The following is a 57,671-nucleotide window of genomic DNA, read 5'->3' as shown; positions in this document are numbered from 1 at the left end:
TCCTCGTGACGCCTACGCCGCATCGGTTGACTATCTGACGATTCTGAGCCTTCTCGTCGGCGCTTGGATGCATGGCCGCATCGTCGCGGCTGCGCTCGCCCACCCCGAAATGTCCACCGCCGACCAGCAGCGCCTGACCGAGGCCGACTTCTACGGCGCCCATCATCTCAGCCGTGTTCATTCGCTGGCCGAGGCGATCCATGCAGGTGAAATCGGATGAGCGGCCTGAAACCTATGCTTTGGCCATCACAACTTCCAGCCCAATGAACTAGCGCGCATCACCAACCCTGCCCACGCAAGAACTCACAGAAAGCACGACTGATGACATACCAAACACACACCATCTGGCGGGAAGGCGCGGTGCAGGTCGTCGACCCGTCGCGCGTCGTAATCAATGGAGGCGAATCCGCATGAGCGACCTCGCGATCGACGTCTATACCTGCCAAGCGTTCGAACTGCCCGGAGGCGGCTGGTTCTCACCCACTACCTCCACCCTGATCACCGGGCCGACCGAAGCCATACTCGTCGACACCCAGTTCCTGCCCACCGACGTCGACGAGGTGATAGAGCAGATCGAGGACTCCGGCAAACAGCTGACCGCGGTCTTCCTCACCCACGGCCACTTCGACCACTACTTCGGCCTCGAGCGGCTGCTGAACCGATTCCCTGAAGCCCGCGCCGTCGCAGTACCGTCCGTGGCGAAATCCATCGCGACCAACCTCGAGAGTGATCGCGCCTACGTCCGCGATTTCTTCGGGGGACAGGCCCTCGACAACACCGCGGTACCCGAACCGCTCGACAACCTGGTCCTCACCGTCGATGGCACGGAAGTGCTGGCCATCGAGATCGAGCAAGCCGACACCTCACCCACCGCGATCATCCATATCCCGACCCTGCAGGCGGTGATCGCCGGAGACGTCGTCTACAACGGCGTCAATCCCATGCTGGCGATGACCAACCGGAACGACTGGCCGAACTGGATTTCCAGCGTCGACTACCTCGCCTCGTTGAACCCCACCACGGTGGTCGCCGGACACAAGCGCCCCGAACTCGACGACCTGGCCGAGTGCATCGACGAAACGCGGTACTACCTGCAGGAATTCGTGTCCAACGTCGACGAACTTGCGCACGCGCGCGAACTCGTCGCACATATGCAGTCGCGTTTCCCGGACCATGCCAACCCCTCGACGCTGGTGGTGTCGGCGGTGACGGCATTCAAACAGAAGAAGAACAACAACGCGTGAAGCCGTGATCGCATGTGCATACGCGCTGATGACTCGACTGACTCCCCGATTTCGATCTGCTCTCCCTCGGGGAGTTGCAACTGCTACTGCAGATCGCTGTCACCGAGTTTTTTCATGGAAAGTGACCGATGAGCGGGTCGAGTGTGACAGCACCCGCACGCCGTGAATCGGCGTCTTTACACCTCGTGCGCCGAGAGCGCCTCGACCAAGCGGGAATCACCGTCGTGTTTTCCGAATGCGCTGCACCACAGGAGGGTTCGACCTCCTCGGAGGACTCGGCGTTGGCCTCCATGTAGGCGGCTCACTGGGCGGGTACGTCTTCGGCCGGATAGATGGCCTCGACCGGGCATACAGGCTCGCATGCAGCGCAATCGACGCACTCGTCAGGGTAGATACATCACGCGATTGCCTTCGTGAATGCAGTCGACTGGACATTCTTCGATGCACGCCTTGACGAGAAGATCGACACAGGCGGAATTGATTCGCTCTCGGGCACCGCCGCATTCAACGGCGTAGAGATCCAGATCCGGGGGCACTGCACTCGACGCTCCAATCCGGCGTAACGCGGCGATCATTGCACAGCGACTATCAGAGAGTATCCCGCATGACCGAACACAACCCCGCCCGCAACCGCGAACAACGCATCATCGACGAGATCGACGCACTCGTCGAATGGCAGATCGAGGAAGGGCACAGGAGGGGGGACGGCCCACGACCGAGCGAAACCGCGCCCACCAGTGACAATGATACCGAGTCGGTTGCCGCACTGCACAACGCAATTTCCCGAGTATGTGCGTTTGTGAACGGTGTGCATCGGTTGGCGCGGACGATTCCGCTGATTGCCCAGTCTGGAGCCGCGGTTGGGGAGCTCTCTCGAATACGTGGGCGCTGATCCTCGAACGCGCTGACTTGTCGGTGACGGACATCCTGGACGATGACGGGTTGGCCCTGCTCGAGGTTGGCCTTTGGTCACGGATACCGATGAGGCGCTACGACAGTGGATGCGGGCACTGGAAACACTACTTCAGCGCTTTCAGTGGACCGCTCTCATGGCCGCGCAGGGCGCGCCCGATCCTCGATCAGGGGTTACCACCTGCTCCTCGCGGTCTCGGTAGCTTAGATCAAGGAAACCGGCGCCGCGGACGACCTCTCGCTCGCCACTATGCGCACAATTCTCGAGACGGGTACAGCCAGAGCTCCGATCAGGTTGACGGTCAACGAGTTCGTCACCGCCGACCTCTTCACGCGTCAGCGATATCCCTCTGGCAATGATGCCCCATTTCGGCATTTGCACGGAGGCCGATGTGCGCCCACGGGAATATGGATTCGGGCGTCTGAAGCCTTCGCGACAGCCTCCGCCGGATCACCCCCGCAGGCTGCCGGAGTACGCCCGGAAGTCTTGTGTATAGCGCTGATCAGGCCGGGGGATCGCTGATGCCGGCGGCATCGAGCAGTGTGCCGGCGGTCTCGACAGCGAGACGGTCGAGACGCTGTGCCTGTACGACAGAGCGGGCACTGGCTCCGTCGAATACGAGAGTCAGCTGTCGGGCTAACCGCGCGGGGTGGTCTGCGCCGCCGCGTTCCGCTTCCTGCTGGAAGAACGCTGTCAGCTTGTCCTTCTGTCGACGGGCGACCACACTCGCCGGATGTTCGGGTGCCTTGACTTGGACAGCCGCCGCGACGAACGGGCATCCGCGGAAGTCGTGTCTCCGCTCTAAGTCTTCCAATCGTTCGAAGACATGCAGAATCCGTGCTCGCGGGCGACGGTTGTCGTCTTCGGCTGGCAGCAGCGAAGCCTGATAATCCGGTGCCGTGCGTTCCAGCAGACTGGCGGCGACCAGGTCATCCTTGCTGTCGAACAGCTGGTACATCGAACGCTTGGATACACCGGCCGCTCGGCACAGACTATCGACGCCGATGTGGACGCCCTGTTCGTAGAACAGCTGCGCCGCGGCGTCGAGCAACCGGTCGCGCGAGGAGACAGCACCAGCGTCTGCCATAGACGAGGACGTTGTCGGGTTGGTCATAGACGACAGGCTACCCCTCGGCTTGCGCTTTGAAAACCGATCTGTTTCTCTAAGTGGAAACAGATCGGTTTCCGAAAGATCAGTACATGACCAGCAACAAAGGGGACAAATGACTACCACGATCGGGGCACCTGCCTCAGGTAAAGCAGGCCGTCGCGGCTCACACGCCGTGCGCTGGTGGGTACTTGTGGTGCTGGGTGTGGCGCAGCTCATGGTCACGCTCGACGCGACTGTCGTGAACATCGCGTTGCCCGCGGCCCAACAGGACCTCGGTTTCAGCGACGGCGACCGGCAGTGGGTCATCACCGGGTACGCGCTCGCCTTCGGCAGCCTGCTGCTGCTCGGCGGCCGACTGGGTGACCTGTTTGGCCGACGCAACACCTTCGCGATCGGTCTGATCGGTTTTGCGGGCGCGTCTGTCGTCGGTGGCGCGGCCAGTAGCTTCGAGATCCTCGTCGCGGCACGTGTCGGCCAGGGCGTCTTCGGCGCTCTGCTGGCACCCGCCGCGCTCTCGCTGCTCACAGTGACCTTCACCGAAAAATCCGAAAGGGCCAAGGCCTTCGGCATATTCAGTGCGTTGTCCGGTGCCGGCGCCGCGATCGGTCTGCTACTCGGCGGCATGCTTACCGAATGGGCGTCCTGGCGCTGGGTGATGTTCGTGAACGTCGGATTCGCCGCCATCGCCCTGGTCGGTGCGGTGCTGCTGCTCGCCAAGCATGTGGACACCGAGCGGCCCAAGCTCGACATTCCAGGCACCGTCGTAGTGAGCGCCGCGCTGTTCGCCGTCGTCTACGGATTCGCGCACGCCGAATCAACCGGCTGGACCAACCCGGTCACCCTCGGGTTCCTGATCGGCGGCGTGGTCCTGCTCACGGTGTTCGTATGGCTGGAGGCGAGGGTCGCACATCCGCTGCTGCCCCTGCGCCTGGTGCTGGACCGCACCCGCGGTGGTTCGTTCATGGCGGTGTTCGTCATGGGTATGGGGATGTTCTCGATCTTCCTGTTCCTGACCTTCTACTTGATCGTCAGCTTGGGCTACTCGCCGATCAAGGGCGGTTTGGCGTTCCTGCCGATGGTTGCGGGCATCGTTCTTGCGTCGACCACGGTGCCTTCGCTGCTGCTGCCCAGGGTCGGCCCGAAAATCGTGATCAGCAGCAGCTTCCTGGTCTCCGCAACCGGTATGGCTTGGCTGACCCAGCTCGAGTTGGGCAGCCGCTTCGTCACAGACGTCCTCCCCGGACTGGTCCTGCTGGGTATCGGCCTCGGTGGCGCGATGACCACCGCATTCCAGGGCGCTACCGCAGGTGTGCACCACGAGGACGCTGGTGTCGCCTCGGCGCTCATCAACACCAGCCAGCAGGTGGGTGGCTCGATCAGCACGGCGCTGCTGACTACCGTTGCCGCATCAGCGATGACCGAATACCTGACCTCACACCAGCCCGGCCCGCTGACCGTGGCGCAGGCCCACGTCGCGAGCTACACGGCCACCTTCACGTGGGGCACCGGAATATTCGTGGTCGGTGCGGTGATCGCGGCGTTAGTGGTGCCGAATGCAGCCCTTGCACCGTCGGAGGGCGAATTGGTGATAGCGCACTGAGCTGTTCCGCTCGAACAGCACCACGCACGCGTCGTGATGACGCGGGTGTGGTGCTGTTTTCTGTGAGCGGTCTCAGCACGTGGGGGACTATCAGATTTTCGGTGGATCTGGCTCTGGTGCATGGGTTTAGCTGCCGGTCGAAGTGATGCGTCCGTCGAATACGATTGCGAATGCGTTCAGAAGCTCCTAGGAATTGGTGGGTGGCCCCCAACACAGCCCCTTCGAGGTGCTTTCGAAGGCCTGGCCATCCGACCTGTCCGCTGTGCTGGCCATCGTGACGACGATCGCCGACACCGCCCCGGAAGCTGGCCGATTCGGGGTCGTCGACCGGTGGCCGGGGCATCGGAAGACTTGCCGCAGCTGTCGACCGCAGCCGACACCCTCGGCGGCCAAAACGCCCCGCTGACATCCACTCCCGCCGATGCTCTGTCGGCGACCTCGACTGTGCTGTCGGTGCTTGAACCGGCGACGGTGGTCAATCAGGTTCTGGGCGTTGCGACCGGGGTAAGCGCTCTCGACGTACCCGGCATCCTCCGCAAGCTCACGGTGTTGCCGCAGAAGGTCGCCGCGCCCGACGCCCACGGCGCGCACCAGGTGGCGGGGGAGCTGTACAACCAATTCTCACCGTTGGTGAAGATGGCCGCGGTCGTGGATCTGTGCTGGGTGTCGCAGATACTGTCGGTCATCCCGGACCCCCCGGGGACACCCAGATCGCTGCACTCGTTGCGTCGATCCTGGCGAACGTCGACGTTATCCGATTGGCCACCCTGGTCGGGCAGATCCAGGAAATCGCCTGGGCCGACATAAAAGGCTTGGTTCTGTTGCTGCACGGCGGCGGGCAGACCCGGCATTCCCTGGCGGAATACCGGGCGCAGCCTCGCGGCGGACGGCTGGTCCGCCATCGCTGTGGATGCACGTGGGCATGGAGACAGTCAGTGGGCACCGGACGGGGACTACGGCATCGATGCGCTGGTCGCCGACCTCACCACGGTCGCTGGTATTGGCATTGGGACCCGGAGTTCCTTCGCCAGGGCGACGAACCCACTCGCCAAGCCGACTCTGTCGTGCGATACGAACGCGCTCGGGACGCCGCCACGGTGATCACCGTGCCCACGATGCTCGTTCGTGGCAAGCAATCGGATGTGGTCAGCGAGGAAGGCGCCAAAGAACTGCTCGAGCTGATCCCGACCGCCACACTGATCGACGTCACCGGGGCCGGTCATAGTCGCCGGCGACGACAACGACATCTTCAGTGGGGGATTGAAGGATTTCTCGACGACGACGTTGTCGCGTCGCGTCACTGAGGCCATCGAGACCCTCGAACGTAACCCGCACAGGCTCAGCCCGGATCTGCATCCGTGTCGGTTGCATCGGTGGTCGGATTTGGCTCCGAAACCGGTCGCCCCCCGCCCGGAATGCCTCCGCGAAGGGACAGGGTATGGGCCCCGATGCCGGATAACAGGTCGGCGGCGGTTCGTCCGACCGACGACAGGTCCAGATGAATGAGGCGTCGACGCGCGGTGACGGCACGTCTATGAAATCTCTGTCGTGGCCGTGAATGTCGCACTGCCAGGCAGCTCCTCGAATCCGCTATGTGGTGCAGTTCTGATCGTCGCCCGCTCGGGGCAGGATGAGAACCTGGGCAACCGAACCGCAGCAGACCTCGAGCGTGAACTCGCCATGCTCGCCTACGTACGCGACCGCCTCCGTGCTTCGAGAGGCCAAGACTTCCGTATCCCGGCGACCGCGGTCGTCCAGGTTCTCGATGAGCTCAGAAGACATGATTCCGCCCAGAGCGGCCGACGTTTTGGTCGCGATGGAGTCGGCTGTGAGCCGGGCAGCAGTGCCAGGGTGGTGCGGGTCAGACCGGATGTCGACCGGAAATGCCGCGCCCATGTTCGCGGTTCACAGCTGCGCCGGCATGGGGAACAGGGCGATCGCGGAGACGGTGATCCCCGCGACGCCAGCAAGGACGCCCAGTAGGGCCCGCAAGGATGCGGCCTCGTCGTCGGCAACCGCCGACCGCGACGTCGCGATGGCACCGCAGACAATCGCGGCCGCTCCCAAGATGAATCCAAGCCCGATCACCCAGAACGAAGCAATGGACAGCGCCCCCAATGTGATCGACACGGCAGGCAATCGCGATCCATGTCGCTGCGTTCTCTCGTTGCTGTCGGCGGAGGTACACACGCGACGGGCGGCGCGTGAGCTGCGGGGGACGGCGGCGGTCATGATCTCCTTCGTGTGGTTGACGAGTCGGTTCGGCGGGCACATATCGGCGTCACAAGGCCGGAAGCTCTTCGGGAACCTGTCGGTCCAAATTTGATCGACGGTACCGAGTCGTGCCGCCCTGGGGAAGCGCGGCACTACCGAATCCGGCCGTGCACACCGAAATATAACGGGAAGGTCGAACGCTGCAACCGCATCGCCGAAGAACTGTTCTACCCCCGCGAATACACCGCCGAGCAGCAATGACGCACTGCCGTCGGCGTGTGGAACGTTCACGACAATTAGCACCGACCGCATTCAACACGCGGAGGACGACCGCCCGCTGCGTACGCCGGTGCCGCGTCACGAATGTTCATGCCTCATGCAACTAGAACGCCTCTTCCTCTAGCTCCATGATTTCGATGTCGAGGGTCTCGAGGATCTCCTTCGTTGAAGCCAGGACAGGCAGGATGTTCTTGGCGAAGTACGACGCGATGACAACCTTGCCCCGATAGAACGGCCGGTCTTTTGCCGACGCGTCGCGGTCCAAGGCTGCCAACGCGACTTCGGCCTGCACCAGCAGTCGCCACGCGATGACTAGGTCCCCCACTGCGTACAGGAACCGCACCGAGCCGAGCCCCACCTTGTACAGTTCGGACGGCTGTTGCTGGGAAGCCATCAGATAGCCAGTCAATGTCCCGGCCATTTCCTGCACGTCGGTCAACGCGGTCTCGAGCAGCACCCGTTCGGCCTTGAGTCGACCGTTGCCGGCGTCACTGTCGATGAACTCTCGTATCCGACCGGCCACATGTGCGAGTGCAACGCCACGGTCGCGGGCAATCTTTCGAAAGAAGAAGTCCTGCGCCTGGATTGCCGTGGTGCCCTCGTAGAGGGTGTCGATCTTGGCATCGCGGATGTACTGCTCGATCGGGTAGTCCTGCAGATACCCGGAACCGCCGAGGGTCTGCAGGCTCTCGGTGAGCAGTTCGTAGGCCTTCTCGGAGCCGACACCTTTGACGATCGGCAGCAGTAGGTCGTTCACCCGAGCCGCCAACTCGGCGTCTGCGCCGGAAACCAAATCGGCGACATCGGTATTCTGGTGCGCGGCGGTGTAGAGGTAGACCGCACGGAGCCCTTCGGCGTAGGCCTTCTGCATCGCCAGGCTGCGTCGCACGTCAGGGTGGTGGGTAATGGCCACGCGGGGTGCGGTTTTGTTTGTCAGTTCTGTGAGGTCCGCACCTTGAATTCGTTCTTTGGCGTAGGCGAGGGCGTTGAGGTAGCCGGTGGACAGCGTTCCGGTAGCCTTGGTGCCCACCATCATCCGGGCATTCTCGATGACCTGGAACATTTGGGCGATACCGTTGTGCACATCACCCACGAGCCAGCCCACCGCGGGAACGTCAGTTGCCCCGAAGGTGAGTTCGCAGGTCGGGGACGACTTGAGGCCCATCTTGTGCTCGACGCCGGTGACGTACACACCGTTGCGCTCTCCCAGTTCAAGTGTCTCCGAGTCGAAGTGGAACTTCGGAACGTAGAACAGGCTCAATCCTTTGGTCCCGGGACCGGCCCCTTCGGGGCGGGCGAGCACCAGGTGGAAGAGGTTCTCGGCAGTGTCGCCGACGTCGCCGCCGGAGATGAACCGCTTGACGCCCTCGATGTGCCACGTGCCGTCGGCCTGCGCGATCGCCTTCGTGCGGCCTGCGCCGACATCGGATCCGGCGTCGGGTTCGGTCAGCACCATCGTTCCAGCCCAACCGCGCTCGAATCCTTCTTTGGCCCAATATTTTTGCTGATCGGTGCCGACGCTGTAGAGCACGCTCGCCATCACCGGACCCATGTTGAAAAAGCTTGCGGATCCGTTTGCCGCGACCAACATTTCATTGATCGCCCAAACCAACGGTGCAGGAGCAGGAACACCACCCATACTCTCTGGTAGACCGAGCCGCGACCAACCAGCCTCGTTCACCGCCTCGACGGTCTTACGTAGGGGCTCCGGGACCACGACGGCGTGGTTGGGTGCGTCGAATTCGACAGGGTACCGATCAGCGTCGGCGAAGGAAGCGGCGACCGGGCCTTCGGCCAACCTCGCGACCTCCGCAAGAATGTTGCGCACCGTGTCGGTGTCGAGGTCTCCGTAGGCGCCGGTATCCAGTAGTTCACCGATCCCGAGTACCTCGAACAGATTGAACTCGATGTCACGGACGTTGCTTTTGTAGTGATTCATTTTCTCCAACCTTGGATTGACTAATCGTTCGTAAGAAGGGTTGCGTGACAGGTTCTGACAGGCGGCAGCGATAGCCGAGACGGGGCCTCAGTCGTTGGACGATCTATCGAAAAGCGGCATGCCCAGCAAGGTCTTCGCCGTATCGGCCGCATGTGCGGGTAAGACAGGTTTGACGATTTCGTAGGGTGCTCCCAGTGCCGGCCGATTGTCGGGTTCACCGCGATTGGGCCAGAGAGCGAAAGTCCGCTCTGCTTGCGCCACTATGGTGAGTGACGGGTTCACGCCGAGGTTCGCGCTGATGGCCGAGCCATCCATAACATGCAGGCCAGGGTGTCCGTAGACGCGTTGATAGGGATCGATGACCCCTGAATCAGGGGAGTCTCCGATTGCGCAACCCCCGAGGAAATGAGCGGTAATGGGGATGTTGACGATATCGGTAACGGAACCACCCGGATCGCCGCCGATCTCCTGCGCCAGGAGTCGGACAGCCTCGTGCCCCTGCGGAATCCAGGTTGGGGGTGCGGATCCAGGGCTGGGGCGACTGGTGAGCCTTCGCCTACCGAAAGGCCCTCGCTTGGTGGCAAGTCGTAACGAATTGTCCCCCGTTTGCATGACGAGAGCAACGATTGAGCGCTCGGACCAATGGCGGACGGATAGGCTACGGGCAAAAGCGGCTGGGTTGCGGGCCGCGACAGCAAAAGTCTTCAGAACACGAGGTACCCGGCCTCCTCCGTCTGTGAGCACTGTCTGGAGCAGAGCCAGGGCGTTACTGCCCTTCCCGTAGCGAACGGGTTCAATGTGGGTATGTGAATCGGGATGGAAGGACGAGGTGATAGCAATGCCGCGGCTGTAATCTTCGTTTGGTTGTCGCGCGGTAGCTGCGAGAATAGCCTCGGAATTTGTACGTACCGCAGTTCCGAGTCGATTAGAGAGCCTTGGCAATTCACCGGTCTGGGCCATCTCCAACAGCAATCGCTGCGTGCCGTAAGTCCCGGCAGCAACGACGACTTGCTCGGCAGTGATCGTGGTGTCCCTGCGCCGCCCGATTCGGCCGGTCGGCCTCGTTCGGACCTCGTACCCGCCGTCCGTTCCAGGGCGTACTGCTCTCACCGTCGTGAGCGGGCGGATGTGTGCGCCTGATTGTTCGGCAAGGTAGAGGTAGTTTTTGACCAGGGTGTTTTTCGCCCCAACTCTGCACCCTGTCATGCACGATCCACACTGAGTGCATCCGGTTCGAGATGGCCCCGCACCGCCGAAGTACGGATCGTCGACGGTTCGTCCCTCTGGCCCGAAGAATACCCCGACCGGGGTGGTTGTGACTGTGTCCTCGACCCCCATTTTCTTCGCAACGGCAGCAACTGCCTGGTCAGCAGGAGTTGTGTGGGGATTGGGCACTACGCCGAGCATTTTCTTGGCTCGGATGAAGTAGGGGGCCAATTCCTCTTGCCAGTTCGTGATGTGCGCCCATTGAGGATCTTCGTAGAAAGCGCGGGTTGGTTCGTATAGCGTATTGGCGTAGTTCAGGGATCCCCCTCCCACTCCGGCTCCGGCCATGACCAAGACGTCGGGCAGTAAATGCACACGTTGCAGTCCGAAACAGCGCAGTTTCGGAGCCCAGAGATATCGGCGCACATCCCAGTTCGTACGGGGAAATTCGTGGTCCGCGAATCGTCGGCCGGCTTCGAGTACCGCTACACGGTAGCCCTTCTCCACGAGACGGAGAGCGGCTACGCTGCCGCCGAAACCGGAACCGATGATCACGACATCGAAGTCGAACGTGCTCACGCGGCACCCGCGACGGTCCAGGGATGCTTGGTTCCGGTATGCCAAGCTAACCAATGAAACGGGCGGGGGATCGCCCGCGCGATAGGGTGCAGGGCAGCCCATCTCCATGGCGCATGGACATCGTCTGCATCGCGGCGGATCGCCGAGACGACGACGTCGGCGACTTGCTCGGGAGTCATAGTTCCGAGGAGCTTCTCGATCCTCGGAATCCGATCTTCAGCACCGGGGTTGCGGTCGAAGTAGGGGGTGTCGACCTTCGCGGGCGTTACTGAAGAAACACGAATGCCGGTGCCGCGCAGATCTTGTCGAAGAGATTCGGTGAAACCGCGGACGGCATAACGAGCTGATGCATAACCGACTGCCCCGGGCCAGGGAACCGTGGCAGCTGGAGTATTTATCTGCAGGATGTTACCGGAGCCCCGGGCTATCATCGGTGTCACGAATGCACGGCTGACAAAGAATGCTGCAAAGTACGGCGCAGCCATCATCTGGACTGCTTCCTCCGGATCGGTTTCGTCGAGGAACAGGAACCGGCCGGCACCAGCATTGTTGACGATGATGTCAGGAACACCGATATCCCCGAGCACCTGGTCGGCCAAGTCTTTGACCTCCGAGTACGACGTGAGGTCAGCAGGCAAAGCGTGTGCTTGGCCGCCTCGGGATCGGATCAACTCGGCCGTTTTTGTCAGTGGCCCGGGTGTTCGGGCGACGAGGATCACTTCTGCGCCGGCAGCGGCGAGGGCCGCGGCGGTAGCAGCACCGATACCTGATGAAGCTCCCGTTACTACAGCTAGTTTCCCGGGCAATTTCATTGTGATGGTTCGTTTCTGATTGAGGGTTGATGGATGATCAGCTGTCGTAGCTAATGGAGATCCCGGAGCAGGTCAGGCGAGATCCAGCTTGGGTGGTGGCGTCGTTCGCTGGGATACCACTGCTTTTACAGTGACCTTGCTCTGTCCAACGGCGCGTGGGTGTCTCGTCGTTGGTTCGCGTTGAGGGCTGGGTTCGGTAGGACATATGCGTGATTTGTGTTGGCTTCTTGCGTCGCGGGGTGGTCGCAGAGTTCGCGGCGAACACAGTGGTTGATTCGGTTTGGGTCGTCTGCTGCCGGCACATGTGAGTGAAGGCGACGAACACTGCGAGAATCTGCGCGGATGTCCGTCCGTGGTTGTTCGTGAGGGCTTCGTGCGGGACATCGGTATCCGTGCCGGCGGGGGTGAGGCCGTCGATCTTGTTAAAGCCCGGTGGAGTGCCGCTTCCGGGTGAGCTGAGTTCAACTTCCGCGGTGGGGAGCGGCAGGTAGACGTGGTCGAGGTATCGGTATGCCGCACCTGGGCGTGCCTCACCGTCGTTGCCGAGGAATTCTGCAAGTTCGAATGCCGATACGAGTTGGACGGAGAGAAGGGTGTCGTGCTGGATCGTCCACAGGAGGACGAGTCCGCCTTCGGGTCGGGCGAGGTACGCCACTCCGGAAGGTGAGGGCAGGTTCTCGGGCGTGACGCTCACTTCGGCAGAAGTCTCCCTGCGCGCGAGGATGTGGGCTGTCATTTCCTCGGAGGCGTAGTACGCGTGCCGGTCGGCGGTAGCTGCGCTGGTGCACCGATATGCGCCGTACATTCCCAGCATCGCGTGCTCTTCAATGGCGCCGATGGCGGACCCTTCGGGTCCGAAGCAGAAGTAGCGCTCGCTGTGGACCAGCAGTGATTCAGCTGATTGACCGTGAAATTCGGACCACCACGCGATCGTGGGGCCGATCGTTCGGGTGGCGCGGAACTCTTCGAACTCGGGCACCACCCAGGCGAATGGCTCGAGGTGTTCGACGACGGGTGTGGCGGTGTCGTCGAGTGCATCCAGTAGCAGCGGCATCTGTGCCGGTTCCAAGTCGGCCAAAGCCTGTTGTGCCTGTCGACGCATCGGCAGACCGTGTCGGAAATGCTCACCCGTCACGAACGGCCCAGTGAAGTCCTGTTCGGTCCTCTTCCGGTGTAATGCGTTACTCATCGTTCCACCCTCGAATCTGTGTTGGCTCAGCTGTCGTAGTCGACTGCGACTGTGGGGGTGGTGGGATGGGATTGACAGGTCAGGATGAAGCCGGCCTCGGTTTCGGCCTTCTGAAGTGCGAAGTTCTGCTCCATTGATACTTTTCCTGTGGTGACTCGGGCTTTGCAGGTGCCGCATGCGCCCCCGAGGCAGGCGTAGGGGGCGTCGATGTTGTTTTTCAGCGCGGATTCGAGGACGGTCTCACCGGGGGCGAGTTCCACGGTGTGATCTGCGCCGGACAGGGTGATGGTCACTTCGGAGGCGGCAAAGTTGTCGAGGTGTGTGGGTCGGTTCGTGCCGCGGAACAGTTCGAGGTGTATCCGCTCGGTCGGCACTTTTTCGGTTGCGAGGTCATCGCGGATTGTGGTGGTGAGTTCGCTCGGGCCGCACAGGTACCACCGGTCGATCGTGGTGAGGTCGGTGGCGATCAGGCGTTCAATTGTCGCCAGGTCGATCCGGCCGCGCAGAGCTGCGGGGTGGTGTGCCTCGGCGGAGCGGATGTGGAAGATGCGAAGCCGGTCTGCATACCGGGATTCGAGTTCGTCGAGTTCGGCGGCGAACATGGTCGACTCTGCGGTTCGGTTGCCGTAGAAGAGGGTGAAGCGGCTCTCGGTCTCGATCTCCATGGTGGTGCGCACGATCGACAGGATGGGCGTGATGCCGCTGCCGGCTGCTACCGCGACATGGTGGTGCCGGGCGAGTGGATCGAGGGGTGCGCCGAAGCTACCGGTGGGGGTCATCAGTTCCAGGACGTCGCCGGCTCGCAGGGTGTCGACCGCGAAGCTCGAGAACTTCCCGCCTGGGATGCGGCGGATGCCGATCGCCAGTTCTCCCGAGGTGGCGCAGGTGCAGATCGAGTAGTTTCGTCGCACCTTCTTTCCGTCGATGCGGTGGTGCACGGTCAGATGTTGGCCGGCCTGGAAGGCGAACTGGTCGCCGAGATGATCGGGAACGTCGAAGGTGACTTTGACGCTGTCGGGAGTGAGGGGCTCGACGCTTCTGACAGGGATCGGGTAGGTGGTGGCATGGCGTGCCGCGGAGGAACGCGGCATGCGGACCGGGAGCAGGGCGGCGAGTGTGCCGTTGAGGCGTTTCCACTCCTGGTACTGCGTGGCGTCGAGGTGTTGCCCGAAGACGGTGCTGATTTCCGGGTCGCGCTCGAGGTAGGCGGCCTCATTGCGCCGCCAGGCCGCGACGTAGCGGTAGAAGGGGATGGAGGGGTGTAGGTGGTGGACGAGGTGATAGTTCTGCGACAAGAGCAGGGGAGTGAGGATCCATTCCGAGCCGACGCGGTTACGGGTTGCGCGGTAGCGGTTCTCGCGTTGGGTGTCTTGCAGGTCGTGGTGGGGTAGCCAGTCGAACCACCAGGCGAGCATGAACATCGCCACCCGTTCGGGAATCAGGTAGATCAGCGCGAGCGTCCACAGATGTCCGGCGAAGGCGGCCGACGCGATGACCGTCACCGACAGGGTCATCAGGGCCGCCGTTTCGGCAATTTCGGCGCGTGGGCGGCGACGCAGGTTGCGCACCAGGAAACTGATGTAGGGCAGGTCCATGGCCGGGAATCGGAGGGGCAGCTGCCACCAGGGTGAGGCGCTGACGAAGTGATCGGGATCGGACTCACCGTCGTTGGTGTTGCGGTGGTGCTCGATATGGATGAACGCGAACGATCGGAAGGAGATCAGCGGCGAGACGAAGAACATTGCCACGCGACCGAAGGCGACGTTGACCCAGCGATGTGAGCTGATCGAGTAATGCGAGGCGTCGTGCAGCACGGTGAACAGGACGAAGATTGCTGCGGAGCTCGCGGCGATGGTGGCGATCGCAGGCAACGTGTCGGTGAGCGCGGCCCAGGTCGAGAGGCCGAAGAGCGTAAGGGCGAATGTGCCGATGCCGACAATCGGCCAGGACAGCGTAGGCACCTGCTCGCCGGGATCGGGCAGGGCGTGCTGGGAGGCCGCTGCTGGGGGTTGGGGTGCTCGAGTCGTAGTCGACATCGGACTCCTCCTTCGCGATGAGATTCCTCACAACCTATATACGGGCGGTGTCGGTCGACAAGGCCTTCCCAGCCCTCTTCGGTGTGCTGTCAGCACATTCTGCGCGCTCGGGCTCCGGTCAGCGTGGCTTTGACCCGCGCAACACCGAGGCCCCCAGCACATTGCAGACGAGTAGGACGGCTGTAGTTCGGCGATGATCGTTGCCGGCCGGCTCCAACGCCTCCATATCGGCGCAGTAGCGCCGACCAAACTGCTACAGCTGACCGGTCCTGCAACGGGTGCGTCGCGCCGAGGAGCGCAGTCACGACAGGAGCGGGGTCACCGTCAGAACGAGGTCGCCGATGCGCTTGCCACCTCGGGTGCCGTGGACGAGTTGCTCGCCAAGATCGATGTCGGCGAAGTGTTGATTGGTGATTCGGGCGATCGCTGATGAAAATCGCTCTCGAACGCGGTCTGAACGTGGAGATCTTCTCCTGCTCGGCGAGCTGCCGACGCAGCCGGGCCAGCTCGTCACGCTCAGCGGCCGTCAGCGGTTCCTCACCGTCCCGCTGCGCGGCATCGAGCGCGGTAGCAGGAGCCGTTGTCGGTGACGATCCGATTGATGTGGCCGACGGAAGTGTGCTGCGAAGAACACCCGGGATCGATGCATGAATCCGATTGCCGTCAAGGCTTTCTCATCGATCAAGGCCTCGGTGTATGCGAGCGGAAGAACCCGTCGACGGCGGAGTGCAAGTACACGTAGCCGGCGCGAGCTCCGGTTGCCTTGGCGCGTTCGACGGCCTTCGCCTGGTCAGAGCGCTTGCCGTGGGCATGCCAGCTACCGCCTTCCGGTATCCGCCCGACCTTCTTCACATCCACGTGCACCATGAGCCCCGGCCAGCGGGCAATTCGCCTTGGTTCACACGATTGCTCTCACCAGTGGGATCGAGGAACTTGCGTCGGTTGCATTCGAGGGCCAGGTGCCGGCTGACAGTGCGCACTGAAATCGTGGTGCCATCACTGCTCAGTTCGTGGGCGATGCGGCGGGCTGACCATCTCTTGTCGCGGCGCAGCTTCTCCATTCGTGCGACCACCGAGGTCGGGGTGGCGGTCGGTGGGTAGTGGGGCACGCTCGCGCGATCCAGCAGTCCCAGTTTCCCGAACTCGCGAAAGCAGGTCACCCATTCGCTGGCGCAGGCGCAGTAGATGCCCATCTCGGCAGCGACGTGGGCGATGGGACGGGTCTGGCAACGTTCGACGAGTCGGCGGCGGCCTTCGCCGGACAGCGGAGCGTTACGGTGGAGCACGGACGGGTTCTTCCTGTTTTGCGGATGCGTTTGTGGTACTTCTCGTCCTGCCGTCGGAAGTCCTGTCCCCTTCGCTCAGCCCATGCCCCGCCCGGCGTCTACAACGTCATGACTCGCAACAACTAGTGTGCAGATATGGAGGCGCTGGAGCCGGCTCACGCTGCGGAGGCTGGAAGGGGTATCGCTGCGTATTTGCTGGCGAATGTGTCCAGCCTGGCTGACGACATGCTGTGGTACTTAGTCGAACGGATACCGGAGGTTGGCGGGGATGCCGAGCTTCGCGGCCTGACTTTGGGATCGTGCTCGTCGAATCTCGAAGCGGTACTTTCGATGGTTCGTCATGGGATCGATGCAGCGGCTGCGGAGGCGCCGGTAACGGCGCTCGAACACGCGCGCGCAATGGCATCACGAGGGCACAGCGTCGATGTGATGCTGCGGTTCTATCGGTTGGGCCACGAGTACTTCACCGAGAAGCTTTCCGAATCGCTGACTGACTGGATCGAGGACCCCGCGGTCGCGTTGAGGACGTTTGTCGATCTCGAGCGCTTCGGATTTCGATACATCGACCGCATCTCCAGTCTGGTGGCTGCCGAGTACGTCGCTGAGCTCGACCGACGCCAGACCCAGGCACGAGCCGAGCGCGACGACGTCGTGCGGGCACTACTCGCTGGGGAACGCGTCGACATCGCTCGCGCTGAACGTGTGCTCAGCCACCGGCTCACCGGTCGGCAGATCGGTTTCGTGTGCTGGGTCGACGACCGCGGCGTCGACCTCGAGGGATTCGCCAGGCGGGTCGGTCGGTTCCTCGGGGCGGGTCACTCACTCGTCGTGGCGGACGGCCCACTCGCGGTGTGGGGATGGGCCTCGATCACGGGAGACGTGGAAACTTTTCTCACGGGCATGGCGACGGAGATTCCCGGCGAACGCGACAACGTTCACCTCGCGGTGGGCTCACCCCATCCGGGAGCGGCCGGCTTCCGCACCTCCCACCTCGAGGCCCTACGCACTCGCCGAATCATCGAACTGTCCGGGCGCGCGGCGCCATCGATCACCCGGTTCAGCGATGTTGCCTTGGTAGACGCCATCTCGCGCGACCTGGATGCGGCGCGGGCCTTCGTCGCCGCTCAGCTCGGCGCTCTCGCACGGGACGACGCGAAAGAGCGCGGCGAGCGCGCCGCGCTCTTGGCTGTGCTCGACGCGCAGGGGAGCCTGGCGACCGCAGCGAGCGCCTTGGGAATCCACCGGAACACGGTCCTGCAAAGGGTGCGTCGTGCCGAAGAGCGCAGGGGCCGGCCGGCAACGATCAACATCGCCGAACTGCACGCCGCCCTACTCGTCTGCGACGTGCTGGGGGCCTCGGTGTTGCCCGATTCATCTCGTCACTGACCGGAGCCAACGCGCGCAGAATGTGCTGACAGCACACCGAAGAGGGCTGGGAAGGCCTTGTCGAGGACACCGGCCGTTAGTAGGTTGGCATCTCATCCAGAAAGCACGACCGAGGCGTCCGACCCGCGACTGCCTGTGCCACACCCTGGCTCCGATGACCATCGGCCTACTACCCCCGACCTACCGTGACCGCACGCGATGTGCGGACTATCCAGGACTCGAAGAAGAGGACACACTATGCCAGCATGCGATGGGTTGTTGCTCAATCCAGTGAAGTATGCCCCGGAGCATTTCGATCCGCAGACGCGGCGGCTGCTGCGCGCGACGATCGACTGGTTCGAACACCGCGGTAAGCAGCGGTTGATCCAGGACTATCACGACAAGGTCTTCTACGCAGACTTTCTGGCGTTCGTCGCGAAGGAGGGCCTGTTCGCGACGTTCCTAACCCCCGCGCGGGACGGCGCCGGCGATCCGGACAAGCGCTGGGATACCGCACGGGTGGCGGCGCTCTCGGAGATCCTGGGCTTCTACGGTTTCAGCTACTGGTATGCGTGGCAGGTCACCGTGCTCGGGTTGGGCCCGGTGTGGCAAAGCGGCAACGACGAGGCCCGCGCCCGGGCGGTGCGCGCCCTTGCCGATGGCGGTGTCGCCGCGTTCGGCCTCTCGGAGAAGGAACACGGCGCCGACATTTACTCCACCGACATGGTCCTGACCCCCGACGGTGCCGGGGGGTACCGCGCGAGCGGGTCGAAGTACTACATCGGAAACGGTAACTGCGCCAGCACCGTGTCGGTATTCGGGCGCCTGGCCGGAATCGAGGGTCCCGATCAGTACGTGTTCTTCTACGCCGACTCCGGGCACCCAAACTTCCACGTAGTCAAGAACCTCGTCCCGGCGCAGATGTTCGTCGCCGAGTTCACCCTGCAGGACTACCCGGTCACCGCGCAGGACATCCTGCACACTGGCCAGGACGCGTTCAACGCGGCACTGAACACGGTCAACATCGGCAAGTTCAACCTGTGCTTCGGCGGTATCGGCACGGCGACCCACACCCTGTATGAGACGATCACCCACGCGCACAACCGGATCCTGTACGGGCACCCCGTCACCGACTTCCCGCACGTGCGTCGCGAGTTCGTCGAGGCCTACGCCCGACTCATCGGAATGCGGCTGTTCGCCGACCGCGCGGTGGACTACTTCCGCTCCGCAAACCCCGACGACCGCCGGTACCTGCTGTTCAACCCGATCACCAAGATGAAGGTGACCACCGAGGCGCAGAAGGTGATCGGGCTGCTGTCGAATGTCGTGGCCGCCAAGGGTTTCGAGAAGGACCAGTATCTGCTGCTCGCGAAGGTGGACATCGACGGGCTACCCAAACTCGAGGGCACCGTCGCGGTGAACCTGGCGCTGATCGCGAAGTTCATGCCCGCCTACCTGTTCGACCCCCAGCCCTACCCGCCAGTGCCCACCCGGCTCGATGCCGCCGACGACGAGTTCCTGTTTCGCCAGGGACCTGCCCGCGGGCTGGCGCAGGTCCGGTTCCACGACTGGCGCGCGGTCTACGCCGCATCAGCCGCCATCCCGAACGTGGCCCGCTTCACCGCACAGGCCGAACACCTGGTCACTCTGCTCACCGAGGCCGCCCCCGATGCCGCCCAGCAGGGCGACCTCGACTTCGGGCTCGCCCTGACCGAACTGTTCACACTGGTCGTGTACGGGCAGCTGATCCTGGAACAAGCCGAGATCGTCGGCGTCGACGCCGACCTGGTGGACCAAATTTTCGACGTCCTGGTCCGCGACTTCAATGCTGCGGCAGTCGGATTGCACGACAAACCCTCCACCACCGAGACCCAGCAGAAGCTCATTCTGGCAGCAATCGGCAGACCCGTCGTTGACGCGGAGCGGTTCGACCTCATCTGGCAGCGTGTCGCCGCGCTGTCCGGCGCCTATGAAATGAACCAAGGACCCCACCATGGCTGAGCACGCGTCTCGCGGCGCCGCGCACCCAGCCGATGGTCATGGCAGGCGTCCGAGGAATGACCGGAACCGTGCGAACAACTTGGTCCCGACCGGCACCCTCACCGCGATCCCTCGCCTCGCGGTACACACCCAACCCACCAGCCCGTAGGGGTACATATGCCTGCTCCGTCCACCGCCACGTTCATGCGGCTCGCCGACCTGATCGCCATCCCGGATGCAGCCACTCGTCAGACCCGGCCGGTGATCGAAGCATTCACCGGCAAGCAATTGGCCACCGTGCCGGTCGGCACCACGCAGGACGCCAAGGACGCAATCACCGGCGCCCGGGTCGCACAGAAGATCTGGGCCGACCGTCCGGTTGCGGAGCGGTCCGCGATCTTCCACCGCTACCGCGACCTGGTGCTGCAAAATCGCGGTGACCTGATGGACATGGCGCAGGCCGAGACCGGGAAGTCGCGCGCCGCCGCCCAGGAAGAGGTCCTCGACATCGCCTTGACCGCCAGGCACTACGCGCGCGTCGCACCAAAGCTGTTGCGGCCAAAGCGCGTAGCCGGAATGCTGCCCGGCCTGACCAAGACGGTGGTGCGGCACCAGCCCAAGGGCATCGTCGGGGTGATCTCGCCGTGGAACTACCCGATGACGCTCGCGGTATCGGACGCCATCGCGGCACTTCTCGCCGGCAACGCCGTGGTCCTCAAACCCGACAGCCAGAACCCGTATTGCGCGCTGGCGTGCGTCGAGCTGCTCTACCAGGCAGGCGTCCCGCAGGAACTGTTCGCCGTCGTCCCCGGGCCAGGTTCGGTGGTGGGCACAGCCCCGGTCGAGAACTCCGACTTTGTGATGTTCACCGGGTCCACCGCCACCGGTCGGCTGCTGGCCGAACAGGCCGGCGCCCGTCTCATCGGCTTCTCCGCCGAACTGGGTGGCAAGAACCCGATGATCGTGATGGCTGGGGCCAATCTGCGCGAGGTGAGCGACGCCGCCGTGCGCGCCTGCTACTCCAACTCCGGCCAGCTGTGCGTCTCCATCGAACGGATCTACGTCGAACAGTCCATCGCGCCCGAGTTCACCCGCATCTTCGGGGAACGGGTCGCCGCGATGACGCTGGGTGCTGACTACGAATTCGGCATCGAGATGGGTAGCCTCATATCGGAGGAGCAGGTCAAAGCCGTGGCCAGCCACGTCGACGACGCCGTGGCCAAGGGTGCCACCGTGATCACCGGCGGCAAGGCCCGCCCCGACCTCGGCCCCTTGTTCTACGAGCCGACCGTGCTCACCGACGTTCCCGCCGACGCCGAATGCCACCGCGACGAGACCTTCGGACCGCTCGTCTCGATCTACCCGGTCGCAGGCGTCGACGAGGCCGTCGAGCGGGCCAACGACACCGAGTATGGGCTCAATGCCAGCGTATGGGCGGCCACCAAGAACGAGGGTGAGGCGATCGCGGCCCGGATCCACGCCGGCACCGTCAATGTCGACGAAGGCTACGGCCCCACCTGGGGTAGCACCGGCGCGCCGATGGGCGGCATGGGAACCTCGGGGGCCGGGCGCCGCCACGGCCCGGAAGGCCTTACTAAATACACCGAACCGCAGACCATCGCCACCACCCGCGTCCTGAACCTCGGCGGCCCACGCGGCGTGCCGCAGAAGCTGTGGGCGATAACCCTGCCGCTCTTCGTCAAAGCCCTGCAATGGATCCCAGGCCACTGAGACCTCGACGCCAAATAAAGGTATGGAGAACCGATGACATCCAACGAACTGTCCGAACCCCCCACCACCGCGCTGCGCACGGTCGCCCGACTGGCCCTCTCTGGAGTGCTCGTCCTCGCCGGACTGAGCCACCTCTTCTGGGCCCGCGAGGACTTCCAGGCCCAAGTGCCCAGATCGATACCCCTGGACCCTGACGGCGTCGTCATGGCCTCCGGCGGGATGGAGATCATGCTCGGCGCGGGCCTGGCGGTCCTGACCCGCGACCGGGTGAAAATCGGACGGATCATCGCCGCCTTCTTCATCGCAGTGTTCCCGGGAAACATCGCCCAATACCGCAACAATCGGGACGCATTCGTCCTCAACACCGACCGTCGGCGGTTCATCCGCCTACTGTTTCCGCCCGCCCTCATCGCCTGGGCACCCTGGTCCACCGCCATTCCGACCCCAACAGCTGAGCCAAACGCGTTGCGCGAAGACATACCGTCGAGCCGCCATGGACTGGGGCCAAGAGCGGATCGGGGACTGTAACTTGCTCCTCTGTCGCGCAGCGCCTGCCGCACATCTAGGGACAGCCGCCGTGGCCGCACGAAAACAAGAGATAGACATACGATGCAGCAGTCGTTCTCAACCGATACGGAAACACTGACGGTGTGCGGGCATGCGAAGTGCCCGCCCCGCAGTTGCGAGATGATCACCCCTCGGTTCCCGCCTTATCGCGAGTCTGGATCCCTCGGATCGGAAGATCAGCGAGGGAAGCGCAAACCCATTCTGCCGTAACGTCTACCGATAGGCCTGGGCAATGACTTGGCATGGTGTCATCGTCCGTGTCGGACCCACGGTGCGATGATTCCGACCGGGCGACGAGGTTTACGCGCGGCCCCGGCAGGATCGGATCGGCGCGTTCACGGAATTCATTTCTATGGCGAGGCGGACTTGCCGATCAAGCCAGGAGGATCCAACATGGAAGATGCGGCGCCGGTACATCTGGTCGGCGTCACCGCGTGGCAAGCGCTGACAGAGATGACGAACCTGCAAGCGGGACAGAAATTCTGGGCCACTTCGGCTCCCCGGAGGGCAGGTTCGTGATTCCACCGGCCAAGTATCTCGAGGCCATACCTCCGACCGTCGATCAGGTCCATCTCATCGAATCAGCTAACGCAGTAAAGGATTACGTTGAACAGGGACGCGCGAAGGGTATGGTCGTCATGAAGGTCGGATTGTGAAGCCACGGACAGCTGGAGACGGTCAGTTTCCGACGCGCATCAAGTTGTCATACGTCATGCATCGCCAAGGACCGAGGCTTCCTTCCTCGATCGAGCTGCCGTGCACACCGACATCTCGTCGACCGCGCAGCGAGCTAATGGTACTCGAAAAGATCACCTTCTGATGCCGCAGGCGGTGCCGCGCAGAAGGTGCGAAGGGGGCGCCACGTTGGAGAAGGGACCCGCCGCGACGAGCGCGGCCCCGCAGATCCGGGATCGGGTACTTCGTGTGCTCGACGCCCACGAGGTCGGTACCGCCTCGGCCGCCGACATCGCCCGAGCTTTGTTCATCAGCCAGTCGCACCTGCGGCGGTTGTTGCGTCGGGACGGGACATCTCTACGTCAGTTGCGCGATGAACACCTCGCCACGCGGGCTGTCGAGGCACTGCACCGGGGTGAACCAATCACGGTGCTGGCCCTCGAACTGGGCTTCTCCGACCCGCGGGCCTTCCGTCGAGCATTCAAGCGGTGGACCGGATCGGCCCCAAGCACGTTCAGCGACGGACAAACCCCGCCACGACAGTCGTTCCGTCGACGCCTGTCGGTGACGAGAGAACTGGCGTCCGCAGGCACCAGGTAAGTAAAGAAAAGGCGAAACCGTGGAAAGACGCAGAATCGTCTTGCTGGGTGCGACAGGATATACCGGGCAACGAGTGCTCCGAGAACTGCTCGCCCGCGGTGAGACGCCGACCTTGGGTGGCCGAAACCGCACCAAAATGGTGGCCCTAGCCGACCGCTTCGAGGCTAATATTCCCTTGGCCCAGGTAGATATCACCTCGACGGGCGACCTCGCGCGGCTCCTGGAACCCACCGACGTGGTGATTTCCACGGTGGGGCCATTCGTGCGGCTCGGTCTGGCGACGGTCACCACAGCGGTACAGGCGGGGGCGCACTACTTCGACTCCACCGGTGAGGGCACCTTCGTCCGGCGTGTCTTCGAGTTGGACTCCGTCGCGGCAGCCCTCGGAGCGACCATCGTGCCGGCGTTCGGCTACTTCCTCACCCGTGCAGGACACGGTGACGCGCTGCGCTATCGAAGCGACCTGCGTGACGTCGTCGCCGTGACCACGCGGGGCACTCGGCAGACGCTGGTCATTGCGGCGGCCGATGATGTGTTCGCCTACCGGCGCCGTCACCCTCAGCCCAGCTGATTGTTGACCCCTCCCAACGATGACACAGACAGGAGAAATTTGGTGATCGAACCGGACTGGAGCCGGGCACTGTGCCGCCGGAATCCGCCATTGTGGGACGACACCGCGGACGCAGCGAACACGAGCGTCGAGACCCCGGCGCAGCGCTCTATCCGCCACCGCGCGGCGATTACGTTCTGCCGACTGTGCTCGGTGATCGACACGTGCCGAAGCGAGGTCGCGGTCGCGGCGAACCCAACTGGAGTATGGGCCGGTGAGGTATACCCGAGGCTCGGTCACCAGACCCGCAGTGAGATCCAATCGAAGACCGATCACCGAGCCCATGCGTCCACCGCGGCACTCCAGATCGGCCGCCCGGCAGGCATTGGCGGGGATTCCGTCGATGCGGCATTCACCGCTCTGATGACCACCATCCAAGCACAACGCGAAGCCCGGGAGACGTCGGACACCTGCTGACAGGAGTGCCTCTCTCTGCCATCATCGGGTGACCGCGCGCCGACCGACATCTTCGATGAATGTTGCCGACGGCCGCCTAAAGATGTTTCGGTAATAGGGTGTGTCGTTGCGCGTGATTCGCACCGTGCTGCTTGATCATGATGAATGGCAGGGAAGGAAACCGGTTCCGGCGAGGAGTCCGACGCCCGGAAAGTCAAGCAGCGCGGCGGTCGCCGTGATCTCGACGCATTGCGTGACCGGCGGATGCAGGCCGCGGAGATGTTTGCCGCAGGACAACGACAGGTCGATGTCGCGGTCGAGTTGGAGGTCTCCCAGCAGACCGCCTCACGCTGGCATCGACAGTGGATCGAAGGGGCAACGAGGCATTGCGCGGGGCGCCGGCCCCGGCTCGATGACGCCCAGATCGCCGCGATCGGAAAGGAACTACTCAAAGGACCCCAGGCTCACGGCTTCGCGACCGGGGTGTGGACCCTGGGCAGGTTCGCGATCGTGATCGAGCGGCTCACCGGCGTGATTTACCTCCCCACTCAGACGTGGACGATCCCGCGGACCCGGCTGGGCTGGAGCCGGCAGGGGCCCGCACGGCGGGCAGTCGAACGCGACGAGGACGCCATCGTCGCCTGGCGCGAGAACGAGTGGCCGCGGATAAAAAAATAGCGCGGCGCCGAGGTGCGTGGATCTGCTTCCAGGACGAAAGTGGTGTGTCGCTGGTCCCGGTGGTCCGCGCAACCTGGGCGCCGAAAGGCGTGACACCGGTTCTCCCATCACCGATTCTCCTTTCAAACGCATGTCTATGGCCGGAGTCCTGGCCTATCGACACGACCGCAGTCGCAGCGCGTTCGTCTTCTCCATGACCGACGGCGCCTACAACACCGACAAGCTCATCGAGTTCCTCACCGAACTGCGCGCCCATTTCACCGGCGAGAAGGCAATCGTGATCTGGGACGGGCTCATGGCCCACCGATCCAAGGCGATGACCGCGTGGCTGGCCACCCAACGCGACTGGCTCCACGTCGAACGCCTGCCGGCTTATGCTCCTGAGCTCAATCCCACGAACAGGTCTGGGGCAATATGAAATCCACCGTATTGGCCACCTGTGCCCCGATACCTCGACGAGGTCCGCATCGCGACCGAGTCCGGTCTGACTCGGATCGGTTCGAGCTACGACCTGTGTCACAGCTTCCTCGACCACACCGGGCTTTCCTTATGATCGGCTCTCACCCAATTACCGAAACATCTTTAACGAACGCAGGCACGTGGCGCCGCCGCAGGGCGCTCCACTGCGCTCGTTGGCCAGCTGGCTGCGTGGTGCTGGTGTGTTCTGCGCGAGAGTGCGGATGCGGGAGAAATTTCGCCTTTGGAACGGGCACGGGCATTGAGGGTCAAGGCGCAGAGTGCTCAAGCATCATTGAAAGTGAGGACATTTGACTTACAGTGTTGAACTTGTCAAGTGTTGTCTTTCTACGCAGCAAGATTCTCAGTTCATCTTCTGAAAGGCCACCCCAGGTGCCGTATCGCTCGTCGGCTTGGAGCGCATACCTGAGGCACGCTTCCAGGACAGGGCATGTGCGACACACGCGTTTAGCAGCACGGATCCGTCTGTTCCGAGTTTCGCCACGTTCGTTGTCGGGATGAAAACACAGAGTGGAGTCGATGCCGCGGCATGCAGCGTTCAGTTGCCAATCCCAATCCTCGGTGATCGGCAGTGGCATAATTACGATCTTTCGTGCGGGCAAGGAAGCTCCAGGTGGACCAGGCACATGCAGCGTCCTTCGTCATTTCTCGAGAGGCGTTCGCTGCCGTTAAGACGTGACATACACGGAATTGTGCTTCGGATGGGTCAATTGGTCGCGCGCGGCGTGTCGCTCCTCTGCTGAGGGACGTGCAATAAGTGCTCCCGTCAAACAAGACGATGGATTCCGACAGCGATGAATCGAGCGGATTCGTGGCGAACTCAGGACAGGATGCGTAGTCGCGGGGCGAGGTCGCGTTCGAATAGTTCGAGGAAGCGGCGTTGGTCGTGGCCGGGGGCGTGGAATACCAGGTGGTTCAGTCCGGCGTCGAGGTACTGTGTGATCTGTTCGACGGCCTCGTCGGGGTCGGAGGCGACGATCCAGCGTTTGGCGATCTGTTCGATCGGGAGCTCGTCGGCGGCGCGCTCCATCTCGATCGGGTCGTCGATCGAGTGTTTCTGTTCGGCGGTCAGCGACAGCGGTGCCCAGAACCGGGTGTTCTCGAGCGCTTTCTCCGGGTCGGTGTCGTAGGAAATCTTGATCTCGATCATCTTGTCGATTTGCCCGAGTTCGCGCCCGGCCTTGTCGGCGCCCTCGGCGACCGCGGGCATCAGCTTCTGGGTGTACAGGTCCATGCCCTTGCCGGAGGTGCAGATGAATCCGTCACCCACCCGGCCTGCGTATCGGGCGACTACCGGACCACCGGCGGCGATGTAGACCGGGATGCCACCGTCGGGGACGTCGTAGATCGACGCGCCCCGGGTCGTGTAGTAGTCGCCGTCGAAGTCGACCCGTCCGCCCTGCCAGAGCTCGCGCATCAGCAGCACTGATTCCCTCAGCCTGGCGAACCGTTCCTTGAACTCGGGCCATGGGCCCTGAAAGCCGGTGGCGATCTCGTTGAGGGCCTCCCCGGTGCCCACGCCGAGCATGATCCGCCCTGGGTACAGGCAGCCCATGGTGGCGAATGCCTGGGCGATGACGGCGGGGTTGTACCGGAAGGTGGGGGTCATCACCGAGGTGCCCAGCTGCAGCGTGGTGGTGCGCTCACCGACCGCGGTGATCCAGGCGAGCGAGAACGGTGCGTGCCCGCCCTGGTGCCGCCACGGCTGAAAGTGGTCACTGACTGTGGCACTGTCCATCCCGCGGGCCTCGGCCAGCACGGCCAGTTCGACCAGCTCGCGGGGATCGAACTGTTCCGCGGAGGCCTTGTAACCGAATTTGAGGCTCATGCGTTGGTCCCTTCTCGGATCGTCTGCCGATAGCGGCCGATCAGTGCGCTCGTCGAACTGTCCAACTCCGAGCCGACGGACCGTGTGGACTGCAGTTGGTCGAGGATCCGGGTGGCGAGTACTTTGCCCAACTCGACCCCCCATTGGTCGAAGGAGTCGATACCCCAGATCCAGCCCTGGGTGAAGATTTTGTGCTCGTACAGCGCGACCAGCTGTCCGAGGGAGTAGGGGGTGAGCTGGTCGGCGAGGATCGTCGACGACGGGCGGTTCCCGGGAAAGGTTCGGTGTGGAATCTGTTCGGAAGCAATGCCTTCGGATCGCGCTTCCTCGGATGTTTTGCCGAACGCCAATGCCTGTGTCTGGGCGAAAAGGTTCGCAATCAGCAGGTCGTGGTGGGTGTGCAGGTCGTGCGCGGGGTCGAGGACCCCGATGAAATCGGCGGGAACCGGCGTGGTGCCTTGGTGCAGCAGCTGGAAGAACGCGTGCTGGCCGTTGGTGCCGGGTTCTCCCCACACGATCGGTGCCGTGTCCACGGTCATCGGATTGCCTTGTCGGTCGACCGATTTCCCATTGCTCTCCATTTCCAGCTGCTGGAGATAGGCCGGGAATCGTGCCAAACGTTGATCATAGGGAAGAACCGCATGGGTCTGGGATCCGAGGAAGTTGCGGTTCCAGATGCCCAGCAATCCCAGCAGGACCGGCAGATTTCGCTCGAGCGGTGCGGTCCGGAAGTGGTCGTCCATCGAGCGTGCGCCGGCGAGCAGGCCGCGGAATTGGTCGGTCCCGATCGCGATCATCACCGAAAGTCCGATCGCGGACCAGATCGAATACCGTCCGCCGACCCAGTCCCAGAATTCGAACATGTTGTCTCGGGCGATTCCGAAGTCCTCGACCGCTGCAGTATTGGTCGACACCGCCACGAAATGGTCACGAACCGCAGACGTGGTCCCGAGCGCATCGAGCAGCCAGCGGCGCGCGGTGTGGGCGTTGGTCAGTGTCTCGACGGTGGTGAAGGTCTTCGAGGATACGATGAACAGCGTCTCCTGCGGGTCGAGCACCCGCAATGCGCTGGCGAGGTCGTTGCCGTCGATGTTCGATACGAACCGAAACTCGAGATTGGGATCGGCGACGTCGACGAGGGCCTGACAGGCCATTGCTGGACCGAGGTCGGAACCGCCGATTCCGATGTTGACGACCGTGCGGAGGCGTCGGCCGGTGAAGCCACGCCACTGACCCCGGCGCACGCGCTGGGCGAACACACTCATCCTGTCGAGGGCCGAGTGCACCGCGGGCATCACATTCTCCCCGTCGACGCGAAGCTGCGCATCGTGGGGGCGCCGCAGCGCGGTGTGGAGAACTGCGCGATCCTCGGTGGTGTTGATCCGTTCCCCGGTGAACATCGCCTCGATGCCCTCGCCGAGCCTGGTTGCGCTCGCGAGCGCAACCAGCAGGTCGAGGGTCTCGGTGGTGATCCGCTGCTTCGAGTAGTCCAGGTAGAGGCCGTCGTGCTCAGCCGTCATCATTGATCCCCGATCGGGGTCGGCGGCAAACAGCTCACGCAGGTGCGCGCCGCGGATCGAATCATGATGTGCCTGGAGCTTTCCCCATTCCGGTGTAATGGTCGGGTTCATCGTGTGGTCACTTTCTCGTGATGTCCGCCGAAGGCATGCCGCATGGCAGAGAGCGCCTTGTTGCCGTACTCGCCCTCACCGCGCGAGCTGAACCGCTCGTACAGCGCTGCAGTGAGCACATGGGCGGGTACACCCTCGTCGACGGCGGCCTGCACAACCCACCGCCCCTCCCCGGAATCGGAGACATGGCCGGAGTATCTCGACAGTTCGGGATCGGTTCGGAGCGCGGAGGCGGTCAAATCGAGCAGCCAGGACCCGATTACACTACCGCGGCGCCATACCTCGGTGATCTCCGCGACGTCGAGATCGTATCGGTAGGCGCCGGCAGCGGCCAGCGGGGCGGTCTCGGCGTCGTCATCTCTGCGCGCAGCACCCACGTTGGCCCCGCGGAGGATCGCCAGACCTTCTGCAAGCGCGGCCATCTGGCCGTATTCGATGCCGTTGTGGACCATCTTCACGAAATGTCCCGCGCCGGCAGGACCGCAGTGCAGGTAGCCCTGCTCGGCCGCGGTCGGTGCCCCTTCCGCCGTCAAGGTGCGCGCGGCGGCATCGACGCCGGGGGCGAGCGCTTCGAAGATCGGCGTCACCCGCTTCACTGCGGTCTCGTCGCCGCCGACCATCAGGCAGTAGCCGCGATCGAGGCCGTGCACCCCACCGCTGGTACCGACATCAAGATAGTGAATCCCCCGCTCCGCGAGCGTGTCGGCACGCAGGGCACTCTCCCGGAAGTGGGAATTCCCACCGTCGATGACGACATCGTCGACGTCCATCATGGCGGCGACCTCCTCGACCACGGCCCCGGTCACCGCCGCCGGCACCATCACCCACACCGCTCGCGGCTGATCGAGACCGCTCACCACATCCTGCAACGATGCCGCCGCCACCGCACCCTCGGTCTCCAATTCGGTGACCGCAGCGCTATCGCTGTCGTAAATGACGACCTCATGCCCCGCACGCAACAGCCTCCGAGCAATATTCGCCCCCATCCTGCCCGCACCAACAATTCCTAGCTGCATTTCAGCCCTTCTTCTAAAGCGGGGACTTGAGCGTTGGTCCATGTTCACCCGCGGTCGCTTCTGTCATCCCGTTTCGGAGGTCACTGCACCGAAGACACCGGCTGAAGTCGAGCGTTGTTGCTCTCTCCTTCTGCATCTCAGGGACGTACGGTGCGCACCGGTTCAGCCGCACACGAGTGGTGAGTGCCACCCCGCCAATGACCATGGCGGCATATGTTACCAATCGTTCTCTGCTGTGTCGACGTACGTGCGTGCCGGAATCGATCGGTATTCCCAGTTCATACAGCTTACGTAACTCAGATCCGCGTGTTAAACGCTCAATGAGTGCACGATCGTTGACACATCGGTGGTCGCGCTCGTAGGTTGATGATCGGTAAGTCAAGTCCTTCACGTACACCGTGGAGTGCGGTTCAGCCCGTTCCGCACGCGTCCAAACGAGGAGTTGAGTTGCGCCGACGGAGATGCAGCGTTCACTCACCCGGTTGGGGGCGTCTGCGCATCATTGGCAACCACACAACGACAGACCCAGGACTGTCCTGACCGAGAGATGGTGCGTTATGGCGGCATATCACCAACAGAACACGCGCGCGGGGGCCGGAGATGGTTCTCCTGGGACCCGCCTTGCGACGCCGTCGCCCGTTGAATCTCACGCCCGCCTTTACCGAGGATCTACCAGGTTCGAGACAGATCCGGGATGGAGGCGCTATCGCAGTATCGCGGGTGACGCGGCCGACCTTCTGGAGTTCGCCGATATGTGGGCTCCATACGGTGGAGCGCCTTCGGACGAGATCTTCGTCAAGTTCGGAATGACAAAAGTTCGCTTCCTCAAACTGCTCACGTATGCAGTTGCTAGCCCGGAATGCGATTTCCAAATCGCTCAACGGATTCGAGAAACCTACCTATAGTCGCGCTCCAACGTCCGATAGTCCGCCGACCGAGGCGGGCGGGTCCCGAGGCAATCAGTACCGCCGAACACCGCCTGTCATGACAGCGATGCTCTCCGGTCACAACCCCGCGCCACCGTCGCCGAACCATCCAACAACGAATCCCGGCAGCAGGCGCGATCGTCACCGGGGCGCCCCGCCTCAAGTTGCCACCGCTAAGCGATCACCGGAGCCAATCCGCATCGCCGACGTAAAGCATTGTGAGCGAGAAGAAGTGAATTTTCAGAAAGTTGTGACACCTCCGACTGTAGATGTCCAGACAGCGTGCTCTGATGACGCGGCCGTTCTCGCTCTTCCTTTGCCGGAGCTGATGGAACGGGCAGCCGCGGTGCGTGACGCGCTGTTCGGCACGAGGGTGACGTATTCGCCGAAGGTCTTCATTCCGTTGACCTCACTGTGCCGCGACGGGTGCGGCTACTGCACGTTCTCCCGTTCCCCAGCACGCGTGGAGGCACCGTACCTCACCCCCGACCAGGTGCTGGCGATCGCGATACAGGGCGCACAGGCCGGGTGTCATGAGGCACTGTTCACACTGGGCGAACAGCCGGAGGATCGATACGCCGTCGCGGGCGAATGGTTGTCCGATCATGGTTACGGCGCGACCGTCGACTACTTGGCCGCGATGTGTGAGCTGGTGACCACGGAGACGGGTCTGCTGGCGCATTCCAACGCCGGCGCTCTCACGTCGGATGAGCTGTCTCAGCTGCGTGCGGTCAGTCCCAGCCAGGGCATGATGATCGAGTCGTTGAACCCGGCGCTGATCGCCCACCGCGGTGCACCCGACAAGACTCCGAAACGTCGGCTGGCGACGCTGGAGGCGGCGGGAAAACTCGCGATTCCGTTCACGACCGGCGTACTCGTCGGCATCGGTGAGTCGCCGCGCGATCGTGTCACGGCCTTGCGTGCCATCGCTGACCTGCACATTCGTTACGGGCATGTCCAGGAAGTGATTGTCCAGAATTTCGTGCCCAAACCCGACACCGTGATGCGCAACGAACCGGCGTGCCCCGAGGACGAGTTTCTTCGCACGATCGCGATGGCCCGCCTGATCCTGCCGCCGGACGTGCATCTCCAGGCACCGCCGAATCTGTCGGAAGACTTCGGTTCGCTCTTGGACGCGGGCATCGATGACTGGGGTGGCGTGTCTCCGGTGACCGCCGACCACGTCAATCCGGAACGGCCGTGGCCGTCGCTCGGCCGGCTTCGTGAGGTCACGGAACATCACGGTAAGTTCCTCGCACCCCGCCTCACCGTGTACCCCGAATACTCGCGCCGCCCCGAACGATGGATCGACCCCGGTCTGCGCTTCGCGGTCATGGACCGGTCGGACGCCGAATCGCTCGGCCGCGACGACCCGGGCGCGATGTTCCCGGAAAGCCACGCCGACGCAAAGAACGTCGGCACCGGGGCGGAAGTAGTCCAGATCGGTCGACGCTCCACCGTCTGGAGCTCCGGCGCCGAGTTCACACCCGTCGATCTGGTGCCGAGCCGCACACGAGGGTCCCGGGGTCGCGTCACGGACGTCCTCGACGGTGTCGCCTCGGGGCAGGAACCGGGTGTAGACGAGATCGTCACCCTGTTCGGAGCACGCGGAAGTGAAGTCGCCGAGATCGCCGAGTTCGCCGATCATCTCCGCTCCCAGGCAGTCGGTAACGATGTGACGTTCGTGCGGAACCGAAACATCAACTACACCAACGTCTGTACCTTCAAATGCACGTTCTGCGGATTCTCCAAAGGACCGCTGTCGCTGAACCTGCGCGGAAAACCATACCTCCTCACGCTGCAGGAAATAGCGACACGTGTCCGGGAGGCGTGGGACCTCGGCTGCACCGAGGTCTGCCTGCAAGGCGGCATACATCCCAGTTTCGACGGTGACTACTACATCGACGTCTGCCGCGCGGCGAAGGAGGCGGCCCCAGACATTCACGTGCACGGATTCACCGCTCTGGAGGTCACCGAAGGAGCCAAGCGGCTCCGGGAACCGCTCGAGAAGTACCTGCAGCGCTTGGTGGATGCCGGACTCAAGTCGCTGCCGGGCACTGCCGCCGAGATCCTCGACGACGAGATCCGGGCAATCCTCTGCCCGGACAAGATCGACACCGAGGAATGGCTCGAATGCCATCGTGTCGCCCACTCGATCGGCCTGACGTCGAACGTGACGATGATGTTCGGATCCGTCGAGGAACCCGTGCACTGGGCACGGCACTTCATCCGTACCCGCGAACTCCAACGTGAGACGGGAGGCTTCACCGAGTTCGTAGGACTGCCGTTCGTGCACATGGCGGCGCCGATCTACCTCAAACGAGGTGCGCGCCGTGGACCGACCTGGCGAGAAGTCGTGCTGGTGCACGCGATCGCGAGAATCGTCTACGACGGACTCATCGACAACGTACAAGCGTCGTGGGTCAAACTTGGACTCGACGGTGTCCGGCAGTTACTTCAGGCTGGAGTCAACGATGTCGGCGGAACCCTGATGGATGAGAACATCAGCCGCGCCGCCGGCGCAGCCCACGGACAGCAACTCGACGAGACCAACCTGGAAGCGTTGGTGCACGGGATCGGTCGGCGCCTACGACGCCGGACGACGAATTACTCGAACATCGAAGACCCCTGCCGCCAAGGATCACCGGCGGTGATCTGATGAAACACCCATCGTCGCAGAGCCGTCCGATCAAGAATCGAGGTCAAGTCGACCTGGTGATTCCGGTCAAATCTCTGAGCATTGCGAAATCAAGACTTCGGGGGACGGCCGGAGGACGTTCACACGCTCACGAGGAACTCGTTCTCACGATGGTGAACGCGACAGTTACCGCAGCGATACGCTCACACGCCGTCGCCGCGGTAGTTGTGGTCACCCCGGATCCGATAATTGCGTCCAGTGTCGAATCGCTGGGCGCCCGGGCCGTGACGGACGAACCAAGTGGCGGGGTGAACGCGGCAATCATGCATGGCGTATGTGCCGCGCGGGACGACGGCGGAGGACCAATCACGGGAGCGTTGCTCGCTGACCTCCCGGCACTTCGACACCACGAGCTTACTTCGTTCATCGCAGCCGCGGCCGGGAGGCGAGCGTTCTGCGCGGATAGGCACGGATCAGGAACCACACTGCTGCTCTCGGCGTGTGGTGAGGAGCTGCGGCCCTCGTTTGGGGCGGGATCAGCCCTGGCTCATCGGGAGTCGGGTGCGGTGTCGCTGACGGGTGAATGGCCATCGCTGAGGGCAGACGTCGACACCGTGCACGACCTGTGCGTCGTCGCAGGTCTGGGTTGGCCCCGACCGGACGAATCAATGGACCCCCACCAAATGCGATTCGCCGGGACAAGTGTGCACACTACAGGCTGACCAACAGTTGACTTGACACATCTCAACCTCTTCGCCGGCTCAGCACTAACGAATCACGTTCTCGGCTGAAGCCTCAGCTGTCGGCAACCTATAGGTACCGGGCCGTCACACCGGTGTCCGTCAAATTCGGCCTCCACTACGACGGATAGGCGGGACGCCCTGTGAGTCGACCCACACAGGATGACCCGCCGCGCCAGCGTCCCGACCCACTTTCTCGGCGGTGGACCATCGTGACCACCGCCTGCTGCGCCTATACGTTCTGCCTCAGGAGGAAGCCGGGGGAGCGGCGGCGACCCAGCGCGCGGTGTCGGTGTACTGCTCCAACCCGCTCACCCGGCCGTCGGTCACTGTAATGATGTGTGCGAACGGAGCGTCGAGAGAGCCCCCGCCGCGTCGACCACGGCCCACGTAGCGTCCGGTGACCAACAGTCGCCCGTCCACCAACGGCGCAAACTGTTCAGGCTCGGCACGCGCGACGTAGTGCTGGCCGATGGCGCCCCAACCGTTACGCCGCATCGCATCGGCGCCGTAATGTGCCCCGCCGACCCCGAACGGCATGCCTACCGCGAGTACTCCGATGAAGTCGGGATCCAAGAGTGCGTCGAGCTCGGCAAGGTCAAGTGCCGCAAGCGCGTCGTAGAGCCGCCTCGTTAGATCAACGGTCTGTGACGAGATGTTCACATCCATTGGGAACCTTTCGTGTCGTTCGACGGTAAGAATCATGCACGCTGATCGAAGCGGCGCCCAAGATACTCCGAAGCGATCCGCATACGCTGAATATTGGTCGTGCCCCCGGCCAGTGCCCACCCATGGGCGTCACGGTGAAGTCGCTCGACGTCATACTCTGCGGAGTAGCCGTATCCGCCATGCAACTGAATTGCGAGGTCGGAAACTTTCTTCGCCATCTCATTCGCGAAGCACTTGGCGACCGATGCCTCCAATGGAGCGGGAAAGCCGCATCCGGCGTTCGTGGCCGCACGATGGATCAGCAAACGCGCCGCCTCAACCTCGATCACCATGTCGGCGAATGAGCCTTGCACCATCTGGAATTCGGCGATGTCCTTGCCGAACTGCTGACGCTCCTGCACGTAGGCTGCTGTCCGATCGAGGCAGGCCTGTCCAATCGCCAACGAATGCGTGGCGTTACCCAGGCGCTCAATCGAGAACGCGGTGAAAAGCTTATTGAAGCCGCCTTTTTCGATGATCAAGTTCTCCACGGGCACTCGTACGCCGTCGAAGAACATATCGGCCGAGCCGACGCCGCGATGCCCCATCAACTCCTCTTGGGGGCCGAACGTGAGACCGGGAGTGTCTTTGTCGACGATCACGGCGCCCACCCCCTTGCCGCCGGCTTCGGGCCCGAGCCGCACGTACACGAGGTACTGCTCCGCATGTCCGGCACCCGAACACCAGCGTTTCGCACCATCGATGACGATCTCGTCGCCGTCTACGACTGCGCGGGTCGTGACATCGGTAGCGGCGGATCCCGCACCTGGCTCCGAAATCGATACCGCAATGGTGACATCACCCGCCGCCACAGGTGGCAACAGTCGCGCCTTCTGCTCCTCTGTTCCGAACATGTGGATGACCCGTGCCGGCCCGGCAGACGCCTCGAAGGTCGGCCACGCCGCCAGCGGAGAAGCCTTGGCCAGTTCTTCAAGCACGACCAGCGCGTCCATCAGGGGGCGCCCGCCCCCGCCGTACTCCTCGGGCAGTGTGATGCCGAGTAGGCCCAGATCACCTAGATAGCGCCGCTCGTCGTTGGGGAAGAAGGCGCGTTCACGATCCCACCGTCGCGCGTGCGGTGCGTAGCGCTCGGTGGCGAGCTTACGCACCATCGCGCGGAGGTCTTGTTGTTCGTCCGTGAGAAGAGCAGCGGCAGTGTCCATGCCTGAGATGTTATCAATCGTTCTCCCCTATGTCGATGCATGAACGGCCACTTTGTCGAGCAAAAAACGATCTGAAATGCAACTATTGGCCAACACGAAGTCAGCAATCCGCGCAGAAGTATACGGTCGTTGACGTAATAGCTGTAGTTCGGTCTGTCTGCACGCAACCATCGTCGGTGTACTGGGTACGGATCGGAGACCGAGACGTGCAGCGGCGCCGTTGAACGTCAGGAGAAAAAAGTTCGGGGACAGCGAGATCGGTCCAGTGGGGCGCTCTCGGGCTCGGCGTTGGTACCTCGCACGTGTCTCCAAGAGACACGGAAGCACTGCGCGATAAAAGGAACCCAACCAAGAACTGATCCAGCTCCGCTCGGGCGCATTGCCGGGTAGGTCTGAAATCGTCCAGCATTACTGCTGCGTAGAGACCACACGCTAGCCCTCTGCGCTTGGCCCTGTCCTGCTCTGGATGAGAAGCTCTCCGAGCATTTCGAATACCAGGGTTCCGTGTTGATTGACCATGGTTCCTCGCAGGGTGACGGCAGCGTCACCGCGTCGGCGGCGTGGCGAGTTTTCAACGAACTCGACTGAAGCGGTCAAGATATCGCCACCGCGCGTGGGAGCACGGAGCCACAGCTCGCGAGTTCCTCGCCCCGCCACGACCGCAGTCCGGCCGAGCAGTGCTTCGACGTGGAGGCGTTGAAAGATGCCGAGCACATGTACACCGCTAGCGACCAACCCGCCGAAGGAGCTCCGTTGTGCGGTCTCAGAATGGGTGTGGATCGGGAGCGGATCCCATTGGCGGGCGAACTCGACGATCTCGGCTTCGGTTACGTTGTAGGAGCCCAGTGCGAACACTGCTCCCGGCGGGAAGTCCTCTGCGTACATCGACGGGGCGACGAAAGTCTCGGATTCGCTCATCGCCTCTGCAGGTCTTGGTTGATGGGCGGTCATCCGCGCCGAAATTCCGGGGTTCGTTTCTCCGCGAAGGCCTGTTTGGCTTCGCTGTAGTCCGGGCCACGCTGCGCTAATCCCTGCGCAGTGGATTCGGCATCGAGCTGCTCGTCCAAGGTTCGCGCTGCGCCCTCGCGTAGTAGGCGTGCGATGGCACCAGTCGTCGAGGAAAGCGCGGCCAGATGCCGAGCGAGCTCCACAGATTGAGCAAGTGCGTCACCTTGGGGCGCAACTTGGTTGACCAAGCCCCAGGCGAGGCCCTCGGCGCTAGTCACTGACCGCCCGGACAATGCCATGTCGGACGCTCTTGCACTCCCGATCGCCCGCGGGAGCAACCATGTCGCCCCGGCATCGGGGACAAGGCCCACCTTCACGAACGCCATCTGGAATGTCGTGGTCGCCGACGCCACGCGAAGATCACACGCAAGACACAGCGAAAGGCCGGCGCCGGCGGCGATTCCATTGATCGCGGCGATAGACGGTTTGCGGAGATCCATGAGCGCACGAATGAGTGGATTGTAGAACTCACGCAGGGCTTCCTCCGCGTCGCTGGGGCCGGCACGCAGGTCGGCGCCAGCGGAGAACGCACGACCGGCGCCGGTGAGCACGATAGCCCGGACCGATGTGTCGGAGTCGAGTCGTTGCACGGTCTCACGCAACTCGCGGACAAGGTCCAGGCTCAGCGCGTTCAACCGCTCCGGACGATTCAACGTGAGGATCGCGACCGTCTCGTCGACATCATCGCGCTCCACAAGCAACGATCTACGATGACCTTCCACCGTTCGGGCCGCACTCGTAGCACTCTCAACCATCTGACCTCCAAAATGTCTGTGAACGATCGCTTGCGTACTAATCGCTGCGATTGGCCGGTGCAGCTCCCCGCACCGCACTGAGCAGAGCGTCATCGAACGCGTCAGGCGCTTCGATCATCGGGTAGTGCCCACATCCGGGCAGTACCACTTGTCCGAGTTGAGGGAGTCGTTCCGCGAGCCACGCCGCGCCGCGCCGCGAAAAGACCGGATCCTTTTCCCCGATGATCTGGACGGTCTTGACCGTCATGCCATCAACCTCCGCGACCAGATCGGCGTTCAATAGCGTTGCGAGTGTGGCTGCACCTGCCCAGGAGGGAGTGTCGAGCGTCTGCCCGAGCAGGTACTCGACGGTAGCGTCGGCGGGCACGTCCGCGAATGCGCCGCGGATGAGTGACCGTCGCGCTGCGAGCCGATCGGCGAGCTCGGCAACACGGAGACTTGGCAGGTGCGCCGAGGCCGGATAGCCGAATTCATAGCCGGTTTGCCGGGAGGTGGCGACACCGTTCGAGCCGACAAGGACTAACCTGGAGAGGAGTTGGGGAGCCTCGACCGCGACCTTGAAAGCAGTGACACCGCCGAGTGACCAGCCCACCAGAGCGGCATCGGTGAGGCCGAGTTTCGTGATTACAGTGATCACATCGCGGGAAAGTCGCTCAAGCGTGTAGTCACCGTACGGACGGTCGGAGCGTCCATGGCCGCGGAGGTCGATCGCGACAGTGGCATATCCGGCTTCGGCGAGAACGCGAATCTGACGGTCCCAGATGCGGTGGTCGAACGCCCAGCCGTGTAGAAGGACTACTGGCGGTCCGGTCCCTACCGTCTGAGCGTGGATGCGGACACCCGGTTCGACCTCGATATCAGGCATGGCACTGAGAGTACATCAAAAGTGAGCGATCGTTCACAACTTGCGGCCCGATTCTAATAACAGAGGGACATGCGCACGATGGGCAAGGGATCGACCGCGTCGATCGGCTCCTGAGCGATCGCACGGTTTATCACTGTCGACTCTCGGCGGGTGGGTGGACTGGCTAGCATTTCGAGTGCTGACCAGTTTGTGGCGCCTGCGCCGGATGTAGGAGGGTATTGCTGTGTACCGGCCCTGGTGTGATCGGCCGGTACACAGCAAGGTGTCTCACCGAAGGTCTGCTTTGGTGAGGGAGTCGTCACTCCGTCTGAGCGGATGCCGACAGATTCTGTGCCAGCTCGGGGTCCTGGCTGAACAGCGCATCGGCTTGTTCGGGGCTCATTGTGACTGAGTTGTGCTCGTGGACGACCTTCCAGACTCCGTCGACACGCCGCCAGATGTTGGTTTGCCTGCAGATGACGTCGACATCGACGCCGTTCTTCAGTCTTGTCTTGATCCGCACGAGGCTCCACGCCGTGCCGAGATCGCCGGACGCCAGGGCGCTATCCCCCTGGTAGGTCAGCTCCATCGTTTCGGCACCGTTGATGAAGTTGCCGATAGTCTCGGTTACCGCCTGGTAGCCGGTGTACTCGTCCGGCGGTCCGGGATCGAAAACGCTTACTGTAGAGGTGTTTTCGTACATATCCATTACCCGGTCGACGTCACGGGCGGCGTAGGCGCGGGCCTTCTCGTTGAGGCGCTCGCGAATCTCGCGGGCGGACTTGATGTCGTCGTCGGTTGTCATGGTGATGCCTTTCGTTTCGCTTAGGAGGGGAAATGGGTTTGCGGGTCGGTACTACGCGCGCACGGGGCCGTCCGTGCGGTCGGCAGCATCGGTTGCAGATGGAGCCGGGGTCGCGGTCGATGGACTGGCGACGAGACGGGCGAGGAGGTAGACCCAGGCGATAGCCAGCCCGCAGGTCACCAGCGATAGTGGAATGGTGGCCGCGCTGGTCCACTCGCTGCCGATGGCGGTGTAGACCGGGATGCCAGCGCTGTGGTGCAGTCCGCCGCAGACCAAGAGACCGGCCGGAATGAACACTACGGATTGCCAGTCCGCCGTCAGCACGTATTTGCGAACGACTGCGAAGATCATCGCTACACCGATGATTACCATGGCGTTGACGAAGAACCACCAGATGGGGATCCCGAAGAACTTGAGCGGCTGGTTTTCGCCGTAGTAGCGGTACCAATCCATCACATGGACGGGTATCGGTTCGAACGCCGCAGCAAACATCACGAGTCCGAAGTACATCTTCATCAGCCACTTAACGGTGACGCCCTCTTCGATCTTCTTCATGAGCCACGGCACGGTGATGCCGAAGTAGGTCACGTAAAGCAGTACCAGGTAGACCGGCATCTTCAGGTCGTAGATCTCGAAGGCCGTGTGCTGACCGATCTCCGGGTAGCTGACGTGAGTGACGATGTTCTGCATCGGCTCCCACAGAGTCATGACAGCCCCGGAGATCCAAACCATCAGGGGCCAGATCTTCCCCTCCTTGCGGGCCAGCCATGCGCAGTACACCAGTGCCAGCAGCGCGCCAAGCCCGAACACAACTTCCGCTGCCAACTGTGATCCCGGACTGAGCCCGTAGATCGGACGATCAAACGTCATCGACCTGCTCCTCTCTCTTAAAAGTACCGAGACTGTCATCACAGTCCTATGCAGATGAGACTGCCATCACAGTAGATGACGATCTCTGTAATGTAAACGATCGTTGAATAGAACTGCGGTGAGGTGGAGATTCAGTATTGTCACGCCGGAAACAGTCGTTAATAGCAGAAAGCGCCCACTTCGCCGGTGAGGGGCGTATGCCGCTGCCGCAAACGGGATCTTGAGCCGCGTCCGTCCTCGCCGCTGGGAGATCGTCCCGGAGGGCACGGAAGGCACTTCGGATCAGCAGTCGATGTGCGGCGCCAACGTGATCGAAAGATCTCGGTCCGCGCCTACCTAACGCGGCGGGCGCCGCGTGCGCGTGCGTACTCAACCGGTCCTGAAGGTGACACCGTCCTTGCTGGAGTCGCGCCGATACAAACAGCTAGCCCCGTCGCCGTCGCCGTCGCCGATCGCGGAATCGCGCCCCGCGGGAGGGCAGGTTTCGGACCCCTTTGCCGCCCCGCACGGCAAATTTTCAAGATACGTGCACCATGGACAGGGTCGGCACGAGGCGACATGGAATACGTTTATCGCGCAGGCCTAGGTTTGCGGGAATTTGCGGTGGGGGAACAGCCCTGCCGCCACCCCGTTGCGCATTACTGCGGGAGCACCGCCAGCGACGACGTTGGTGACGCAGTCGCGATGGATACGCTGGATGGGGAAATCGGTGGTGACCCCGTATCCGCCGTGCAGCTCGAGTGCTTTCAGACTGATTTGTGGCCCAATCGTGGCTCCGAAGAGCTTGGCTTGGGTAACCTCTGCGAGCCTGGGGAATCGTCCGTCGGTTGCGTCGGCGGCCGCTCGGTAGGCGAGCAGGCGGAGCGCCTCGATCTGCACCCACATGTCCGCGAGAGTGTGGTAGACGGCCTGGAACTCCACGACCGGACGGCCGAAGGCCTCGCGTTGCTGAACGTAGGTAGAGGCCTCATCGTAGGCGGCTTGGCTGAAACCAAGCCAGAATCCGCAATTGTGCAGGCGTTCGAGGTTGAAGGCTGTCATGAGCCGCGCGAACTGACCCGGCCCTACGATGAGGTTTTCCGCCGGCACGCGCACGTCCTCGAGGATCAGGTTTCCGTGGGCGATGCCGCGGTCGCCGATGAAGGTGGGTCCGCGCTGAACCGTGACGCCGTCCATGGCGGTATCGACGACGACGGCACCGATGCCTTTGGCTCCCGGGATGTCGTCGAAGCGCACGAAGGTGGCGTTGAGATCGTTGACATTGGAACCGGTGACGTAGCTCTTGGTCCCATTGAGGACGAAGTAGTGTCCGTCGCGAACGGCCGTGGTCGTGAGGTGCGTCAGCGCTGAGCCGGCATCAGGCTCGGTCAGTGCGATGTTGCATGCTCGCCGGCCCGCGACGATGTCGTGGAGGTACTTCTCCTTCACGGCCGCATCACCAAGGAGAAGCATCGAGGGGCCGGGGCCGCTGGTGCAGAAGACCGGCTCGGAAGGAAGCCAGGACTGAGCGTTGCGAAACAGGGCCTCGACCACGACGAGGTACTCGATCGCACCTCCGCCTTGGCCGCCGTACTCGGTTGGCATCGCAATACCCAATAGGTCCGCAGCCCGGATGCGCTCGAAGATATCGTTGTAGGGGGCATTGTCGGACTCGTCCCACTCCCGCGCCTCTCCTCGGAACGATGCGCCGACCGCTTCGGCGCGGTTCTGCAGGTCGAGTTGGTCGCGGTTGAGTTGGAAGTCCATTACTTCTCCTGATCTGGCGGCGCCTGGTGCGCCGACGTTCGTTGTGGGGTTATCCGATGGTCAGCGGTGCGCGACTCGCTGATCTGAGCACGCACCACGGTGCATTGCAACGACCGTTTACATGGCCACCCTCAAGAGTGTTAGCCACATCTTCTCGTTGATCAATAGGTCTATCCAGCTAGGAAGGCCAAGGCGAGCGGCCCTGCAGGTCGTGAGTCACATGGCGATTGGTACTGGAAACGGTCGTTTACTAATGTTACGCTCATCTCATTCGCACTTCGACCGGGCAGGACAGCCAATGTCGACCGGTCCAAGAGGGACTCAGACCACTCGAAACCAGAAGCGGTCCGGGACTGAGATCCCGCAATCGAGGAGGAACATGTGAGCGTCACAGCCGATCAGAATCTCGACGACCTCGGACCGATCATCCGCCTGCAGCCGTCCTTCGACGAGCGGTTGTTGCGCGAGTCCGTCGCACGCCTCGCCGGCGAGTTCGGCGCCGAGTACTTCATGGAAAAGACTCGTGCCCGCGAACCCGTAACGGAGCTGTGGAAGAAGCTGGGTGACAACGGATATCTCGGCGCGTTCCTGCCGACCGAGTACGGCGGAGGCGGCCAGGGAATCTGGTCCCTGGCGATCGTCTCGGAAGAACTCGCGGCCGCGGGCTGCCCGATGTTTCCCCTCATCTACTCGGCAGCGATCGTCTCGAACGTCCTCGCACGCCACGGTTCTCAGGAGCAGAAGGACACGTGGCTGCCCAAGCTCGCAGCGGGTGAAGCCAAGATCGCTTTCGCGATCACCGAACCCGACGCCGGCTCCAACTCGCACAATCTGAGCACGGTCGCTCGACGCACCGGCGACAAGTACGTGATCAACGGCCGCAAGACGTTCATCTCCGGTGTCGACAGTGCCGACGCCATCTTGGTGGTGGCTCGCACCGGCACTGACGAGAAGACGGGCAAGGGCTTGCTGTCCCTGTTCCTCGTCGACCCTGACGCTCCTGGACTCGAGCACACATACGTGCCCACTGCTGTCAACGCACCCGAGGGTCAGTGGATGCTGTTCTTCGATGGGGTCGAGGTCGATGCGGACCAATTGATCGGCACACAGGACAAGGGCCTGCGGATCGTGTTCGAGGGTCTCAATCCCGAGCGGATTCTCGGTGCGACCTTGTCCACCGGTCTCGCACGCTATGCCCTGAACAAGGCGGTGTCCTATGTCAAGGATCGCCAAGTCTGGGGAGTCCCGATCGCCACACATCAAGCTGTCGCCCACCCCCTCGCCAAGGCGAAGATCGAACTCGACCTGGCAGGACTGATGATGCGCAAGGCTGCTGCCCTTTACGATGCCGGCTCACCCGAGGCCGGTGAGGCCGCCAACATGGCCAAGTACGCCGCGGGTGAAGCGGGTATCCACTGCGTGGATGCCGCGATCCAGGTCCACGGAGGCAACGGTGTGGCGCTCGAGTACGGACTGACAGACGTGTGGTGGCTCGCTCGCTTCACGAAGATCGGCCCGGTCTCCGCCGAGATGGTCCTCAACTACGTATCTGAGCACACGCTCGGACTCCCGAAGTCATACTGAGGTCGATCGGTATGGCTCAGTCACTCGTGATGGGATCCTACGACCAGGCCCGCGCGCTGGTCGGCCGAATGACTGCGGTCTCGGTGTCCTCGGGGCCGGTCAACGAGGCGATGATCAAGTACTTCGCCTCGGCCGCCGAGGACTCCAACCCCAGTTACTGGGACGAGGAGTTCGCCGACGCGCAGTGGGGGAGCATCATCAGTCCACCCTCGATGCTCGTGCATTGGGTGGTGCCCCCACCTTGGTCGCCTGGCGAACCTTCGGGCGGTCATCTGGCACCGCAAATCCTGATGACCCAGGTTCCGCTACCCGGTGACACGATCATCAATGTCTCCGTCGACTACACCTATCACCGGCCGGTGCGAATCGGCGATCGGCTGAAAATGGTCGAGGAGCTTGTCGATGTGTCCGCGGAGAAGACGACACAGCTCGGTACCGGGCACTTCGTGACCACCTCGGCCACGTACTACACCCAGGATGACGACATCGTCGCGACGCAGACGAATGTCCTCTTCCGGTTCAGCGTGGGAGATCGCAATGCCTGAGACACCGCGGGATCTGACATGGACGGATGTCAACAAGGGCGACATCGTTCCTCGCGTGTCGCTCGACATCACGGTTCGGCGGCTCATTGTCAACGCCGGAGCCGGCTGGGATGTGTTTCCCGGCCACTACGACCGTGACTACGCCCGGGCGCACGGCCACGAGGACATATTCGCCAATACAAGCCTGTTCCTCAGCTTCGCAGACCGGGTCGTCACCGATTGGGCGGGCCCGCGGACCCGAATCGCCCGTCGCGCACTCCGGATGAGCGGTTCGGTCTATCCAGGCGACACGTTGCACGCCGAGGGCATCGTGACGGGCCGCCGCCAGGACGGCGGCGTATACCTCGTTGATCTCGAGATCAACCTCGGGACTGATCGCGGACCCTGCGCGCAGGCAGTAGCGACCGTCGAGCTCACCCACTGATCCGTGATCGGCAACTACACCCCATTGCACGAGGACCCGAAAGGAAACTGCAGATGACGACGCATACGGGCGCCGCCCCCATCTCCTCCAGCTCGCCGGTGGAAACCGGCAGACTCGAGGAGATCGGTGATCTCGACCTTCTTGCGCAGCCGTCGGTTTGTGCTGTCTTCCAGGACACCGCCGCACGCTTCCCCGACTGGATCGCGGTGCGAACCCTCGACGGAGGCACCTCGCTGACGTGGGCCGCCTATGCGGAACAGGTCGAGGCCATCGCCCGAGGCTTGGCCGCGATGGGAATCGGCCGTGGTGACACCGTTGCCTATCTGCTCGGTAACCGACCCGAGTTCTTTCCCGCCGATCTGGCAGCTCTTCATCTCGGCGCGGCAACCCTCTCGGTGTACCAAACCTTGCCGGCCAAGGACATTGCATGGGCCATGCAGGACTCCGAGGCTGCGGTGTTGTTCACCGAAATGAGTTACGTCTCGCTCGCGCTCGCGGCGCGTGAGGAATGCCCTGATCTGCAGATCATTCTCATCGATGGCGAGCATCCGGGAACGCTGTCGCTTCGCAAGGTGATAGCCGCGGGATCGGCGGATTTCGACTTCGAGGGTAGGTGGCGGTCACTGACCCAAGATGACCTCGCGCTGCTGATCTACACCTCCGGCACCACCAGTACCCCCAAATGCGTCGAATTGACCCACCGGGGTCTCCTGGGCAACGCCTACGGGTTGCACGAGGCCATTGGCACCCTGCGCGGCGCCCGCGTCGTGTCGTGCTTCCCGTATGCACACCTGGCCGAGCGGATGCTCAGCCACTACCGCGCGATTCCCGGGGCATTCGAGGTGGTGTGCGCACCGAGCCCACGGGAAATCGTGGAGACGGTGCAGGCCGTGCATCCGCATTACTTCTTCTCACCGCCGCGGCTGTTCGACAAACTCCGCGGCGTGGCCAAGACGATGCTGGCCGACGGCACCACAGCGGCCGACATTCTGGAGCGCTTCGGATTCGATCAGGTTCGGGTGGCCATTGCCGGCGGTGCTCCGATACCTCCTGCACTGGTGCAGTTTTGGATCGACCTCGGATTGCCCCTCGTCGAGGGTTGGGGGCAGACCGAAGGTGGAGCGCTCGGCGCTCTCGGCCGACCCAGCGATTCCAAAGTTGGCACGTGCGGCAAGGCGCTACCGGGCGTGGAACTTCGGCTGACCGAGGAAGGAGAAATCCTGATGCGGAGCCCGTTCACGATGCGCGGCTACCGAAACCAACCCGAGAAAACTGCCGAGGTCATCGATGCGGAAGGGTGGATCCATACCGGCGACATCGGCCGCATCGACGATGAGGGCAACGTCACAATCGTCGACCGCATGAAAGAGATCATCATCAGCGCGGGCGGCAAGAACATGTCTCCCTCGCGCATCGAATCGAAGCTCACCCAGGCACATCCACTGATCGGTTCCGCCTGCGTGGTGGGCAACAACCGGCCGTACAACGTCGCCGTCATCGCCCCCGATCCGGACATTCGGAGCCAGCTGAGCCAGAGCAATAACTCCGACTTGGATATCTCCGCGATCATCGCTGCGGCAGTGGCCAGGGCAAATAACGAGCTCGCCCGCGTCGAGCAGATCAAACGATTCGTCGTCGTCGACACACCGTGGGTACCCGGGAGTGACGAAGTTACCCCAACGCTCAAGCTCCGCCGACGGGTTATCGAGTCGAAGTACGCGACCGACATCGAACTGCTCTACGCGGGCGGCGGTCTCGTGCCGGCAGATCTGCGGCAGACCAGCTGATAGCAACCTTTGACGCCGGGCGCAGTTGATGCGAACCCGATGTCACCTATACCAGGAGATCAAATATGCACATCGGAGTTACACTGCCCAGCCGAACAGGACCGATCGCGTCGGTCGGAGAGAAGGCGCGCCGCGCCGAGGAGGCCGGGTTCCACTCAGTCTTCGGATACGAGGTCTACCGCAATCCTTTTAACCTGATGACAGCTGCCGCATTGGCGACCGAACGGGTGACCTTGGGCACCGGTCTCGCTGCGGCCTTCAGTCGCAGCCCCTTCGAAGCCGCCAATGCCGCCGCCGACATCGACGACATATCAGGTGGCCGAATGTTTTTCGGAATCGGAACCGGTGTCCCCGAATTTCTCCGCGCCTTTCACTCCACCGACGCGAAGCACCCACTCGGGCGCCTGTCCGAGTACATCGACGTCCTGAGATTGTCCTGGGAATACCTCGCAACAGGAAAGTCCGAATCGCTCGACGGTCAGCACTACCAATTTGTCGCACCGCCCATCAATCCGTGGGGCGAACGCGAGCTACCCCGGACATCGATTCCGATTGCACTGGCCGCCATGGGACCGAAACTGGTCGAGCTCTGCGGACAGAAGGCCGACGCCTGGATCGGCTACTTCGCCACCACCAAGTACGTGAACGAGTTCGTGCGCCCGCACCTCGAAGCCGGGGCGAAGAAGGCAGGCCGCGACCCTTCCGAAGTCCAGATCTGCGCTGAAGCGGTATGCAGCGTGTCCCCCGACCGGGAGCTGGCAATGAGCCGAGCCCGCAAACAGGTCGGCTTCTATGCCACCCACCCCGCCGGGGCACAGGTGGCCGCTATGCACGGTCTGGAGGACGCAGTCACGGAGTTGCGCCGCAACTTCGCCCGAGAAGGCATCGCAGCCTTCGAACGCACCGATGACCGACTCGTCGAGACACTCAGCATCACCGGCACCCCAGAGGAAGCACGTCAGAAGCTCGCCCAATACGAGGGCGTCATCGACCACCTCGTACTGCACACCCCGTACGTTCCGCCGATCGAGGCAGAGGAGAGCGAGGACGCGTTCGCGAACATCCTCGACACGTTCGGAGGTATCGCCCGGGCGGCCGAAGAGACCAGTGCCGTCGGCGCCCGCGCCTGATAACCCTATCCAGGAAGTGAAACAATCGTGACTGTCGACGATGAGTTGAAGAGTATGCCGAAGCCTGCAACGGTGAAAGAGCCCTGCGCCCAGTCCACCAGGTCGGGATCTGGCAACGACACCGGGAGGTGCCATGTCGTCAGCCGTTGAATCCACAGCCGCCGCGGGATCGGCGTTCGCCGATGAACTCCGTCAAGCACTCGCGGTTGCCAACTTACCGACACTGCTATTGGTGCTGCATCAACTGACCGGCGACCAGCGGTGGCTGGAGGCGCCGTATCGACCGACACCGGCGCGTGGATTGAGCGATCACGACGACGCCGGACTTCCCCCCGCGGTCCAGGACGAGATCCGGGACGCGGCCTTCAAGGTGATCTCCGCGTGGAAAACGGAAGAACTCCCGCCGACGGCACCCGCTACGCCCGAGAAGTTGGTCGAACTGCTGGGAATATCGCTCGCCGAGGAGGTCCCCGTCTCGTATGCGGACCTACTCGCCGAGGAGATGGGTACCGTCAGCCGCCAGGTCGAGATCGCCGGCGCCACCGACAAAACCGACTTTCGGGTGCTCATCGTCGGTGCGGGTATGGCCGGGTTGAATCTCGCGATCATGCTCAAGGCCGCGGGTGTCCCTTTCGCCATCCTCGAGAAGAACTACGAGGTCGGAGGAACGTGGCTGGAGAATCGGTATCCCGGCTGCGGTGTCGACACACCGAGCCACCTGTACTCGTTCTCATTCGCGAAGAGTTCACAGTGGAGCACCTACTTCGGGAAACGGGACGAGGTGCACGCCTACTTCGTCGATCTGGCGCGCGAGCACAACCTCTACGACAACATCGAGTTCGGCACCGAGGTAGTTCAGGCGGCATGGGACGGCGAGGACAAGCGGTGGCGCATCCACGTCCGCCGTAGCGGCGGCTCCGAGGAGGTTCTCGACGCCCCGGTCTTCGTCAGCGCAGTCGGGCACTTCAACCGCCCGAGCATTCCAGATATCCCCGGGCTGGCGAGCTTCCCGGGGCGCGCGGTCCACACCGCGCAGTGGAGCAACGACCTGGATGTCACCGGCAAGCGTGTCGCCGTGATCGGCTCCGGAGCGAGTGCCATGCAGATCGTCCCGGCCCTCGCCGGAGTGGCAAGTAACGTGCTGGTGTATCAGCGTTCTCGTCAATGGGCAGTTCCACATCCGAACCACGGACGCGCCGTCACATCCGAGGTGCAGTGGCTGCTCGAAAATGTGCCGTACTACGCGGGGTTCTATCGACTCCGCCAATTCTGGCGCTTTGGGGACCGCCTCCATCCGGCACTGCAGATCGACGAGTCCTACCCGGATCCCGCGTTCGCCGTCAACGAGGTCAACGCCGCACACCGGCGCTTCCTCACGAAGTACATCGAGTCTGAACTCGACGGACGCCCCGACCTGATCGCCGCGTCGGTCCCGGAGTACCCTGCCTACGGAAAGCGACCACTCATCGACCACGGGTGGTACCGCACCCTGCGCCGGGACGATGTCGAACTCCTCGACGGCGGACTCCGTGAGATACGAGGTTCCACACTGGTCGGTCACGATGGGCAAGAACGCGACGTCGACATGATCGTGTTTGCTACCGGTTTTCAAACGTTGCGGATCCTCGGCCCGATGGAAGTCGTCGGCCGGGACGGCGAACGACTTCGTGACGTGTGGGGCGAGGACGACGCCCGCGCCTACCTGGGCATGTCGGTTCCGCACTTCCCCAACTTCTTCATGCTGTTCGGGCCGAACACCAGCACCGGGCACGGGGGCAGCGCATTCCTGACCACGGAAATGCAGGTCCGCTACCTGATGCAACTGATCAAGGCGATGCTCGAGCAGCACTACGTCGTTGTCGAGGTCCGCCCAGATGTGCATCAGGACTACAACGAACAGGTCGACGACGCACTCGCCAAGACCGTGTGGACACACCCCAGTGTGACGAATTACTACCGCAACCGCAGCGGCCGGATCGTCGGCACCAGCCCCTGGGAGTACGTCGCGTACTGGCGGCGCACTCGAGAGGTGGACCTGAATGACTACCACCTCGAACCTGCCACCACTGAAAACGAGGAAACATGACCGCGACAACACAGGGGTTCGTGTTCACCGACGAGCAGCGCGCATTCCGGGACGCTATCCGGGACTTCTGCGAACACGAGGCCGGCACCCGGGAACAGCGTGATGCATTGACGGACGGGGGCGCGGACACCCACAACCAGGAGATCTACGAAAAGGTCGCACGGCTCGGATGGACGGGCGTGGCTATTCCCGAAGAATATGGCGGGTCGGGTGGCACGCTCGTGGACGAGTGCATCTTCCACGAAGAGACCCGAAAAGGGCTGCTTCCGATCTACGCTGCTGGTTCGACAGGCACCGTGGCCGGCTGTTATCTGCGGTACGGCACGGAGGAACAGAAGCGGGACGTGCTGGGCGCCATCTCGGAAGGCCACGTCATGTCGATCTCGATTTCCGAACCCGAGGCAGGCTCGGATGTCGGTGGCATCTCTTGTTCCGCGAAGCAGCACGACGGCGGATTCGTGGTCAACGGAATGAAGACGTGGTGCTCCAATGCCCACATCGCCGACCGCATCCTCTTGGTGGCCCGCACCAGCTATGAGGATTCGCCACACAGCGGGCTGACGATGTTCGAGATTCCCGCCGACAGTGAAGGGCTTGAAATTCGCCCTATCAGCACGATGGGTGGCAAGGAGGTCAACGATCTCTACTTCACTAACGTGTTCGTGCCCGAAGAGAATGTTGTCGGTACCGTCGGAAAGGCATGGCCGCAGGTCATGGCGGGACTCAACGGCGAGCGGTTGATCGGCGCCGCCTATGCCCTGGGCATCGCCGAACGCGCCCTCGATGATCTGGTGGCTTACGTCAAGGAGCGGAAGCAGTTCGGTCGTTCGATCGGAACCTTCCAGGCACTCAGCCATCGCATCGCGGACTTGGCTATTGAGGTCGAGTGCTCACGACTGATCACCTACGACGCCGCAGCACGTGTCGAGGTGGGCCGCGGAACCGGTCCTGAGCTCACCCGCCTGACATCAATGGCCAAAATCAAGACATCCGAGACCGCGAAGAAGGTGGCTCTCGAAGGGATGCAGATGATGGGCGGCTACGGCTACGCCACAGAATATGACATGGAGGGCCACGTACGGCGGGCACTGGTGACTCCCATCTGGGCGGGCACAAACGAGATCCAACGTGAGATCATTACCGGCACCATGGGGCTCCGCGCACGATGACCGACTGAGATAACCATCCGTAAGAAACGGAGAAGGCCACTGCAGGTGACGCCTGTGCCGACCCGTTCGGCGCAGGCGAGCCGTCAGCCATGCGCGCTCAAATCACCCTGCCGGGTGGACCGAACGTGGGGATCCCAGATCCTGCGTGCAGCCCACTTTGCTGCATGCACCCGTTACCTCAGGTACGACTGGTCGAGTGAAACGCAACCGGTCGGTATCGAGTGTAGGTCTGCGGGTTTGTACTCGCTGATCGGGACCGCGAGATCGGAAATCTGCTGTCGGTAAAAGCGGCTCGGTCGTGGCCGATCGCCAGACATGTCCCGCGCAAGCGCGTATCAGAGGCGCACTGGTGACGAGCGACCAGGCAGACTGCATTGCAGGTCCCATCCACGGGGTGACGTTCCCGTTAGTTGACGTCCTACAGATGAGCGATCTGGTGTCCGACCGACCCCATACGTAAACGTTCGTTCTCGCGCCTGGTACGAAGTTCGACTTCTGAGCACCATCTCTGGACCTGCGGCAGGTGTGGGTCGCTTCGTCCATCCCAATAGCACCGCAAACATGGTGCATCGACGGTAGCGGTGCTTACTTTTCGTGTCGGCTGATGGCGATGCCGCGCAGGTGACGACAGGAGCGAGAACGACCGTTTACGTTTTGCGATGAGTCGTACTACAGTGGAGAGCAACAACAGGAGGCCCGACGGGTCATCCGCCTACAATTTCGATTACGAGGAGACCAGACGCCATGGGTTACCCCCTGCCGCAGGAGGCTAGGCTCACGGGGCCGTTCCAGCCGATGCGCTTCGAAGCCACCGTTGACGAGTGCATCGTCACTCACGGCGAAATCCCGAAGGACTTGGCTGGTGGCTTCTACCGCACCGGCCCGACGTGGAAGCGGCCCACCCGGCAGGGCACTAACGGGCTCTTGGGGATGGACGGTATGGTCCAGGGTCTCGTCCTCGAGAACGGGCGAGCCGACTTCCGGAATCGTTGGGTTCGGACTCCGAAGTACCAACTCGAAGAGCAGCATGGACGCGGGATGTTCGAGTGGACCGACGGCGACTGGCACGACTGGCGCACGTATGGCTATGGGGACGTCAAACGAGACCAGTACACCTGCGGAGTTCCCCAAGGGACCAATAACGTCAACATCTTTCCTTTTGCCGGCGAGATGGTCGCGTCGGGTGAGCAGGGCGGTCCACCGATCGCACTTGATCCCATCACGCTCGAAACCAAGGGCATCGTCAATTGGTCCCCGAAGTTGTCACCCGGAATTCATGCTCCGACAGCATTCGGTGACAACTCTTTCACTGCACACCCGAAGTGGGACCATGAGACGGGTGTTCTCTACGGGTGGGCTTACCGCGACACGGCGCCTTATGTGACCGTGCACGTGGTACATCCGGACGGTGCAGTCGAGTCTCGTGAACTGTGGGACGCGCCGTACAATACTGTCGCACATGATATCTGGCTCACTCCGGAGTGGATGGTGATGCCGTTCCAGCCGATGTTGATCGACAAGAAGCGCATCACCGAGCGCGAACTCTCCGTTTTCGGGTGGGACCCCGAACTCCCCATTGTGATCGCGCTGATCCCCCGCCACGACCCCGCGGCACCAGTCCGGTACATCACCACGGACATTGAACCGCAGTACATCATGCACACCCTGTCGGCTAATGTGAGCGGAAATATTCTCACTCTGGACGGACCTATTTTCAACCGACCTCCATTCCCGTTCGAGCAAGACTTCGCCGCGGGTGACGACGTCGCACTGTTCTTCTCGATCGCTAAAAGCGCGTTGGGCCGTTGGACCATCGACCTGAACACCGGGCAGGCGAAATCCGAACAGTTGTCGGACCGTCCCTCGGAGCTGCCGAAAGTCGACGAGCGCTTTTACGGGAAGGGTTACCGCTGGGGATACCAGGTCGGCGGCGTCGTCAAAAAGGGTGGCATGAAGATGAACAGCCTGGTCGTCACCGATATGCAGACGTTGTCGGATCAGGAATTTCAGATCCGATCAGATGAACCCGCAGCCGTTCTGGAAGGAACCTTCGCCCCACGACACAAGGACTCACCGGAGGGAGACGGGTACATTATCGTTCCGGTCTCGTGGTGGGCGGAAAAGCGGGGCGAGTTCCAAATCTTCGACACACACGACATCACGCAGGGGCCGATCTGCAAGATCGAGTTGCCATTCATGATGGGGTGGACGCCGCACGGACACTGGATGGACTTCCGCTAGACACTCCAGGTCGCCGCCGACGCCGAAGTCGCGGCGTCCGACGATCGCGAGAACTGCCGCTGGTCACGATCAACCACGCTAGGACCGTTCACCAATTCTTCACGTCAGCACTTTGGCTCCCGTTCTCACCCTCAGGGAACGGGAGCCGATTCGGTGCCCGGGCTGGTCACGTCCAGGTCGGTGGGCCAGGAACGTCGGGTCACCCACCCGCGGGGCTCAGAGCCCACGCGAATCTCGCGTTCCCACTGACGCCACTCTGAAGAGTCCTGGATCTACCGAGACTCCCGTGGCCCGGAGGATGAGAGTCAGGGCAGGTGGCCGGGGTTCGTGAGCGTGTGACATGGACGGCGGTCGATGTGCGTCGAGAATCAAACGAGTCGTCGAGCATCCCAGTGTTCATTCAGAGGCCGAAATTTACGACGGTGTGGGGCGCCCGAGCTCGCCCAGCGAGGACGCGCGCCGAATCGCCGAACTCCAGCGGGAGAATCGTAAGTTGCGGAATACGTCCGTGTTCTGCGGAAAGTCAATGACCTACTGCGGACCGCGAATGCGTTTCGCGGCGGCAGAGGTCGGCCGTCGACGCGTTGATCATCGACTACATCGATGAGCGCAAGTAGTGGCCACATCGCCCGTCCAACTATCACGCGGCTAACAGCACGGACACGCCTCCGCTGCCGACCTGCACGATGCCTAAACGGCGAACGCCCTGGTCGACCTGCATCGGACCCTGCGGCGTCTACGGCATCCGCAAACTCTGGCATGCAACCCAAGGGCGGGACACGACGTCAGACGCCACAAAATCCGACGATTGATGCGCGTGGCCGGCATCGTCCGCGGCCCGAACCGAACCATCCTGATCGGACGCGAATGGTCGGCACCGTCGCGCCCTGACCGGTGGTATGTAGCCAACTTCACCTGGTCATTGTCGGGATTCTGACACCACATTCTACTGCGACGTCTTCTCCCGCCGGATCGTCGGCTAGCGAGTGACACCAGCAAACACCCCACTGGGCACATCGGTGCTCGACCGAGCTCTGTCACCCGACGTAATAGCGGAGGACGTTGTACAGCACCATATTTGGTACAACACCTCGCGGAAAGTCAACATCGCTGGCCTATCTGCAGGGCTGCAGGAAGCTGGCATCGTCGGATCCATCGGGAGCTCGGCGACGCCCTCGACAGGACTCATGGAATCGGCGATCGGCTTGTGCAAGACCGAGCTCATCGGCCCGCTACCCAATGCTGAAAGGGTGGGACGAACTCGAACACGAATCGGCTACGTGGTGCACTAGTGCAACGGCAGCCGGCTACATTTCCGCACTCGATTACCTGACACCGATCGAATATGTAGATCGGGACTTTCAACAGACCATCTCGAGTGAGGTGGCGTAAACCGGAGGCTCGACCGAATCCAGCGCTCACACTTGAAACGAGTGGTGGGTCGGCCTGCGTGCCCGCCGCCTAGGATCGTGGGTGCCTGCCTCGAGCACACTCCGACGACCCGCTTGGTGTACGGACGCTCCGTGGACTGGTCAACTGCCTCATCATAAATGTGAACGGTCGTGTATGTAAGTGTTCGGAAGGTTGTAGACTTAGTGCATGGCTCGCGATCAGCAGATACTCGATGCCGCCGAAGAGCTGTTTTTTCAGCGCAGCTTCGATGGTGTCGGAGTCGACGAAATCGGCAGAGCGGCTGGAGTGAGTGGGTCGGCAATTTATCGACACTTCGATAGCAAAGACGAGATCCTAGCCGTCCTTTTCGATCAGGCCATCGACGGCTTGCTGACGCTGATCCCGATCCCGAGCGAGGACCCACGGTTGGAACTGTCCGGCTTGGTGAGTGCGCACCTGGAGTTCGCGAACTCACGCCACCGACTCGCAGCCATCTGGGCGAGGGAGCAACGGTCCCTGGCAGAGCCGTACCGGCGTTCCTACCAGCGCCGTCAGCACGGATACGTACAGTTGTGGGTCGAGTGTGTATCGCGCTGCTACCCGAACCGTAGCGACGCCGACGTCATTACCGCAGTTCGCGGCGTTCATGCGCTGCTCATGTCGGAGGCAGTGCGACCCGTCGGGGGACGACGATCGCACCGGGCGACGACTGTACTGACCGAGATCGCGCTCGCGGGGCTTGCGACTCTCGACGTCACGCCCGCCGCCTGACTTTCCCGGTCGCTTTCGCTTGTTTTAGATCCTGCAGATCGCGTACGCACGCCTCGGCGCGGTGCCTGCGCGAGTGGACGGTGGTGAACACCCGTCCGAGATAGCAGCTTCGAGTGCATACGAGACAAATGCTCGCTGATCAACCGGATGTCAGATGTAGCAAAACGCTGGACGGGAGCGTGAGAGTCCAACCCGTCCGGCGTCGTTGACCGCTTATGTTTCAGCCTATCGGTCGACCCAATCGAAGGTTTCGGTGAGGTCTGCCCGCGTAGTCCGGAAGCCGTTGGCGGCATGCTCGAGATCCGGATAACCGAACGATATTCCACATACCACGAGCCGATCAGTGGGAAGTGCGAAGTGTTCACGAATGAACGAGGAGTGTGCCGCAAGTGCGGCCTGAGGGATCGCACCTAGGCCAAGGCTCTGCGCTGCGAGGAGGAACGTTTGAACGTAGAGTCCGCAGTCGATGGCGCCGTAAGCACCCAAATCCGCGGTTGTCGTCACTATTGCTGTGTGTGGAGCGCCGAATAACTGGAAGTTCCGTGCTGCTTGCTTTGCTGAGGCCTCTCGATCGCCCCTGGCTACTCCGACGCTGTCATACAGCTGCACGCCGCATTCACGACGCCGTTTCTGATATACGCCTGCGTACCGGGCGGGGAACGCAAAGTCTGGAGTCATTTCTTCCGCTGCAGCCTGCGCCGACAGCGCTTTCCGGAAACGTTCGGTCCCGGCACCGTCAGTAACCAACACGTGCCAGGGCTGAGTATTGCACCACGACGGGGAAAGTCGCGCAAGATCTAAGATCTGTTCGACTACAGGTCGTGGGACAGGACGATCCAGGAATCCTCGGCAACTCCGGCGCTCTTGCAACAATCGAGTGAGAACAGCAGAATCCGTCGTTTCGAGCGTGGTCATATTCATCGTCTTTCTCGGGATGTCGGGACGTCATCGGCATCGGTCTGCATCTCTGGCGCAAGCCACCGCCGAGGTCTAAAGACCGCCGGAAGGCAACACCAAGCCTAGCAGCGAAACCTGTCTTCCATAAACGATCGTTTCCTGTATGGGTGTCGGGACCTGCTCGGCGTGTGGTCTACAGAGCCAACGTTTGACTGATAATGACCTTCATGATTTCGCTCGACCCACCATAGATCCGGCTGACTCGGCCATCGAGATACGCACGGCCTATGTTGCATTCGCGGGTGTATCCCGCTGTGCCCAGTTGCTGCAAGCACCGATCGACTACACGGCCTTGTAGTTCAGTGCAGTACAGTTTCGTGGTCGCAGCATCCGCGGGAGACAATGTGCCATTCTCAAGCTCTGCGAGTGCGCGGTCAGCGAGGGCTTGTCCGGACGCAATCTCGGCCACGCAGGCGGCCAGTTCGAACTTCGTATGTTGGCTGGGTGAGGTGCCGGCGAGCAGTTCAACAGTATGGTCGAGCGCCGCCGAGGCTGCTGCCTGTGAATTGACAGCGATCGAGAGTCGTTCTTGTGCAAGATTCGACATGAGGTATTCGAATCCCCTGTTCTCCTCACCCAGGCGGTCCTCGACGGGCACTCGAACGTTGGTGAACGATAGCTCGGCTAGATCTTGGGCTTTCAATCCGAGTTTGTCCAGGCTTCGTCCTCGTTCGAATCCCTCCAATGTGGTGTCGACGACGATCAGGCTTATTCCGTGTCGCCCGGCAGAGGGGTCGGTCTTCACGGCAAGGATGACAAGGTCCGCACTGGCGCCGTTAGATATGAAAGTTTTTGCGCCATTGATGACGTAGTGATCCCCTACTCGCTCCGCGCGGGTCGACATCGATTTCAGGTCCGAGCCCGATCCGGGTTCCGACAGGCCGAGTGCCGCCACGTACTCCCCGTTCGTGAGCTTGGGTAGCCACCACTGCTTCTGCTGCTCGTCTGCGTAATGCAGGAAATACGACATGCAGATGTCGGTCTGTACCCTCAATCCGCCAACCGCGAAGAATTGACGCTGGATCTCTTCGGTGACTACGACACTGTGAGTGAAAGTCGTATCGGGGGTTCCGCCGTGCTCGGGAGGTACTCCGATCCCAAGGATGCCGAGTTCGCCAGCCGCGCGCCAGAAGCGACGACTCGGCCGGCCGTTTTTCTCCCATAGGTCGTATTCGGGTGCAATATGCTCATCGACGAATCGCCTGACCACAGTGCGAAACGAATCGTGTTTTTTGCTGAAGATTTCGCGGCGCATGCGCCCTCCTGATTGATCGGGTCATCGCGACGAGGTAAACGGGTTATCGCGGTGGCGGCCTCGAGGCCGGAGAGCGTCAGGCGAAGGTCATTGTCTGTGGCGCCGCGTCCGAGCCCTAGTAGTACTTTGTTAGCTCGGCGTGTCGGCTCGAGTTTTCGTGGCCTT

The 57,671-nt window shown here is 62.6% G+C and carries 47 protein-coding genes and 3 pseudogenes (1 of these 50 running past the window's edge); 27 read left to right on the top strand and 23 right to left on the bottom strand.

The genetic code is table 11. The features are described 5' to 3' along the window. Both QM806_RS34605 and QM806_RS34600 read left to right on the top strand, forming a co-directional pair. Positions 1-220 carry the final stretch of an acyl-CoA dehydrogenase family protein gene (locus QM806_RS34605; protein ID WP_133984316.1) on the top strand. Its footprint begins 1,502 nt before the window's first position, so 220 of the gene's 1,722 nt are visible here — the last part of the coding sequence; its start codon lies off the left edge, out of view; it ends in the stop codon at positions 218-220. Positions 221-410: 190 nt separating this feature from the next. Further along, the gene (locus tag QM806_RS34600; protein WP_005263069.1) at positions 411-1,244 is read left to right on the top strand and encodes an MBL fold metallo-hydrolase; all 834 of its coding nucleotides are present in this window, start codon (positions 411-413) and stop codon (positions 1,242-1,244) included. Between the two features lie 112 nt (positions 1,245-1,356). Here QM806_RS34600 and QM806_RS41920 read toward each other — a convergent pair. Beyond that, positions 1,357-1,726 (bottom strand): annotated as a pseudogene (locus QM806_RS41920) (ferredoxin family protein). A 122-nt stretch (positions 1,727-1,848) separates the two neighbouring features. On the opposite strand from QM806_RS41920, the gene QM806_RS34590 reads away from it, so the two are divergent. Continuing rightward, positions 1,849-2,136, top strand: a complete 288-nt coding sequence (locus QM806_RS34590) for a hypothetical protein (protein ID WP_133984314.1) — start codon at positions 1,849-1,851, stop codon at positions 2,134-2,136. Between the two features lie 523 nt (positions 2,137-2,659). On the opposite strand, the gene QM806_RS34585 is transcribed toward QM806_RS34590, so the two are convergent. Further along, positions 2,660-3,208, bottom strand: a complete 549-nt coding sequence (locus QM806_RS34585; protein WP_206031521.1) for a TetR/AcrR family transcriptional regulator — start codon at positions 3,206-3,208, stop codon at positions 2,660-2,662. Between the two features lie 172 nt (positions 3,209-3,380). Here QM806_RS34585 and QM806_RS34580 point away from each other — a divergent pair, with 172 nt between their 5' ends. Together QM806_RS34580 and QM806_RS34575 are read left to right on the top strand one after the other, a co-directional pair. Next, on the top strand, positions 3,381-4,868 hold the full coding sequence (locus tag QM806_RS34580) for an MFS transporter (RefSeq protein ID WP_037206655.1): 1,488 nt from the start codon (positions 3,381-3,383) through the stop codon (positions 4,866-4,868). A 758-nt stretch (positions 4,869-5,626) separates the two neighbouring features. Continuing rightward, positions 5,627-6,172 carry an alpha/beta fold hydrolase gene (locus QM806_RS34575; protein WP_502943933.1) on the top strand — a complete coding sequence of 182 codons (546 nt, stop codon included), beginning with the start codon at positions 5,627-5,629 and terminating at the stop codon, positions 6,170-6,172. Positions 6,173-6,773: 601 nt separating this feature from the next. Here QM806_RS34575 and QM806_RS41915 read toward each other — a convergent pair. From QM806_RS41915 to QM806_RS34545, 6 genes are all read right to left on the bottom strand, one after another. Then, positions 6,774-7,385, bottom strand: a complete 612-nt coding sequence (locus QM806_RS41915; RefSeq protein ID WP_375154203.1) for a hypothetical protein — start codon at positions 7,383-7,385, stop codon at positions 6,774-6,776. A 79-nt stretch (positions 7,386-7,464) separates the two neighbouring features. Beyond that, on the bottom strand, positions 7,465-9,300 hold the full coding sequence (locus QM806_RS34565) for an acyl-CoA dehydrogenase (protein WP_120660793.1): 1,836 nt from the start codon (positions 9,298-9,300) through the stop codon (positions 7,465-7,467). An 87-nt stretch (positions 9,301-9,387) separates the two neighbouring features. Beyond that, positions 9,388-11,187, bottom strand: coding sequence for a GMC oxidoreductase (locus tag QM806_RS34560; RefSeq protein ID WP_249344055.1), 1,800 nt, complete (start codon positions 11,185-11,187; stop codon positions 9,388-9,390). Next, a complete protein-coding gene (locus QM806_RS34555; RefSeq protein WP_133984308.1) occupies positions 11,082-11,897 on the bottom strand; it encodes an SDR family NAD(P)-dependent oxidoreductase in 816 nt (271 codons plus the stop codon). The genes QM806_RS34560 and QM806_RS34555 overlap by 106 nt, the downstream gene beginning before the upstream one ends. 37 nt (positions 11,898-11,934) lie before the next feature. After that, a complete protein-coding gene (locus tag QM806_RS34550) occupies positions 11,935-12,879 on the bottom strand; it encodes a hypothetical protein (protein WP_283294351.1) in 945 nt (314 codons plus the stop codon). Positions 12,880-13,112: 233 nt separating this feature from the next. After that, positions 13,113-15,122: a fatty acid desaturase gene (locus QM806_RS34545; RefSeq protein WP_120660797.1), complete on the bottom strand. Its 2,010-nt coding sequence runs from the start codon at positions 15,120-15,122 to the stop codon at positions 13,113-13,115. A 193-nt stretch (positions 15,123-15,315) separates the two neighbouring features. Here QM806_RS34545 and QM806_RS41910 point away from each other — a divergent pair, with 193 nt between their 5' ends. Continuing rightward, positions 15,316-15,552, top strand: coding sequence for a hypothetical protein (locus QM806_RS41910; protein ID WP_120660798.1), 237 nt, complete (start codon positions 15,316-15,318; stop codon positions 15,550-15,552). A gap of 128 nt (positions 15,553-15,680) precedes the next feature. Here the strand turns inward: QM806_RS41910 and QM806_RS34535 are convergent. Next, a pseudogene (locus QM806_RS34535) lies at positions 15,681-16,408 on the bottom strand (helix-turn-helix domain-containing protein); the annotation flags it as partial. A gap of 135 nt (positions 16,409-16,543) precedes the next feature. Between QM806_RS34535 and QM806_RS34530 the strand changes: the two are divergent. The 10 genes and pseudogenes from QM806_RS34530 to QM806_RS34485 all read left to right on the top strand — a co-directional run bounded on the left by QM806_RS34530 (position 16,544) and on the right by QM806_RS34485 (position 25,428). After that, positions 16,544-17,794, top strand: coding sequence for a PucR family transcriptional regulator (locus tag QM806_RS34530; RefSeq protein ID WP_120660800.1), 1,251 nt, complete (start codon positions 16,544-16,546; stop codon positions 17,792-17,794). Between the two features lie 237 nt (positions 17,795-18,031). Continuing rightward, a complete protein-coding gene (locus QM806_RS34525) occupies positions 18,032-19,774 on the top strand; it encodes an acyl-CoA dehydrogenase family protein (protein ID WP_283294350.1) in 1,743 nt (580 codons plus the stop codon). A gap of 156 nt (positions 19,775-19,930) precedes the next feature. Beyond that, the gene (locus QM806_RS34520) at positions 19,931-21,484 is read left to right on the top strand and encodes a succinic semialdehyde dehydrogenase (protein WP_120660802.1); all 1,554 of its coding nucleotides are present in this window, start codon (positions 19,931-19,933) and stop codon (positions 21,482-21,484) included. A gap of 33 nt (positions 21,485-21,517) precedes the next feature. After that, positions 21,518-21,925: pseudogene (locus QM806_RS34515) on the top strand (DoxX family protein); the annotation flags it as partial. Positions 21,926-22,485: 560 nt separating this feature from the next. Further along, on the top strand, positions 22,486-22,707 hold the full coding sequence (locus tag QM806_RS34510; protein WP_133984304.1) for a hypothetical protein: 222 nt from the start codon (positions 22,486-22,488) through the stop codon (positions 22,705-22,707). A 208-nt stretch (positions 22,708-22,915) separates the two neighbouring features. Continuing rightward, the gene (locus tag QM806_RS34505) at positions 22,916-23,326 is read left to right on the top strand and encodes a helix-turn-helix transcriptional regulator (RefSeq protein ID WP_120661450.1); all 411 of its coding nucleotides are present in this window, start codon (positions 22,916-22,918) and stop codon (positions 23,324-23,326) included. A gap of 19 nt (positions 23,327-23,345) precedes the next feature. Continuing rightward, positions 23,346-23,897: a saccharopine dehydrogenase NADP-binding domain-containing protein gene (locus tag QM806_RS34500; protein ID WP_265146125.1), complete on the top strand. Its 552-nt coding sequence runs from the start codon at positions 23,346-23,348 to the stop codon at positions 23,895-23,897. Between the two features lie 42 nt (positions 23,898-23,939). Continuing rightward, positions 23,940-24,353, top strand: a complete 414-nt coding sequence (locus QM806_RS34495) for a WhiB family transcriptional regulator (RefSeq protein ID WP_166680604.1) — start codon at positions 23,940-23,942, stop codon at positions 24,351-24,353. A gap of 144 nt (positions 24,354-24,497) precedes the next feature. After that, positions 24,498-25,010, top strand: a complete 513-nt coding sequence (locus QM806_RS34490) for a winged helix-turn-helix domain-containing protein (RefSeq protein WP_206031518.1) — start codon at positions 24,498-24,500, stop codon at positions 25,008-25,010. A 136-nt stretch (positions 25,011-25,146) separates the two neighbouring features. Further along, complete coding sequence (locus QM806_RS34485; protein WP_283294349.1) at positions 25,147-25,428, top strand: transposase; 282 nt, start codon at positions 25,147-25,149, stop codon at positions 25,426-25,428. A 307-nt stretch (positions 25,429-25,735) separates the two neighbouring features. Here QM806_RS34485 and QM806_RS34480 read toward each other — a convergent pair whose 3' ends face one another. The 4 genes from QM806_RS34480 to gnd form a co-directional block, all read right to left on the bottom strand. Beyond that, entirely contained in the window at positions 25,736-26,065 is a 330-nt protein-coding gene (locus QM806_RS34480; protein ID WP_283294347.1) for a WhiB family transcriptional regulator, read from the bottom strand. Between the two features lie 242 nt (positions 26,066-26,307). Next, positions 26,308-27,315, bottom strand: coding sequence for a glucose-6-phosphate dehydrogenase (coenzyme-F420) (gene fgd, locus QM806_RS34475; protein WP_120660805.1), 1,008 nt, complete (start codon positions 27,313-27,315; stop codon positions 26,308-26,310). Further along, on the bottom strand, positions 27,312-28,946 hold the full coding sequence (pgi, locus tag QM806_RS34470; protein ID WP_120660806.1) for a glucose-6-phosphate isomerase: 1,635 nt from the start codon (positions 28,944-28,946) through the stop codon (positions 27,312-27,314). The genes fgd and pgi overlap by 4 nt, the downstream gene beginning before the upstream one ends. Continuing rightward, positions 28,943-30,004 carry a phosphogluconate dehydrogenase (NAD(+)-dependent, decarboxylating) gene (gene gnd, locus QM806_RS34465; protein WP_120660807.1) on the bottom strand — a complete coding sequence of 354 codons (1,062 nt, stop codon included), beginning with the start codon at positions 30,002-30,004 and terminating at the stop codon, positions 28,943-28,945. The genes pgi and gnd overlap by 4 nt, the downstream gene beginning before the upstream one ends. 1,212 nt (positions 30,005-31,216) lie before the next feature. Here gnd and cofH point away from each other — a divergent pair. After that, on the top strand, positions 31,217-33,547 hold the full coding sequence (cofH, locus tag QM806_RS34460; RefSeq protein WP_167113812.1) for a 5-amino-6-(D-ribitylamino)uracil--L-tyrosine 4-hydroxyphenyl transferase CofH: 2,331 nt from the start codon (positions 31,217-31,219) through the stop codon (positions 33,545-33,547). Then, the gene (gene cofC, locus QM806_RS34455) at positions 33,547-34,248 is read left to right on the top strand and encodes a 2-phospho-L-lactate guanylyltransferase (RefSeq protein WP_133984296.1); all 702 of its coding nucleotides are present in this window, start codon (positions 33,547-33,549) and stop codon (positions 34,246-34,248) included. Before cofH ends, cofC begins: the two co-directional genes overlap by 1 nt. A 264-nt stretch (positions 34,249-34,512) precedes the next feature. Here cofC and QM806_RS34450 read toward each other — a convergent pair whose 3' ends face one another. The 8 genes from QM806_RS34450 to QM806_RS34415 all read right to left on the bottom strand — a co-directional run bounded on the left by QM806_RS34450 (position 34,513) and on the right by QM806_RS34415 (position 42,165). Further along, positions 34,513-34,935: a nuclear transport factor 2 family protein gene (locus tag QM806_RS34450; RefSeq protein ID WP_166680602.1), complete on the bottom strand. Its 423-nt coding sequence runs from the start codon at positions 34,933-34,935 to the stop codon at positions 34,513-34,515. Between the two features lie 32 nt (positions 34,936-34,967). After that, positions 34,968-36,137 (bottom strand): acyl-CoA dehydrogenase family protein, encoded by a 1,170-nt coding sequence (locus tag QM806_RS34445; RefSeq protein ID WP_120660811.1) that lies wholly within the window; start codon positions 36,135-36,137, stop codon positions 34,968-34,970. Between the two features lie 432 nt (positions 36,138-36,569). Next, positions 36,570-37,055, bottom strand: coding sequence for a MaoC/PaaZ C-terminal domain-containing protein (locus QM806_RS34440; RefSeq protein WP_166680601.1), 486 nt, complete (start codon positions 37,053-37,055; stop codon positions 36,570-36,572). A gap of 29 nt (positions 37,056-37,084) precedes the next feature. Then, entirely contained in the window at positions 37,085-37,840 is a 756-nt protein-coding gene (locus QM806_RS34435; RefSeq protein WP_259465789.1) for an enoyl-CoA hydratase/isomerase family protein, read from the bottom strand. A gap of 97 nt (positions 37,841-37,937) precedes the next feature. Beyond that, positions 37,938-38,765 carry an alpha/beta fold hydrolase gene (locus QM806_RS34430; protein WP_120660814.1) on the bottom strand — a complete coding sequence of 276 codons (828 nt, stop codon included), beginning with the start codon at positions 38,763-38,765 and terminating at the stop codon, positions 37,938-37,940. Between the two features lie 298 nt (positions 38,766-39,063). Beyond that, a complete protein-coding gene (locus tag QM806_RS34425; protein WP_120660815.1) occupies positions 39,064-39,549 on the bottom strand; it encodes a YybH family protein in 486 nt (161 codons plus the stop codon). Between the two features lie 51 nt (positions 39,550-39,600). Beyond that, positions 39,601-40,419 carry a hypothetical protein gene (locus QM806_RS34420; protein WP_133984294.1) on the bottom strand — a complete coding sequence of 273 codons (819 nt, stop codon included), beginning with the start codon at positions 40,417-40,419 and terminating at the stop codon, positions 39,601-39,603. A 582-nt stretch (positions 40,420-41,001) separates the two neighbouring features. Then, positions 41,002-42,165 carry an acyl-CoA dehydrogenase family protein gene (locus QM806_RS34415; protein ID WP_120660817.1) on the bottom strand — a complete coding sequence of 388 codons (1,164 nt, stop codon included), beginning with the start codon at positions 42,163-42,165 and terminating at the stop codon, positions 41,002-41,004. Between the two features lie 426 nt (positions 42,166-42,591). On the opposite strand from QM806_RS34415, the gene QM806_RS34410 reads away from it, so the two are divergent. The 9 genes from QM806_RS34410 (at position 42,592) to QM806_RS34370 (ending at position 55,294) form a co-directional block, all read left to right on the top strand. Further along, positions 42,592-43,749, top strand: coding sequence for an acyl-CoA dehydrogenase family protein (locus QM806_RS34410; protein ID WP_133986719.1), 1,158 nt, complete (start codon positions 42,592-42,594; stop codon positions 43,747-43,749). A gap of 11 nt (positions 43,750-43,760) precedes the next feature. Beyond that, a complete protein-coding gene (locus tag QM806_RS34405) occupies positions 43,761-44,294 on the top strand; it encodes an FAS1-like dehydratase domain-containing protein (RefSeq protein ID WP_133984292.1) in 534 nt (177 codons plus the stop codon). Next, the gene (locus QM806_RS34400; RefSeq protein ID WP_166680599.1) at positions 44,287-44,718 is read left to right on the top strand and encodes a MaoC/PaaZ C-terminal domain-containing protein; all 432 of its coding nucleotides are present in this window, start codon (positions 44,287-44,289) and stop codon (positions 44,716-44,718) included. Before QM806_RS34405 ends, QM806_RS34400 begins: the two co-directional genes overlap by 8 nt. Before the next feature lie 53 nt (positions 44,719-44,771). Beyond that, positions 44,772-46,505 carry an AMP-dependent synthetase/ligase gene (locus QM806_RS34395; protein WP_120660820.1) on the top strand — a complete coding sequence of 578 codons (1,734 nt, stop codon included), beginning with the start codon at positions 44,772-44,774 and terminating at the stop codon, positions 46,503-46,505. Positions 46,506-46,570: 65 nt separating this feature from the next. After that, positions 46,571-47,635, top strand: coding sequence for an LLM class flavin-dependent oxidoreductase (locus QM806_RS34390; protein ID WP_120660821.1), 1,065 nt, complete (start codon positions 46,571-46,573; stop codon positions 47,633-47,635). 133 nt (positions 47,636-47,768) lie between these two features. Next, positions 47,769-49,721, top strand: a complete 1,953-nt coding sequence (locus QM806_RS34385) for a flavin-containing monooxygenase (protein WP_166680598.1) — start codon at positions 47,769-47,771, stop codon at positions 49,719-49,721. Further along, positions 49,718-50,890 carry an acyl-CoA dehydrogenase family protein gene (locus QM806_RS34380; RefSeq protein ID WP_120660822.1) on the top strand — a complete coding sequence of 391 codons (1,173 nt, stop codon included), beginning with the start codon at positions 49,718-49,720 and terminating at the stop codon, positions 50,888-50,890. Before QM806_RS34385 ends, QM806_RS34380 begins: the two co-directional genes overlap by 4 nt. 744 nt (positions 50,891-51,634) lie before the next feature. Beyond that, positions 51,635-53,131 carry a carotenoid oxygenase family protein gene (locus QM806_RS34375; RefSeq protein ID WP_133984290.1) on the top strand — a complete coding sequence of 499 codons (1,497 nt, stop codon included), beginning with the start codon at positions 51,635-51,637 and terminating at the stop codon, positions 53,129-53,131. Between the two features lie 1,599 nt (positions 53,132-54,730). Beyond that, a complete protein-coding gene (locus QM806_RS34370) occupies positions 54,731-55,294 on the top strand; it encodes a TetR/AcrR family transcriptional regulator (protein ID WP_283294339.1) in 564 nt (187 codons plus the stop codon). A 225-nt stretch (positions 55,295-55,519) separates the two neighbouring features. On the opposite strand, the gene QM806_RS34365 is transcribed toward QM806_RS34370, so the two are convergent. Continuing rightward, a complete protein-coding gene (locus QM806_RS34365) occupies positions 55,520-56,215 on the bottom strand; it encodes a nitroreductase (RefSeq protein ID WP_120660825.1) in 696 nt (231 codons plus the stop codon). Between the two features lie 169 nt (positions 56,216-56,384). After that, positions 56,385-57,506, bottom strand: a complete 1,122-nt coding sequence (locus tag QM806_RS34360; protein WP_133984286.1) for an acyl-CoA dehydrogenase family protein — start codon at positions 57,504-57,506, stop codon at positions 56,385-56,387. Positions 57,507-57,671: the final 165 nt, after the last annotated feature.

Origin of the sequence: Rhodococcus sp. IEGM 1351, assembly GCF_030056875.1 — a bacterium.
Lineage (GTDB): Bacteria > Actinomycetota > Actinomycetes > Mycobacteriales > Mycobacteriaceae > Rhodococcus_F > Rhodococcus_F opacus.
Note: the sequence above shows the minus strand (reverse complement) of the source record. Positions and strands in the feature narration are given on the sequence as shown.

Bases quoted from the DNA above. Each gene is read 5' to 3' on its own strand.
- QM806_RS34600 (WP_005263069.1), top strand. From the start codon at position 411: ATGAGCGACCTCGCGATCGACGTCTATACCTGCCAAGCGTTCGAACTG.
- QM806_RS34590 (WP_133984314.1), top strand. From the start codon at position 1,849: ATGACCGAACACAACCCCGCCCGCAACCGCGAACAACGCATCATCGAC.
- QM806_RS34580 (WP_037206655.1), top strand. From the start codon at position 3,381: ATGACTACCACGATCGGGGCACCTGCCTCAGGTAAAGCAGGCCGTCGC.
- QM806_RS34565 (WP_120660793.1), bottom strand. From the start codon at position 9,300: ATGAATCACTACAAAAGCAACGTCCGTGACATCGAGTTCAATCTGTTC.
- QM806_RS34560 (WP_249344055.1), bottom strand. From the start codon at position 11,187: ATGGGCTGCCCTGCACCCTATCGCGCGGGCGATCCCCCGCCCGTTTCA.
- QM806_RS34555 (WP_133984308.1), bottom strand. From the start codon at position 11,897: ATGAAATTGCCCGGGAAACTAGCTGTAGTAACGGGAGCTTCATCAGGT.
- QM806_RS34545 (WP_120660797.1), bottom strand. From the start codon at position 15,122: ATGTCGACTACGACTCGAGCACCCCAACCCCCAGCAGCGGCCTCCCAG.
- QM806_RS41910 (WP_120660798.1), top strand. From the start codon at position 15,316: ATGATCGTTGCCGGCCGGCTCCAACGCCTCCATATCGGCGCAGTAGCG.
- QM806_RS34530 (WP_120660800.1), top strand. From the start codon at position 16,544: ATGGAGGCGCTGGAGCCGGCTCACGCTGCGGAGGCTGGAAGGGGTATC.
- QM806_RS34525 (WP_283294350.1), top strand. From the start codon at position 18,032: ATGCCAGCATGCGATGGGTTGTTGCTCAATCCAGTGAAGTATGCCCCG.
- QM806_RS34520 (WP_120660802.1), top strand. From the start codon at position 19,931: ATGCCTGCTCCGTCCACCGCCACGTTCATGCGGCTCGCCGACCTGATC.
- QM806_RS34490 (WP_206031518.1), top strand. From the start codon at position 24,498: ATGGCAGGGAAGGAAACCGGTTCCGGCGAGGAGTCCGACGCCCGGAAA.
- QM806_RS34485 (WP_283294349.1), top strand. From the start codon at position 25,147: ATGGCCGGAGTCCTGGCCTATCGACACGACCGCAGTCGCAGCGCGTTC.
- QM806_RS34480 (WP_283294347.1), bottom strand. From the start codon at position 26,065: ATGCCACTGCCGATCACCGAGGATTGGGATTGGCAACTGAACGCTGCA.
- fgd (WP_120660805.1), bottom strand. From the start codon at position 27,315: ATGAGCCTCAAATTCGGTTACAAGGCCTCCGCGGAACAGTTCGATCCC.
- pgi (WP_120660806.1), bottom strand. From the start codon at position 28,946: ATGAACCCGACCATTACACCGGAATGGGGAAAGCTCCAGGCACATCAT.
- gnd (WP_120660807.1), bottom strand. From the start codon at position 30,004: ATGGACCAACGCTCAAGTCCCCGCTTTAGAAGAAGGGCTGAAATGCAG.
- cofH (WP_167113812.1), top strand. From the start codon at position 31,217: ATGGAACGGGCAGCCGCGGTGCGTGACGCGCTGTTCGGCACGAGGGTG.
- cofC (WP_133984296.1), top strand. From the start codon at position 33,547: ATGAAACACCCATCGTCGCAGAGCCGTCCGATCAAGAATCGAGGTCAA.
- QM806_RS34450 (WP_166680602.1), bottom strand. From the start codon at position 34,935: ATGGATGTGAACATCTCGTCACAGACCGTTGATCTAACGAGGCGGCTC.
- QM806_RS34445 (WP_120660811.1), bottom strand. From the start codon at position 36,137: ATGGACACTGCCGCTGCTCTTCTCACGGACGAACAACAAGACCTCCGC.
- QM806_RS34440 (WP_166680601.1), bottom strand. From the start codon at position 37,055: ATGAGCGAATCCGAGACTTTCGTCGCCCCGTCGATGTACGCAGAGGAC.
- QM806_RS34430 (WP_120660814.1), bottom strand. From the start codon at position 38,765: ATGCCTGATATCGAGGTCGAACCGGGTGTCCGCATCCACGCTCAGACG.
- QM806_RS34425 (WP_120660815.1), bottom strand. From the start codon at position 39,549: ATGACAACCGACGACGACATCAAGTCCGCCCGCGAGATTCGCGAGCGC.
- QM806_RS34420 (WP_133984294.1), bottom strand. From the start codon at position 40,419: ATGACGTTTGATCGTCCGATCTACGGGCTCAGTCCGGGATCACAGTTG.
- QM806_RS34415 (WP_120660817.1), bottom strand. From the start codon at position 42,165: ATGGACTTCCAACTCAACCGCGACCAACTCGACCTGCAGAACCGCGCC.
- QM806_RS34405 (WP_133984292.1), top strand. From the start codon at position 43,761: ATGGCTCAGTCACTCGTGATGGGATCCTACGACCAGGCCCGCGCGCTG.
- QM806_RS34400 (WP_166680599.1), top strand. From the start codon at position 44,287: ATGCCTGAGACACCGCGGGATCTGACATGGACGGATGTCAACAAGGGC.
- QM806_RS34395 (WP_120660820.1), top strand. From the start codon at position 44,772: ATGACGACGCATACGGGCGCCGCCCCCATCTCCTCCAGCTCGCCGGTG.
- QM806_RS34390 (WP_120660821.1), top strand. From the start codon at position 46,571: ATGCACATCGGAGTTACACTGCCCAGCCGAACAGGACCGATCGCGTCG.
- QM806_RS34385 (WP_166680598.1), top strand. From the start codon at position 47,769: ATGTCGTCAGCCGTTGAATCCACAGCCGCCGCGGGATCGGCGTTCGCC.
- QM806_RS34380 (WP_120660822.1), top strand. From the start codon at position 49,718: ATGACCGCGACAACACAGGGGTTCGTGTTCACCGACGAGCAGCGCGCA.
- QM806_RS34375 (WP_133984290.1), top strand. From the start codon at position 51,635: ATGGGTTACCCCCTGCCGCAGGAGGCTAGGCTCACGGGGCCGTTCCAG.
- QM806_RS34370 (WP_283294339.1), top strand. From the start codon at position 54,731: ATGGCTCGCGATCAGCAGATACTCGATGCCGCCGAAGAGCTGTTTTTT.
- QM806_RS34365 (WP_120660825.1), bottom strand. From the start codon at position 56,215: ATGAATATGACCACGCTCGAAACGACGGATTCTGCTGTTCTCACTCGA.
- QM806_RS34360 (WP_133984286.1), bottom strand. From the start codon at position 57,506: ATGCGCCGCGAAATCTTCAGCAAAAAACACGATTCGTTTCGCACTGTG.